Raw genomic sequence first — 56,784 nt, forward strand, 5'->3', positions numbered from 1 at the left:
AGGCCAATTTTACAAGCGATCCGTTACCAATTACGTTTAGATATTGGTTATATTTCGCTGTCTAGCCCTGAGTTTGAAGACCGCATAATTCAACCTCATAGCTTAGTTTATGATGGTACGCGTTATCATGTACGTGCGTTTTGTGAGAAAAACCAAGATTATCGCGATTTTGTGCTATCGCGCTTTTCAGGAGAGTATGCATTTGAAGGGGATGCGTCACATAACCACACTCAAGATACACTTTGGCAAACGGAAGTTGAATTAGTGGTGTGCCCTGATCATCGCTTAAACGACCTTCAAAAAAAGGTCATTGCGCATGACTACCAAATGAAAAATCAAAAATTAGTGCTTAAAACACGCGCTGCGTTATTAAAATATTTGCTTCAGCATTTACGGCTTGATATTTACCAAGCCGCAGCAGAGCAGCAACAAATTGTAATAGAGCCTGAGTGCCGTATGCAGCTTACACCCTACATTAATTAATTGGTTGGCTTTTTAAAATGCCATTAATGTTAAATATGGGATCATTAATATACCAACAAAGGTGAGCGCACCTAACGTGTTATTTTGTAATAACGCTAAAAGCTGCTGATTGCGTGCTGTTCTTGCTTCGGAACACTGTTTTACTAACTCTAAAATTTGATACTCTTTCACTGCATTTTTAATAAGTTGTTGCTCGACTTTTAGCAGTCTTTTATAGCCGTTTTGTGCTTTTAAAAAATTATCTAATGTATTCATAATAAAGCCTTTTTATTATTGCTAACCCGTGTTTTAAGGTTATTAAAGCCAACTTTATTTGAAAAAGAAATAGCATGATTTTTGACCTGTAAAAGATGTTTACAGATCACTTTTTTACTAGCCAATAAAACATAATTTTACCTACTCTAATGGCTTATAGGTGTTAAAAAGTTTTACATGTAGCGCCGCAAATAATTGATTTATGTGCGGGTAAAAGCGCAAAAAAGGTATACTCATTGTGTTGTCACCAATAGGAAAAGCCCATGGAAGCCTTACTAAACCAACCTGAACTAGTCATTACCGCATTTTTATCGCTCTTCATCGTGTTTTTAGTGACAGTTTTTATCATCGCTGGTCGCCATAAAAATAAAATCGCCTTGCTCGAGGCCCAGCATTTGCTGGAAAAAGCTGGGTTAGAAGAAAAATTAGCGGGTCTTACAGCAAGCTCAGATCAAAATTTTACTAACTGGCAACAAGAGCAAGAGCGCGCCAATCAATTGCGCATTAAATACAGTGCTCTGCAAACACGCCTTACAGAGCGCGAGCACAGCTATCAACAGCAATTAGCCAGCCTGCAAGAAACGAAAACAGAACTGAAAAAAGAATTCTCCTTGCTTGCTAATCAAATATTTGAAGAAAAAGGGCAAGCCTTTAAGTCGTTAAATCAAGAAAGTGTGACTAATTTGCTTAAGCCAATGCAAGAGGAGCTCAGAGGCTTTAAGCAAAAAGTAGAAACCATTCACACTGAAGAGTTAAAACAACGCTCAGAGTTAAAAGCTGAGTTAATGCATTTACAAAAGCTAAATCAAGCGATTACCTCTCAAGCTGAACAACTGACAACAGCCCTTCAAGGACAAAAGAAAACCCAAGGAAATTGGGGCGAATTGATGTTAGAGAATGTGTTAGAAAGCGCTGGATTGCGCGTAGGTGACGATTACCAACGGGAATTTCATGTAAAAACCCTTGAAGGTAATTACCGACCTGATGTGGTGGTATTTTTACCGCAAAATCGCCATTTGGTTATCGATGCTAAAACGTCTTTAAATGCTTATACCCAATACGTTAATGCTGATAATGAATTAATTGCAGAGCAGGCATTAAAGCAGCATGTAATGGCGGTAAATGCGCGTATTGAGGAACTTGCAAGTAAAGGTTACGATAAACTTCCTGGCTTGAATTCTCCTGAGGTGGTGATTTTATTTATGCCTATCGAATCGGCCTATGTTGAAGCATTAAAATACCAACCTGATCTATATCAGCGTGCCATCGAGAAAAACATTTTGGTAGCAACGCCTACGACGTTATTAACCAGCATGAATATTGTGCGTCAATTATGGCGCTTTGAAGAACAAAGTAAGCACAGCGCTGAACTCGCACAGCGTGCAGAACGTTTTTATACTAAGTTAAATGGCTTTTTAACCAGCATGCAGGGCGTTGGTAAAACCCTTGATAAAGCAAAAGAGGGCTACGACCGCGCATTTGCTCAGCTTTACTCAGGTAAAGGCAACTTAATTAAGCAAGCTGCTGAGTTTAAAGAACTTGGTGTTGCTGTACAAAAAGAATTACCAAAAGAACTGATTGAAAAAGCCGAGCTTGAACTTAACTTTGAGCAAAGTGAAGAAGTTTAAAAAAGGTTTTAGGGAGAATGTAAATCCCCTTTACAGTTTTATTATAAATTAAGTTTTTGCTAAGTTTTGAAACGTTGAAAAAGTAAGCTAGTGAACGTTATCGCTCGCACTAGCTTAATTAAGTCATCTAAAGTTATTTAATAGCTGCACATTATTGTGAGTTACTTACCACCACATATTCCGGTAATTCGGTTGCATCCGGCTGTTCATATATCATAAAACTTTGATAACTCAGGTTGTTAAAAAAGAGTGCCGTGGAGTCATTTTCAGGCTCTATAAACAACATATCAGTGCTATTATTGTGAAGTCGCATATTGTTGATCTCCCAGCGGCTGTTTACCGGTAGTGCAGTTCCCATACCGAAACCTGTTATTACAACGTTCTCAATACGCCCTGGACCATGGGTTGAATCATTTGAAATATCTAAGCCCACACCAGATTTCGCAGTCCCCTCATTGAAACTAAATTCGCTTGCTTCTTTCCCAACACCATAAATATTTGCATCAAAAAGGCTCAATCGTTCATTGTAATTAAGTAACACACCGTCACGACTGCCCCATACAGTAAGGTCATTCACACTAGGTGTTAATGTATCTATATACGCTTGCGGCGGGGAACGATGAAAGTCACTTTGTTCATCGCGACCAAGATAATTTTTTGCATGAATATAGCGAATTCTAAATCCGATTGTTGCACCATAAGACTCATTTCCTCGACTTTCAGCCATCGGTGCCCACCAAACAGGAACTGATTCTCTACCTGGAATTAAGTGGCCATTCGCTAGTTGAGATACTGGAATTGAAACGCGAGTTGCAATATCGGCAGCAGGATTAATAATGCCATCACTCCAATAAATGAAGCCATGAGCGGATGCACCCGCGGAGACATTATTAATTAGTCTGACTCGCGGACCGGTTAACCAAAAACCATCACCATCATGGCCATAGTCCATTCTGGAAGCTCGCAGATCAGGGTCAATTGCATTTTGATCGTCTAAGGTAAATGATGAATTAATACTGCGGATAGCAATATTTCCTTCCAAGCTACCAATTTCGTCGCCAGCTTCAGTATAAAAACCAGCGCCTTGTAAGCCATAAGCGACATTATCAATAAAGTTAACGTGTGAAGAGTGATTTACAAATCCCCAACCAGGTCCTTTAAATACTACGGACCCTTTAACTAGCGCTGCCATGCTCTCTGCGTGCGTGCCAATTTGATGAAAATGAATGGCATAGCGACCTCGCACATTTGCACCGCCTAGCGCTATGACTGTTGCTGATGCTGGCGCATCATCTCCGTTGCTTTCTGGATCATCGAATACAAATTCAACGTCATCGAGTGGTCGAGTTTTATCTGTACGGCCAAGTTCGGTAAATTGAGCAAAATTTATATCAACTTGTGAGCTCATAAACATAATATGGCCACGATGCGCTATTTCGGTATTTTCTGAACGAAATTCAACGTTTCTTGTAACATTGGCAACATACACGTTTAGTTCAGGTGTTGGTGCGGTATGATCGAAGGTTAATGGTTGGTCGAGATACACCTGATCACCATTAACCTCACTAATTACTCTTATTTCATCGCTCGTGGGATCAAACATACGAGTGCCTGTAACAACTAATTGATCGCCAACTGCCCAACCTGATGGGGCTGTGTGAAGGTTTAAGATTTGATCACCTTGTTCTGCTTGTGGTGATATGATTGCCCTGTGAGTTTTTTCTTCCCCATAAATTGTTGTTGTTCCAGCTAAAATAGCACCTCGACTAAGCAATGATGAATCATTAACGGGACCTTCATCGATAAAAATAACTTCTGCTTTCGTTGATGCTTCAATGGGAGTATCTGCTGTGCCAATTTGCAGTGTACCGCTACACGAGCTGTAAAGAGTATCTACTAGCAGGCGCGTATCTTGATTGGGTGAAAAAGTAAGTGTGCCATCTATACGAACCAGTGATAGTCGTGTATCTAATTGTTGTGTAAGTGAAACTGTCAGTCCTTCAGGGATAACAACAATGGCATCCTGTTCAGGTACGTTGCCACCCCAGGTTGCAGTATCAGACCAATCACCGGAATCTGTAGCTGTATGGGTTGCAAGAGAGTGACTTGCAAACTCAGGCGCAGCAGCGCAATGCCCTGTAGAATGATCTATATTAACCTGATTTTGCTCTGTAGCTGTGCTGGTAGTTTTTATTTCAACTGCATCTGGTGCGTCTGAGCCGCCACATGCAGTAATACTTAGCATTATAAATAAACTTAAAAATGGGCTTAACCTAGGGATCTTTGGACTATGCATAAATACGCTCCTTTCTTGAGTATTTGATTATTGTTATGGTGACAAAAACGACTGGTTAACTGATTTCAAAATAAGTATATGCGATGACAAAGAGAGGGAAGCTTACAGTTTATGCTGCTTAACCATACAAAACTGTATGGTATTGTTATACCTGAAATACTGTTTTAATGATGAGCTTATACACTGCTAGATAAGTGTGAAGATAAAGTAAAAGAATGCCGCGGATCTTTGATAATCAGCATCCCCTTTTCAACAGAGGGGCTTATTTTTTAAATGGGTTAGTATCAATAGAGGTTTGGATTTTATGGGAATTGCTAGGTCTAATTTAGATTAAACCTAGCAATCTTGTTAGGCGCTTTATTAATTAAAACTAATTGAAGCGAGATTAGTTAATCTTTACCTCACCTTTTACATTATCAATATTTACGTCACCTGAGCCATCATCTTCAACAATTAGTCCACCAGCGCCATTTACTTTAATATCACCGGAGCCGTCATCTAATCTCACTGTACCAGTCACATTTTTTACCACAACATCACCTGAACCATCGTCAATTGTGACTGCTCCTTGGGTATTTTCTACTGTGGTATCACCTGAGCTATCTTCAATTTCAACATCACCTTGAATATTAGTTACGTAGATTGAACCCGAACTGTCGTCAACATACACAGATTTACCACCATCAATCGTTAAGTCACCTGAACTATCATCTACCTTAATAATGTTATTCAGCCCTTTGATAGTAATGTCGCCTGAACTGTCATCTAGTTCTAATGCCAATTTGCTTGGCATGGTAATGACAAGATCAATACTGTGGCCTTGGTTGATGTGAATATGAAAACCGTCTTGAAGATCGTGCTCAGCAATTAATCTTGCAGTATCTCCATGTTGGGTTAATGATAGCTCATAATTTAAAGCTTCACTGGTATAAATATCAGCATTTACGGTGATTTTATCACTGCTATCTGAGCCTATAATTTTAAGCGAACCAGCGCCTGTTTCTGCTACTAGTTTTGATAATTGGCTTGCGTCTAACACAAGTTCTCGCTCTATATGGGTATCTGCTGCATTTGTGCTGCCGCCAATATGTACTACGCAACCAGAAAGTAATGTTGCCATAGCGATTGCTGAAAGTGTTTTATACATGTTATTCCCTTTTCTGCGTAAAGCGCATGATTCTTAATTGGACTAAATGAAATATATGCTTTATTCATCGTCATATTTGATTTTATGACTGTGGAAATGCAATCAGCAGGCCAATTTTTAAATTGCTGAAAAATATAGTTTTATTTTTATGTGATTAAAATTCAAAAATTATTAAGCGAATAGTTAGTAATTTTTACTAAGCTGCTTTTGTTAAATTGACTAACTTTGTTCAGCTATTCCCCATTCGTTGTATTGAATGTTTTTTAAAACTGTCATTTATCTTTCATATTTTTTGGCTAATTTTAATCGTCGATTAACAGCCCCTTTTTAAGAGAAAATTGTTATGACAAACACGATCCGCGCTGGACGCCGAAAGTTTTATGACGATGAGCATTTTGCAGGTGGCATAGAGCGATCTGGGTTTTTTACTATTTCCGAGGCTAATTTTTTAGTTGAGTATGGCGACACGTTAAATGGATTAAACGGTGGCAATTTATTCCCTGAAAGCCTTGCTGAGTCGGAATTTGTAGCGTGTATGCAGTCAAATATTGCATCTAATAGTTACGAAGTAAAACTGTGGCGTAAGTATTTAAAAGCCGTTTATAGTGTAACGCATCGCGCTAGTGCAAATAGTTCGCGATCAGAGCAAAAGTATTCATTTGAGGGTTATGATGAAGCGTAGTTTGCAAGAAGATAGTTATTTAGAAAAAAGCAAAACCAGTAAAAAAGCAAAGCGCGAAAAGCCTAAAAGTAAGTTTGAAGGTAAAAATAAGCGTAAGAAATTTGATGATTATGATTGGGATGAACGTGATTAACTAACGTGTTAATTGGTTCTTTTTGGGCAGCAAAAAATTACTTTGTGCTGCCCAAAAATGTCGATAATGTTCAACTGATTATTGGGTGCTTAAACTCTGGTTTTAGTAAACCAAAGCACTTTAGATCATGATAATTGTTTTTCCAAAAACCACTTGCTCGGCGAATCCCCTCTTCTCTAAAGCCAAGCTTGTTAAGTACTGTTTCTGATGCGACATTACCTAGCATGGTATCTGCTTGAATTCGATATAATTCACCAAATGGTGAGTGCGCTGAATAAGCAAATGCAATAATTGCGTTTAAAGCTTCAGTGGCATAGCCCTTTCTCCAATGAGCAAAAGCAAATTCATAACCAATGACAGTATTTCGCATTTTTGGATTAAACGAATTAAAACCACATGTGCCAATTAGCTCGCCAGTTTCTTTAAGTCGAATAGCCCAACGAATTCCCTCTAGCTTATCAAATCGTTGATTGAAAAAGTTTATTAAATCAAGAGATTGCTGCTTTGATGTAAAAGCTTCAATGTTATAAAACTTCACAACTTCTTAATCTGAAAAAATCAAAAATAAGGTATCGTTATCATCGTTTGTCAGCATGTTTAGTGTCAATCGTGATGTGTCTAAATTTGGAAATGGCAGTTTAGCTTCCATGACTAATCCTAGTTACTTTCGCACTGATTATGCTATTTGAATAAGTAAAGTAATCCACATTGACAGCACTGAAATCACAGCGCCCCAAAACATCAACATGCGGTGTAGTACATTATTATATGTGAGGTGAACAATTGCTTGGGCAATCCTAAAAGCAACAAATAGCCAAGCAAGTAGTAACGCTAACTCATTATTTGTTTTGAGTATCACAAAGAGCGTAGAAACAACATAAAATAACACAGGTACTTCAAACATATTGTTAAAGCAACGTGTTGATTTAGTTAATTGTTCAGGTACTTCTTGCCCGTCCATCGTGCGGTAGTATTTTATTTTTACACTGCCGTTTTTAACGCTTTTTACACGGGTAACTACTGCGACAATACCAACCATAAAGGTTAACACTACCATGGCAAACATTGCATAGATCATACTGAGCCTTTTATCTTTTTAATATTTTAATGCCGATCTGAAAGATCATTTATCTTACTTAACCTGTTGTAACACAGAATTTGTAGTTAAATACACGGTTTTTATATAAAAATTCGAAAATAGTGGATTATCTGGCTTTGAAAGTGTGGGAGTGTAATTTCAGACTAAATGACACCCCGTCGTTGTGCTCTCTTTTGATTTAAACCTTGAAGCAACTTTTTGATGAAGTGATGAAAGCGATTGATGAATTGCCTTACTATAATTTAAATGAAGCATTTAAAAAGCATTCTAATTGGCTTAAAAATTTACCTATTTTCATAACGCACATGCCAAGACACTATTTGCAAATAATGGAAAAGCAGCCGAACTAATTCAAAATGCCAAAGCTACCATTACCATAAACTCCACTCTCGGGCTTGAAACCTTACAACTTGGTGGAAAGCTTATCACCCTAGGCAATGCCTACTACGCTCTACCTGGCATAGTGTTAGCAGCAAATTCAGCTGACCAACTCGTTGAGCAGCTTAGTGCTGTGATGGAGTGGCAGCCGAATACGCATCTTATTGAGCGTTTTTTAGATTATGTAAACGGGGTTTACGCTCTTGTACAAGCATGGCGCCGAGCGGATACACATCATATACAAGCAATTGAAAATTGGTTGCTAGGTAGTGATGAGTTTTCATCACAAATCAACCATCTCGATGGTGATATTATGTACTTAAGGAACGCCTAAATTATTGACGAGTGTAAAGATTATTCGAGCTTTAATAAAATAAGATAAAAGGGCAATTCCATGCCCTTTTTTATTTCAATTAGAATACAAAATCGATACCCATACTAATTGTTCTTGAATCACCATGATAGGCCCAGCCTGATGGCTCATGCCCTTGATCTACAAAAGTGTCGTATTGCACTTTAAAGGCAACGTTAGAATAAAAATCATAACGTAAACCGTAGCTCAACATATAGTGTTCTTCTAAATCTTCCGTAGGCACTTTTGAGCGTTCATGATCTGCTTTTGAATAAGAAATGTAAGGTTGGAATTCACCAATGTTATAAACCACTGAGATAAGGTATGTTGGAAACTCAGTTCCCACTGCATCATCATATTCAACGTAGTTCATATCAAAAAGAATGGTAAAGTCACTTACATTAACTTGGCCACCAAAGCCAATAAACTGCTGTGAGAAAGGTATATAGGGGCTTATGCTACCGTCTTGTTGAATGGTTTCTCTGTCTCTGTCGTTTTGAAAGTACACAAAGCGCAAATCAAAGAAATCACCCGATAAGTTCCAATTAAAGCCTGCTATGTCTGTCCAATATTCATTCACTGTGCGCGCCGTACCGCCATACAGTTTATCGTAATACAGCATCTCAACATTATCGTCAGAATATTCATTACCATAAAATGCAGTAATAGTGTTTGAAAAATCACCTATTTCGAAATTATACATGGCATGTACCCCGTCAAATTGGGTTACTTGCCACCAATAAAGGTTTGCAGGTGGGCGCATCCAAGGGTAGGCGTAACCTACTTCTGCAAACTCTGAGAAGTAGTACATCGGAATATTTCTTCGTCCTGCCATGAAGGTCCAATCTTCATTTGCTTGGTAAGTTACATAATACCAATCAAACTCAGGTTGGAAGTCATCTACCCCTTTAGCAACCAATTGCGCAGTAACAGAAAGCTGATTGTTAAACTTATAAGTGCCCTGAACCGCGAGGATTGATTCAGCTTTAAACGTTAGTCCGTTGTCATACTGCCCTACATCATAAAAGTCAGCTGTCAGAATTTCATCGCGAGTTTGCCCGGGGTTAAGAGGATCATTCACTGTGCCGAGTGTTTTACCTGCGATTATTGACCCGTAACCACTTATTTTTAGCTCTGCATTAGCTGATTGAGAGAAGATTATAAGCAAGGCTGATGCGACTAGTGAAAGCTTTTTCATTTTATCTCTCCTCAAAATGTTGCTACGACTTTGACATCGGCTGTTACGGCGCTAGCGTCTAAATATCCAATGGCATCTGGGTTTGATGCAACTGCGGATATCACTGCGGCGTTAGAATCCATTTCTTGGGGAGGAGTCCCCTTACCGGTGAAGAGAATTTTTGACCAATAAGCTTTTACTTGACTGCTTGATTTACCAATTACCTTGGAATTAAATTCTTCGGTAGCGGGATCGCTATAACTGGCACTGATCAGGATAGCTGAGCGGCCATTAGAGTAGTTTTTTGATTTACCTAAAAATATTTTTTTTATCGTACCTTGGTCAAATGTTGAATCATTACTTGGGTGAACGACAATCGCCACATCAGCCAAAGCGTTAGACATATTTAATAATGTCATTGTGGATACTACACAAACAACTTTCCACGTTTTTTTTGGAGAAGGTAATAACATAGTTAATCCTTATTATTGCTGCGCTATATTATGCTGATTGCATAACGTTATTGAAAAAAGTAGTCTGCAATAACGCGCTTTTCAAGAAATTGAAGCCGGAAATTGAGGCAGAATTTACATATTTTACACATATATATAGTGGGTTAATGTGAGGTCGGGATGTTTTAAGTTGCTGTTTGCTTCAGAAGAGAGTTTGGAGTCTTCAAATAAATGATTTTCTGATTGTAGTGAATGCAAATGAAAAAACATTTTAAATCAGTTTGTTAGTTTTTTTTATCGAAAGGGTGCATATAGCAAAGTTGCTATTCTATATTTTTCATTCTTTTATCGGGGCAAGAAATATTTCTACAAGGAACTGTATTTTGTCAGCACTGATTTATTTTATTATGCAAACGCATCTAAAGTTGAACTGCTGCAAAACTAATTGAATTAAAAAAGCAAACTGTAGCTTAACAGACAGACCACTTAAAATGAGATTGCTAATCAATTGTGCGTTAAAGAGGTATCTATAATGTATATTTCGAGCAGCAAAAGGTATCCTTATGGGTGCCGCAAGCTCCAAAAAAGAGATTGATCTGTCTCGTTAGTAGCCAATAGAAAAACCAATCCTAGAAATAGTGACCAAACACTTATGTATGGCAGCGTTTAATCTCTTCGACAAGCGCTTTGGCAAGCGGTGAGATTGAACTCATTTTTTTAGTAATTAACATTACGGGGATTTGATAGTGGTATTTCTCGGGGTGAATTGCTTTAAACAGTCCTTTATCAACCCAGTAATTAGCGTAGTGCTCTGGTAAATAGCCTATAAAGGCGCCTGATAAAATCAAATGTGCGATACCTTCATCATGATAGGCGGTTGCACTATTTTGATAATTAAGGCCATCATTACGTACTTCTTTATCTCGCATATAGTTTGAGGTAATCACCTCGGCTTGCTTCAGTAACTTATTGCGCTCATTTGGTTTACAATCAAAAAGGGCATGCCCTTTGGCGCAGTATAAATAGTTGGTTTCGTTATGCAGTGGGAAGTAATCTAAACCACGCAAGTGATGACGACTTACGCCAAGCCCCACCAGCGAGCGACCATTTACCACAGAAGTTTCTACTTCCCTCGCCTCACACACATTGATATCAAATTGAATGTTATCGCTTTTTTGTTTTAGCTTGCGAATGACCTCACTGATGCCACAGCGCGGGTCGCTCACCATGGTATCAATTACCGAAATAGTCACTCGGCCTGATAGCTCATTTTTAGAGCCTGCAACTGTGGTGGCAAACGCTTCGCACTGCTGTAATAACTCAAGGCTTGCTTGATAGGTAATACGGCCTGGCTCGGTGAGCTCAAAACCGCTGCGTCCGCGTTTACATAATTTAATGCCAAGTCGCACTTCTAAATCAGATAAATGCGAACTGATTGTAGAGCGGCCAATATTCAGTCGAGATTCTGCAGCAGAGAGCCCGCCACATTCCACAATAGCAACAAATATGCGCAATAGGCGCAGATCGACGTCATGAATTTGCATTTTTTTAGCCTTGTTTATTAGTTTGATAATATCGGAATAAGCATCGATAATTATGCATTTATAAAACTTGGGTCGCAAGCTAACATTACTGCATTGATTAATCATCACAGTTAGATGACTAAAACGTTAGGAGACAACAATGACGTTTAAATACGGCGTAGATCGCCTGAATATTGATATTGTAAATGGCATTGCCGATGGCAGTGTTAAAGCAGTGCTTAGCCAAGAAGCGATTGATAAAATAAATACTAGCCGTCAACGCGTTGACAAAATGGCGGCATCAGACAAAGCGGTTTACGGTATTAACACCGGCTTTGGCCCACTGTGTGATACGCAAATCACCCCAGCAGAAACAAACCTATTACAAAAAAACCTGCTTATTACCCACGCAGTTGGTGTGGGTAATCCGATTGCCAAATCAATTTCAAAATTGATGCTTATCACAAAAGTACATGCCCTTAGCCAAGGCTTTTCAGGTATTCGCTTAGAAGTGGTTGAGCGTATGCTTAAGTTCATTGAACTTGATTTAATTCCTGTTGTACCAGAGCAAGGCTCGGTGGGGGCATCGGGCGATTTAGCGCCATTATCACACTTATTCTTACCACTTTTAGGTGAAGGTGAGTTTTGGGTTGGTGATGAAATTATACCCGCAGCTAAAGCCCTAGCTGACAATGGTTTAGAACCAATGGATCTTCATGCTAAAGAAGGTTTAGCGCTGATTAACGGTACCCAGTTTATTTTATCGCATGGCATTACAGGCCTAACTAAGATGCGTTACTTGCTTGACCTTGCCGATGTTGCAGGTGCAATGAGTATTGAAGGTATGCAAGGTAGCCAATCGCCATTTAGAGAAGAGCTACATGCTATTCGTGCCTTTGCTGGCAATGTTGAAGTAGCAACGCGCATGCGTCGTCTATTTAAAGATTCGCAAAATATGGCAGATCACACTGACTGTGACCGCGTTCAAGACCCTTATTCGCTGCGCTGTATTCCACAGGTGCACGGTGCATCGCGCAACGCTTACAATCATTTAAAAGAACTTGTTGAAATTGAAATGAACTCGGTCACTGATAACCCAATTGTTATTAGTGAAGAAGAAGCAATTTCGGGCGGTAGTTTCCACGGTCAACCGCTGGCAATGGCACTTGATTATGCATCAATTGCAGCTGCTGAACTGGGGAATATTTCAGACCGCCGCTGTTATTTATTACTTGAAGGTTTACACGGCTTACCGCGCCTACTAACTACATCAGGTGGCCTAAACTCAGGCATGATGATCCCACAATACACCACCGCGGCACTTGTAACAGAAAACAAGTCACTGTGTTTCCCACCGTCAGCGGACAGTGTACCAACGTCAATGGGCCAGGAAGATCACGTGTCTATGGGCAGTATCTCAGGCCGTAAACTTAACCAAATTCTTGGTAATCTTGAGAAAATCTTCGCAATTGAGCTAATGTATGCAGCGCAAGCCGTTGATTTTAGACGCCCTAATACATGTTCTGATATTATTGAACAAAATCATGCGCTGATCCGTACTAAGGTTGCGAAATTAGAAGAAGACAGACTATTAAAGCCTGATATTGATGCCATGGTTGAGTTTGTAAAATCTCAGGCATTTACTGTTACGCTTAATTAAGGATAACTGACATGAACGTACAAGAATTTCAGAATATCATCAAGCAAGGTATTCCTAGCGAATTACCAGCACCTAAAGCATATCCTGCTGGCGCTAACCGCGCGCCAAAGCGTAAAGATATTTTATCGGTCGAAGAAAAACAGCTTGCTGTGCGTAATGCGCTACGTTACTTTCCGAAAGAGTGGCATGCGGAACTAGCAGAAGAATTTGCGCAAGAACTAAAAGATTTTGGCCGCATTTATATGTACCGCTTTAAGCCAAACTATGAGCTAAAAGCACGTTCAATTTCTGACTACCCTGCGAAATGTGAGCAAGCCGCTGCGATCATGTTAATGATTGACAACAACCTTGATCCAGCAGTGGCACAGCATCCAGAGGAACTTATCACTTACGGTGGTAACGGTGCGGTATTCCAAAACTGGGCGCAGTACTTACTTGCGATGAAGTACTTAAGCGAAATGGAAGAAGACCAAACGCTACATATGTACTCAGGTCATCCTATGGGTTTATTCCCATCTTCTAAAGATGCACCGCGTGTAGTGGTAACCAACGGTATGATGATCCCGAATTACTCAAAGCCGGATGACTGGGAAAAATTCAATGCGCTAGGTGTAACGCAATATGGCCAAATGACAGCAGGCTCATTTATGTACATTGGCCCACAAGGTATCGTTCACGGTACAACCATTACGGTGATGAACGCATTCCGTAAAGTACTGAACAAAGGCGAATCACCAAAAGGTAAGATCTTCTTAACAGCCGGTCTTGGCGGTATGAGTGGTGCACAGCCAAAAGCGGGTAACATTGCTAACTGTATTACTGTGTGTGCTGAGGTTAACCCGAAAGCGGCGATTAAGCGTCACCAACAAGGTTGGGTTGATGAGCTGGTTGATAATATGCCAGATTTAGTTGCCCGTGTGCGTAAAGCACAAGAAAACGAAGAAGTCGTGTCGATTGCGTTTATTGGTAACATTGTGGATGTATGGGAAAGCTTCTTGGCAGAAGATATTTTCATTCACTTAGGTTCTGACCAAACGTCGCTTCATAACCCTTGGTCAGGCGGTTACTACCCAGTTGATATCAGCTATGAAGAATCAAATCGCTTAATTCGTGAAGAACCAGAAGTATTTAAAGAAAAAGTACAAGCGACACTTAAACGTCATGCAGATGCAGTTAACAAGCACACAGCAAAAGGCACCTACTTCTTTGACTACGGTAATGCATTCTTACTTGAAGCATCACGCGCAGGTGGCGATGTAATGGCTGAAAACGGCATTGATTTCAAATACCCATCATACGTGCAAGATATTCTTGGCCCAATGTGTTTTGACTACGGTTTTGGCCCGTTCCGCTGGGTGTGTACTTCTGGTAATCCTGAAGATCTTGATAAAACCGATGCAATTGCGGCAAAAGTGCTTGAAGAAATTATGGCAAACTCGCCTGAGGAAATTCAGCAGCAGATGCAAGACAACATCACTTGGATCAAAGACGCGAAAGAAAACAAGCTAGTGGTTGGTTCACAAGCGCGTATTCTTTATGCCGATTCTGAAGGTCGTATTAAAATCGCTAAAGCATTTAACGATGCCATTGCGCGCGGTGAAATTGGCCCTGTGGTTCTTGGTCGTGACCATCACGATGTATCTGGTACAGATTCACCATTTCGCGAAACATCTAACATCTATGACGGCAGTCGCTTCACGGCTGACATGGCTATTCACAATGTGATTGGTGATGGTTTCCGTGGTGCTACTTGGGTGTCTATCCATAATGGTGGTGGCGTTGGCTGGGGTGAAGTGATCAACGGTGGTTTTGGTATGCTACTAGACGGAAGTGACGATGCTGAGCGCCGATTAAAATCAATGCTTCTGTTTGATGTAAACAATGGAATTGCACGCCGCAGCTGGGCACGTAACGAAGAAGCCAATTTTGCAATCAAACGCGAAATGGAGCGAACTCCTAAACTTAAAGTAACGCTTTCACAGAATGTCGAAGACGATATTTTAAATAAACTAGCGTTTTAGCGAATATTGTATAAATAAAATGGAAATCAAAAGCGAGGCATATGCCTCGCTTTTTGTGTTTTATATTTAACTGAAATAACGTGGCAGTTTGCAATAAATCCCCTGAAAATCGGATAAAGTTGCTCCTGATGCATGTAAATTCATCAAGATGTTGATCTTATATTCTGGTGAACAGGTATGATTAATTAGAAATTAGACATAATTTTTACTTCACATTCTTAACCATAGAGTGATGGCCTCTTTTAAGTACACAATGATTAATCCAAATCTTCCTCTCGTTTATCACCCCAATTATTCATTTAGTTTTGATGAAAAACATCGTTTTGTGATGAGTAAATTTGCACGTCTTTATCAACATTTAGATAGCAAAGGGTATATAAATCAGCGCAATTTACATCAGCCTTCGGTGGGAGATTTTAAGCCGATGGAATTAGTGCATTGTGAAAGTTATGTACATGATCTATTTCACAATCAACTTGATAGCAAGGCAATGCGACGCATAGGTTTGCCATGGTCAGAACAATTAATGGCACGTACCTTTACCGCACCGTTAGGTACGCATTTGGCGGCTGAACTCGCGCTTGAACACGGTATCGCCTGTCATTTAGCTGGGGGCACGCATCATGCTCATTATGATTTTGGTTCAGGCTATTGCATGGTAAATGATTTGGCCTACACAGCAACACGGCTAATTAATGAAGGTAAAGCGCGAAACGTACTCATCTTTGATTGTGATGTGCACCAAGGCGATGGCACTGCGGCGATGCTTGTCCATAACCCTTATGTGTTTACCTGTTCAATTCATTGTGAAAAGAACTTTCCTTTTCGAAAGCAGCACAGCGATTTAGATATTGGCTTAGAGATAGGGTTAACTGATCCTGATTATTTAAATATCGTATCAACTACTTTAAATGACTTAATTGAACAACTTAATCCATCACTAGTTCTTTACGATGCTGGTGTCGATATTTGGCAACAAGATACGCTAGGCAAGTTAGACATTAGTTGGCAAGGTATCGCGGCCCGAGATTATGTTGTGCTTGATATTTGCCAGCGTAAAGGCGTGCCAGTAGCCACTGTGATTGGTGGGGGGTACGATAAAGATCATCAGCGATTAGCAGAGCGCCATGCTCTTGTTGTTGAGCAAGCAGCCCGATTTTAAATAACTGTGCAATTAGTCGGATACTATTAGCAAGGTTTTACGATTTTTATGCAACATACCCTTTCACCTAATAAGTTACTGAACAGCAAATGGACGGCAGTGTCACCACAAAATAAAGAAAAGCACTTTATGGTTACAAGTGTGGAGTTTGACGAAGAGGGCAGTGTGATTGAATGTATTATTGAAGCTGTTATGACCAAGCGCGAGCAAAGCATAAACTGGCGTAGCTTGAAAAACCCCGCGGTGTGGAAAATGGGGTGGCAATAGCATTTGTAAGGTACAAAAAAGCCTGTAACTGGATTACAGGCTTTTTGAAAAATAACGGCTAGTTATTTTGTTTTTTTAACTTGCTCAACTAACTTTACCACAACTACTGCGCGACGGTTTACTTTATGCGCTTCTTCAGTGTTGTCTTGACTTACTAGTTCAGACTCGCCTTTACCAGCAACCAGAATATTTGCAGCATTCACACCATGAGTATCAACTAAAATTGCCTTAACAGCTTCTGCACGTTTAACAGAAAGCTCTTGGTTATAAGTTTCATTTCCAAGGCTTGATGCGTGACCGCTGATTTTTGCTGTTACATCGTCATTTTTAAGGTACTCGGCAAATACCTCAATATCAGAAAAATAGTGTGGCGCGACATCAAATTGATCATGCTCGAAAAGCACCTCTAAACGTTCTACAACTTGACGCTCTTCAATTATCGTACAACCTTTGTTATCAACAACTTCATTGCTTGGTGTGTTTAAACAGTCATCTTGACCGTCAGCCACGCCATCTTGATCAGCATCTAATGGTGCAGGAGCCGCAGCTAATTGTTGTGTTGGCTTAGTTTCAGCAAAGGTATAAGAAACACCAAGTTTGAGTGCAGAGTCTGTGTAATCATTACTTTCAAGTGACTTAAGTAATAATGCTTCTGTGTTGACAGTCCAGTTGTCAGCCACTTCAAGGTAACCACCAAAACCAACATTCACTGCGCTAAATGAGTCATACACATCGATTTGCTTAACACCACCAACGAGGTAAAAACCTGATGTGCCTAAGTGATAAAGCGCGTCAACACCAACCCGGTGACCTGATTTATCGTTGTCTGTTGATTCAATTGCAAGGTTTAGCTTAGCTAGCTCAAGGCGTGCTGCAAAGCTTTCGTTAAAACGGTAACCAAAATCAACACCTAGACCGAGTGATTCACCCATTCGTTGCTGGGTGGTTTCTTCAGGATGCCAATGAGCAAAATAATAATCAGCAAAACCAGAAATATAAAAACTTAAATCTTTTTCTGATTGTTGTGCGTTTACAGTTGTTGCTGAAGTTGCTAAAGCAATTACGGGGATTAATTTTGCTATCTTCCCTTTGAAAATCATTCTTTATTCCTAATACAAAAGTGTGGAAAAAGCGCATTTTAACAGTGAATTATGACAATGCAAGATACTAATCAATATAAAATTATTTTGAATTAGATGTTTAAAATATAAAGCCTTTCAGCTGTAAACCCCATTTACAGTCAATCGGCTTGCTTTGCTCTTACTTGATTAATACGTAATAACACTTCGGCTGCAGCTTTAGCGTCATCGAGGGCGCGGTGATGATTTTTGAGTTCAATATCTAAGTCGACACACAGTTTACCTAGAGAATACGATTTATAACCGGGTAAATATTTGCGTGCTTGTTGTACGGTACAGATTTTCGCACGCGTATACTTTTTATTTAAACGGGCATATTCTTGGCGAATAAAGCCATAATCAAAATTAACATTATGGGCAACAAAAATTGCATTTTGACTAAATGTGTCTAATTTTTCGGCAATATGTTCAAAAAGAGGAGCATTTTTTACCATTTCATTACTAATACCGGTTAGTTCAGTAATCATTTTTGGAATATGTCGCTCAGGGTTTACCAGTGTTTGCCAGGTATCTGTAATAACGCCCTGCTCTACTTTTACTATACCGATTTCTGTGATGCGGTGCTGTTCTTTATTGCCACCCGTTGTTTCAATATCCACAACCACATAGCTTTGTTCGATATTAAAACGCCACTCAGTACGTTGTACTTTGACCTTAAAACCTGCATTGATAAGGTGCTTAATGCTGATTAGCTGATTGCGTCTTAGACTGTCTCCTGGTGCTTTAATTTCTTCAAAGTAGAGCACACCATTATGTATTACCATTAAATCGGGATAGCCATCACACAATTCTTTGAAATTTTTGCACATATTCAGTAAATGGCCATGTACCGCTTGAATCGGGGCATACTTTATAAACTCTATGAGTACCTCTAAAAGTTCTGGGTGCCAATAAAATAAGCCATTTGGCTCACCTGTGTAGGTGTTGATGGTGGCTGATAGATAATCAATAAATGCATCTTTATTGTTTAAATGTGCGAGCTTTTCATTAATTTCCAATTCTAATGTGCAAAAGAAAGAATCTTCTTTGAGTATTTTGGGGAAATTGGAAAACTCATTAGCACGTTTTGAACTTGGATGTTGGTAAAGTTCATGCCAAAAGGTGAGAGCAAATAAAGAGCGCCATAACTTGTTTTCGGTAAAGTAACATAGCTTTTGTTGTTTGATATAACGTTCTTTTACACCGCTTTCGACTTGTCCTAAATAGGCCTCATCAAGTGCGATTGGCTCGCCTGAATCGCGTAAAATGTCGGTTAAAACACTGGTGCGTTTTTGATTAAACTTTTGCGCATAAAAGTCTTCTGCAAAAAGTAATAAAGTTTCACTGTCAGGATCATCCAAAATTTCAACTAAGAGTTTTTCACAAAGTGCTTTTCGCTCTGATTTATAAAGCAAACGAATGTATTTTTCTTTTGCTGCTGGGTGATGCGATAGGCTTAATAACTGTTCAGCAAGCGCGCTGTTATCTGCAAGTAATGCTATTGCTAATTTATATAAACCATGATGGTATTTTTGCGCTGCAGTAAAACCTACTGGGGGCTCAGCGTTTAAAAGTGTTTTGGCTAGAGATGTTAAGGCCGTAATATCAGATTTATCTGTTTGCTTTATGTCATTAAATACGTTGGCATGTAAAAATGCGCTTTTAGCTTCATCCATGTCAGCAAAATTGGCATGTTGTTGCTGTACACCTTGTGTTTGCAGGACGCCTAAATCGCGCAGCGAAAATTGATTAAGTCTTCCTGATAAATGGCCAAAGTATAAAAACAGCAAATAGTTAAATGTGATTTGTTTTGCAAAGTAAATATGGTTGGTGACAATAGGGTGTTTTTTTACAACATCGTAGCTCAGAGCACCATTTTGGTTGTTTAAAACAAAGTTTAACCATTTGCTTTTATTGGCACTTTTTATGGGTTTATCGAACTCTAAACTAGCGCTTAATTCGATCAGGTCCTGTTTATTTAGCTGTGCAACAAAATCAGAAAAAGTATGTTTGCTTATGCGCGCTACAAACCCCGACTTTCGAAGTTGGTTTATTGCAGTTGCTGCATCGTTGATTTCGCTATAATACAGAGTGTCTTTGCGGATAAAGGCGGATTTACGATTAAGAATGCGCACTAAAATACACTTTGCCTCTTCATTTAATGTCTCAAAGGTATTTAGAAAGTCTAATTCCGAGGCTGCCAATAAATGCGCTGAAGTTGATTTAATAAACGCTACAAACTCAACAAAATGGGACAAATAGTACTTTTCTGGCAACTCTTTCATTGGATTGGGGTCTTAACAACACGATTGCAATATTTTGCTCTGCAAAAGTCGGCTAATCAATCATTTTGCACGTATTAACATTTTCTAACCAATAAGCTTTTACTGATCCTCTGAGGATTTGTTAGTTTATGTTTATTCACATTCAAGGAAGTAACATGAAAATAATAACAGCCTTAATCGTTACTCTTGGCTTTGTTAGCACAGCAAGTTTAGCAAATAATAAAAACACCCTATTTAACGAAGTACTTATTAATACGGAGTTGACCTTATCCCAGCCAGTTTATCCACTTGATTTACTGCCAAACCCAGGTAAAGAGCTGATGCTAATAGGTACCTTTAATGGAAAGCAGTACATCGATATTTATGGTGCATCCGAATCTGCTTTGTATAACCGCATTAAAAGAGTAGAAGTACCTAAAAGCATGTTGGGTTTTGACGTTACACAATGGCAAAACGCGCAGCAGCAAGTGTATTTATTTTCTGCAGAGGCTATTTATCAATTACAACTGGAAAACGAATTGATAATTGAGCCTATTGTCGATATTCAAACTTACCTTAAAAAAGACATTGCTCCGCATTTATCAAAAATGGACTTTGTACATAACGTTAATAACGACTTAAAAGCAGACTTTTTAACGACAGATTTAAACGCGAGTTTTCTCTATTTATCAGGTGATCACGGCTACTACAAAGTGAATATTGATTTACCTGCTCGGTTAGATATTGAAGGGCATAGTGCCGAAATAGAGCCGCCACGATTTGCTTTTTTTGATACCAATGAAGACAAAATAGCTGAGTTAATTGGTTTTAAAAATGCTGAGTTAACGCTCTTACCCAGCATTAACGCCAAAAATGCCCAAGTGATTAAGTTAAAAGAGGATATTATGGTGGATGATTGGTGGCACACAAAAGATGCCGATGGCGAATCACTTGACCAAAGTAATCTTGTTTACAGGAAGTTAGAGCGTATTGAGGATGTAAATCATGATGGTATTTTTGATTTAGTGGTGCGCTATACCAAAAGTTCCGGGGCGCTTGATAGGCAAAATGATTATGAAATTTATGCCGGTGCTATTGATGCGGGCAAAATTGTTTTTCAACAAAAAACCAGTTCGCTTATTCAAGACGAAGGCACACTCACCGACCTTACTTTTGTTGATATTAATGGCGATAAGCAATTAGAAGCGTTAGTTTCTGGTTTTGATATTGGCGTGTCGCAAATTATTGGTGCGCTTTTATCTGGGTCAATCTCGCAGGACGTGCATTTGTTTTATCAAAACGGGCAGGGCAATTTCACGCCAAAAAATAAAATAACTCGCGAAGTAGAGCTAAGTTTTAGTATTTCAAAAGGGCGCAGCGGCTCCCCAGTGGTGCTGTTTGCCGATGTAAACGGTGATGGCAAAAAAGACTGGGTGTTGTCAGATGAGCAAAAAGCGGTCAACGTTTATTTAGCTAAAAGTAAGCATGACTTTGAGCGTAGGGCGACAAAATACAAAACCACTTTACCGATGCAGGGCAGGCGAGTGGTCAGTACCGACTTAAACCAAGATGGACGAGATGATCTGGTGATGAGCTATGGCAGACTTGATGATGAAAACATGCGCAGCACCATAAAAATATTGTTCGCGCAAAGCTAAATAGTCATATTAAGTAGTAAGGTGCTGAACTACACTTATACATTATTCGCTCAAGGATCTGTTTGTGCTTAAACGTATTTTTGCTGCCAGTTTGCTGGCAACATCCTTTTTTTCCTATGCCGGTGCGATTAAATTTGGCTTTAATCAACATCATTATTCCCCTCATGTTATTCATGATGATAACTTTACGGCACAATCGGGTATTGTGTTGGATGTAAGCAAAATTGTTGCTGAAGAAGCTGGTTTTATTGCCAAATTATTGCCTTTACCGCGCAAACGTATTGAAGGGTTTTTAGTTGAAGGGAAAATTGATGCGCTATGTCATACAAATCCGGCATGGTACCCAAATCCAAGTTTATTGTGGAGCAAACCACTGTATAGGGATGGTGATGTAGTGGTGAGCAATCGCAAATTACTCTCACTTGATGCCTTTTATGAGAACAAAGATTTTAAACTTGGCACTGTACTTGGCTATAAATACCCAGAAATAGCTCCATACTTTGCCACCGGCATCGTAAAACGTTTTAATAGCACCTCGTCTAAAGGAAGCGCTGCGCGATTTATAAAGGGCGAGTTAGACGGCTTTATTTCGTCTCTAAGTGAGGCGAATTATTTGGTGCAACTTAAGCGCTTTAATGTGCTTGCAATAAACGACAATCAAATCCATTGTACGTTTTCGCCAAAGCTAAGTGAAGAGAAACGAAATCGGTTATTGAAGGCAACTGAGCAGTTAAAAGAGAAAGGAGAGTTCGAGCATATTCTTGCAAAATACATCAAGCCAGATTAATACGGTTTTACTATAGCTTAGACAAATAAAAAGGGCCCATAAAGGGCCCTTTGGTTTTCTCTAGTATCGTTCAAATTTTTTGCCAGTCTTAACCCCTTAAGACAATTAGGCAACCCTTCGCAGGGCTCCAGTACCGGAGTGTTAATCAAGTACTTGGATTTGGTAAGTGAAAATGCCGCAGCACTTTCACTAAATAAAGCGGCTATACAAGTAACTATACCCTTGGGTATTAACTCAACCTACATCCCACATGCAAGTAGCTGTTGATTTAGCACATTTATCAACGAATTCGTTTGTATCGTGCCTGCAATAAAAACGAATAACTACTTTGTTCAGTTTGCGTTACTTCTAGCCGAGTAACCGTTATGCAATCGACAGGAAAAAGCCTGCAATTGCTGCGCTCATTAAATTAGCCATAGATCCAGCTAATACCGCGCGTAAACCAAGTTGCGCTATGTCTTTACGGCGACTTGGTGCCATACCGCCGATGCCACCAAGCAAAATAGCGATAGAGCTTAAATTAGCAAATCCACACAACGCAAAGGTAACCACAGCTTTAGTGTGCTCGCTCAGTTGCGCTTGGTAATTCATAAAATCTAAGTAAGCAACAAACTCGTTTACTACTAATTTTTGCCCGATGAAGCTACCAGCAAGTTGCGCTTCACTCCACGGAATACCTAATAGCCATGCAATCGGTGCAAAGGCATAACCTAAGATTTGTTGAATGGTTAAATCAGGGTTATCAAACCAGCCGCCTAACCAACCTACAAAACCATTAGTTAATGCAATAAGAGCTACAAACGCAAGTAACATAGCACCTACATTCATCGCTAATTGCATGCCGTTTAATGCACCACCAGCGGCTGCATCAATTACGTTTACAGGTTTTTCATCCGTGTGATCTAATTCATCTAAATCTTGTTTTGGTGATTCTGTTTCTGGCACCATCATTTTTGCCATTAAGAACCCACCTGGTGCAGCCATAAAGCTTGCTGCAATAAGGTATTTTAATTCAACACCTAAACTTACATAACCCGCTAAGATAGAGCCAGCTACAGTTGCTAAACCACCTACCATCACGGCAAATAGTTCAGAGCGAGTCATGGTTGCAATAAACGGTTTTACTACCAGTGGTGCTTCTGTTTGACCAACGAAAATATTGGCGGTAGCTGAAAGCGACTCAGGCTTAGATGTGCCTAATAATTTTTGTAAGCCACCACCTAAAATCTTAATTATCCAGTCCATAATGCGTAGGTGGTATAAAACCGCGACCAACGCAGAGAAAAAAACAATTACAGGCAGTACTTTAATTGCAAAAACAAAGCCAATGCCTTCTATTTCGTTACCAGCTAAGCCGCCAAACAAAAAGCGAATGCCATCGTTCGCATAGCTAATTACATTGGCAACACCAACTGAAATACCGTTAAGTACTTCACGTCCAGCAGGTACGTATAAAACAAACGCACCGATCAGCACTTGCAGTGCAAACGCACCACTTACAGTGCGTAAATTAATTTTTTTACGATTAGTTGAGCATATAAATGCAATGGCGAGTAAGCTCGCAATACCAACTAAACTCATTAAAGAGGTCATAAGTCTTTCCCAAGTTACCTTTTATTGAAGTAATTGTTTTATCTTGCTTTTTAATATATCAATGGCAACTCGATTGCGCCCCCCTCGGGTCACAACAACATCCGCATTGTGTTTTGATGGGTCAATAAATTGGTAAAACATTGGTCTTACCGTTGCTTGGTATTGCTCAATCACAGATTGCAAGCTTCTGCCACGCTCTTCTAAATCACGCTGCATACGACGCATCAAACAAATATCTAATGGGGTATCAATAAATACCTTAATATTAAACTCATCACACAGCTTAGGATCTGAAAGGAGTAAAATACCTTCTACAATCAATATTTTAGCCGGCTGGATTCGACGTGTTTGATCGCTGCGCGTGTGTTTCGCATAGTCGTAAACAGGAATATCTACCGATTCGCCCGCTTTCAGATGATTTAAATGTGATAATAATAGCTCATGCTCAAATGCATCTGGGTGATCGTAGTTCGTTTGCGTTCTGTGTTCGAACGGCAAATGAGACTGATCACGGTAATACGCGTCTTCTTCAATAATGGCGATAGCACCGGGTGCTAATTCATTTACAAGTTCATTGTAAATCGTTTGACTAAACAACGACTTTCCAGAAGCAGATGCACCTGCAATCGCGATAATTGTGCGTGTCACAAAAACGTTACCTTAAAAATCATTACAAAAGTGACTTACCTTATCAAAAAAGCGCACAATTATCTTTAGTTAGTGTCGCCTACCGGTTCTTTCCTGAATACCGCGACAAATTTAGCTCCTTTAACTGGTTAAAAACAGGACAAAAGTCCTGTGTTATGCATGATGCAAAGCCTAGAGTATTTATATCGCTAACGTAATTTGGCAAGGCGAAATATTTGCCAGTAGCTAAACTAAAAGCAAACACCTTTTTGGTCAATTAAACTGAGGTAACTATGGCAAGAGCGCTAATTCTAATGGCAGACAGTTTAGGTATCGGTGCAGCGCCCGATGCTGAGCGTTTTGGTGACAAAGGCGCAAATACCTTAGCCCATTTATTAGCAGCCTATCATGGCGAAACAGGTCACAAGCTAGCGTTACCTAATTTATCGAAACTGGGTCTTATCGATGCCTGTGAAGAGGCGAGTAATACTAATTGCCAAGTTGCTGAGCGTAACCAGCCAATTGCAGCTTATGGTTACGCTAAAGAAATTTCATCAGGTAAAGACACGCCATCAGGTCATTGGGAAATGGCTGGGGTGCCTGTGCTTTTTGATTGGGGCTATTTTCACGATAAACAAAATAGTTTTCCAAAAGCGTTTATTGAAGAATTTATTAAACGCGCAAATTTGCCTGGTATTTTAGGCAACTGTCACTCATCAGGAACAGTGATTCTAGAAGCGCTTGGTGAAGAGCATATCAAGACAGGCAAGCCAATTTGTTACACCTCAACCGATAGTGTATTCCAAATTGCCTGTCATGAAGACATTTTTGGTCTTGAACGTTTATATGAGATTTGCCAAATTGCGCGAGAGTTATTAGACGAATACAACATTGGCCGTGTGATTGCACGTCCATTTTTAGGTGATGCAGCAGATAACTTTGCTAGAACGGGCAACCGCCGTGATTATTCTGTATTACCTCCTGCACCAACTTTATTAGATAAACTTGCTGAGAATAATGGTGCGGTGATTAGCATTGGTAAAATCTCAGACATTTATGCCCACCAAGGTATCACTGAAAAACACAAAGCGCCTGGTCTTGAAAACTTAATGGCAAAGACAGTTGAAGTATTTGGCAGTGCAAAAGATCACAGTTTAACGTTTGTTAACTTAGTGGACTTTGATGAAAAGTTTGGTCATCGCCGTGATGCTATTGGCTACGCAAAAGCACTAAAACAATTGGACGACTATTTACCTGAGTTTTTAGCGTTACTTGGTAAAGATGATGTATTGATGATCACAGCTGATCACGGCTGTGACCCAACTTGGCAGGGCACAGATCACACGCGTGAATACGTACCTGTTATCGCGTATACCCCAGGTATGAATGCTGTAAATTTAGGTGAACGCGACACCTTTGCCGATATTGGCCAAACCTTAGCCCAATGGTTCTCACTTGCACCATTGGAATATGGAAACAGTTTTAAATCTCAGCTTGGCAGCTAACTTAATAGGAAAGATTATGAGCACTCCACACATTAATGCACAATTAAATGATTTTGCCGAAACGGTATTAATGCCAGGCGATCCGCTTCGTGCGAAACATATTGCTGAAACGTTTTTAGATGATGCACGTGAAGTAACATCAGTTAGAAATATTTTAGGTTACACAGGAACATACAATGGAAAACCTGTGAGCATCATGGCATCTGGCATGGGTATTCCTTCAATGAGCATTTATGCTCGAGAGTTAATTGTTAGTTATGGCGTTAAAAACTTAATTCGTATTGGTACCTGTGGCGGTATTGGTAGCGACATTAAAATTCGCGATATTATTTTTGCACAAGGTGCATCTACTGACTCAAATGTAAACCGTGCTCGTGTTCAAGGTTATGACTTTGCTGCAATTGCAAATTTCGACCTGCTTGTAAATGGTGTTGAAGCGGCAAAACGCTTAGGTATTTCTGCAAAAGTAGGCAATGTTTTCACTACAGACACCTTCTATCAAGCTTCAACAGAGCTATATCAAAAGCTTGATAAGTTAGGTGTGTTGGCTGTAGATATGGAAACTGCAGGCCTTTACGGTGTTGCGGCTGAGTATGGCGCAAATGCAATGGCATTATTTACTGTAAGTGACCATGTGATCACAGGCGAAGCAACGCCAAGTGAAGAAAGACAAACTAGTTTTAATGAAATGGTTAAAATTGCACTAGAGTCAATTTAACGGTTTTATTAAATTCCTCCTAAACAGTTGTGAAGTCAAAGCCAGTATTTTTACTGGCTTTTTTTTATTCTGAAGGTAACTTTAAATAACTGATAAGTGAACAGTTACACACTTTATTACAGATAGATCGTGAGATTAACACTGTGCTTACCTCTGCAACAGACGAAATTACTGATGTTTGCTACTTTTAATAGGCGTTCAAAGAGAATGAGGAATGGACTATGAAAGCATTAGCATTACCATTAGTGAGTGCATCACTATTAGCGTTACCAACAGCGGGTATCGCATTTAATAAATCTACCATTGAATCAGTGCTAGTTCAGGCGTGTAAGGATGTAAAAAGTAATAACGTTTATAAGTTACGCTCCAATTTAAAAACCAATCATCTTAGCACCCATGTTATTAGCGAAAAGCTAATGTGTAATGGCGAAAGTGTTTACGATTTCGCGATGACACATAATGCGGATAAAACGGCAAAAGTATTAAGAATTGGATCAGTATCAATTCATGATGTTGCACTTAATAATGCAGATAAAATTTGGGTTTGGCTAGATGAATAGCCCTTTAAATTTAGATAGTTACTAAACAGTCTGCATATATTCGCAGGCTGTTTTGTCAACCCCCTTTACAGAAAATATTGTCATCACATTTCCAAGCTACTGTAATATAAATGCCATCTAAAGTTCATAACATACCCGAAAAAAAATGAGGTATGGCAATGGAACACGAAAAATTACAACTTATCGATCAAATCGTCTCAACTGCCAAACGAGAGTTTGATATTGATTTAGCAAAAGAAAAACTACTTTCTGAAGAAGAATATCGCACCTTAGTGTTTACTGAACTAGCAAGTTTAGAAAATGCTGAGCTTAATCGCTTAATTAGCTTATTTGACCAAGCGAGCAATAATCCACAACAAGCATCAGTGCACAATGAGCAATCAACATCTCATCGAAATAAAGGTGTGCTTATTGCTTCATCAATTGCATTTATCGCACTTTGTGCCATTGGCGCATGGTTTGGCTTTTCTGGAACAAAGACGCAGCAAAATGAAATTGTTGCTTTACCAGCCAAAGTTGTTTCACAAAAATCACCTGAAATGGCAAAACCTAAACCAGCAGAGCAAATACCTGAAGTCGCTTATCAATCATTGTTTGCAATTCACGGTTCTAACACCATTGGTGAAAAGTTAGCACCTGCGTTACTAAAAGCTTATTTTGAAGAGCAGGGTGCTAAAGAGATAGATTGGCAGCAAGGAAAAATAGCAACAGAACGCACCATGAAATTTGACATGGATGGCGAGAAATTAGCAATTGCTTTAGCTGCGCATGGATCGTCCACGGCATTTAAAGCGCTGAATGCGAATATGGCACAGATCGGCATGTCATCTCGTAAAATAAAAACCAGTGAAATTGAAGCGTTAAAAGGGCAATCGGGTGACCTTTCCAAACTAGGCAATGAACATATTATTGCGTTAGATGGTTTAGCGATTATCGTTAATCAAAATAACCCGTTAAAAACGATCACGACAGAAACACTATCACGTATTTTTTCTGGTGAGATTAGTAACTGGGCTGAAATCGGCGGAGAACAAGCTCCTATTAATGTGCTTGCTCGCGATGATAATTCAGGTACTTTTGATACCTTTAAATCATTGGTGTTAAAGAAATACGGCCGTAAGTTAACGAAAATAGCAAAGCGTTTCGAGTCGAGCTCTGAACTATCTGAGCATGTTTCACGTGATGATTTTGCCATTGGCTTTATTGGCTTAAATTACATTCGCTACAGCAAGGCACTTGCAATTGCCGACAGCAGTGATACAAAAGCCATTTACCCAACTCGCTTTACGATTGCAACTGAAGACTACCCACTTGCTCGCAGACTTTACCTTTACACACCAACTAACAGCGCAACCCAAATTAAAGATTTTGCCAATTTTGCAATTTCAGACCGTGGTCAAGAAATTGTGCAAGAGTTGGGGCTAATATCGCAATCTATTCGTGTTGAAGATGTGGCATCAAGTGAATTAGCACCAGATAAATACAACCAATATGCCAAATTAGCGAAGCGCTTGTCGTTAAACTTCCGTTTTAACTATGCTACACGCGACTTGGATAACAAAGGTAAGCGAGATTTGCAACGTTTAGTATCTTTTGTTGAAGAAAACCCAAGTAAGAAACTGGTACTTATGGGCTTTTCTGACAGTATTGGTGCACGCGACAAAAACACCATGTTATCGTTAAGCCGTGCTAAAAGTGTTGAACAAGAGCTAAATGCTCGTGGCATTAACGTATATGCAGTTGAAGGTTTTGGTGAAGATATGCCACTGGCCAATAATGATAATGAAGTAGGGCGCGAACGTAATCGTCGTGTTGAGGTATGGGTACTTTAGATAACCTGTTTATTATCGCTTACTAATTTATTAGCGTGATACTTTACCTTTATAGGCTGAAGTATCACGTTTTAGCAGACTCAGCTTGTAATTGCTAAAGTCGTTTCACATCCTTTATTCTTAAATTCCGCTTGTTTAGTCATAACTCTGTCATTTTTCTCGCTTAAACTCTGTGCTTCAATATTTAGGAGGGTTATAAAGTGCACAATTTATTAATGGATAAAGCGAGTTTATCGCAAGTGTTTCTAGCTTTTGCACCAATGGAAGCTTTGAAAGTAAAGCATAATATTGAATTTGCAATTAATGCGTTGTCACTTCCTTCACCTGAACTGCTTGCTGAAATGCAAACCTTGGGTATTGATTTACCAAGCTCGCCAAGTGCATCTAAAAAAGTTGATTTAGCAACAATTAATAGCACAGTGCTTACCACTCATTTAACAGAGCTCTTCTTAGATAAGCATAAATTGCTAAAAACCTTTTCTGAGTTTTCACTCAGCGAACAAGTAGCATTAAGAGCGTTTTTAAATAACCTGATGCCAATGCTACATCTTCCTCCAGCATCCTTAGTCGAAAAGATGCAGCGTGAAGGTGTGCTGGATGCATTAATGGGCGAAGAAAATAAAGCACAAGCGGTTAAAAATAAAATAGCCTCAATAAATGCTGCTAAAGAGAATCATAAACTCGATGCTGTGAAAGCGCGTCTTGCAAAACTTTCTGAAAGCCAAAAACAATGTCCTGATGAGCTAAAAATAGCGCGTGTAAAGGCAAATTTGAACAAAGCGGTGACTGAGACACAGCCTGAAGTGTTGATAGATATAAAAAATAAGATTGTTCAGCTAGGTTAATCCTTAATAACAGAGCACCATTTTATTAACTCAATGAGCAACGCTTACTAAAATCACTTTTAACCACCTTCTGTGGCCTGTACCAGATGCTTACAAAGCAAATTTTTACTAACTTACAGGCCTCACCCCTCATTTATAAACCCTGCACAGTAAAAAACCTCATAAAAAATGACGAAAATTTACAGCAGAGATCATCATTTTACTAAGTGTGCTTAAAAAACGGATTAAAAAGATAGGCCAAGTTAGTAAAAATTTGATCTGTGAACGGTGTTTAGGCAGAAAAATACCAACTCGTTAGTAAAATTATGATCTGTGATGCTAGAAACTTGGTTTAAATGGGACTTAACTTAGTAAAAATGTGATCCAGCTATGATTTCGATGCTGATTTTTTAATTCACCTAGTAAAATTATGATCTCAGAATCGGAAATGTTAGTAAAAATGTGATCTCAAATGAAGCTTGTTAGTAAAATTCTGATCTTAAATAAACTAATTTTGCCACTTTTAGCTGCAAAGCTGACATAAAAAGCACAGTAATGCATCAAAATTGAACAACTGTTAACGTTAGTTTTACAAATTATGGGTTTTTGATTTAGCTAGTAAAATAGCGATCTGATTTTTAAGTTGGTAATTCAGCACTTAGTAAAAATATGATCTAAGTAATCGGTCTGTGTCACAAATGAAAAAAAGGCCATATGGCCTTTGGATCACAGTTAGGGATACATAAAATTTTTTTAAAAAAGCTAGGCGCTTTGCCTAGCTTAATCTTTATGGCGAATAATCTTTGCCCTATGGGTATTAAGAGAACTGGTTCATAGTGTTGTCTTCACCAGCTGCTTTAAGCGCAGCGTCACCAGAGAAGTACTCTTTGTGGTCATCACCCATGTCAGAACCCGCCATATTTTGGTGTTTAACACAGGCAATACCTTGACGAATTTCTTGACGCTGAACGTTCTTAACATAACCAAGCATACCTTGCTCACCGAAGTACTCTTTTGCAAGGTTATCGGTTGATAACGCTGCAGTGTGGTAAGTAGGCAGTGTAATTAAGTGGTGGAATATACCTGCTTCACGTGCTGCATCAGCTTGGAAAGTACGGATCTTCTCATCAGCTAATGCTGCAAGTTCAGTGCTGTCGTACTCAACACTCATTAGCTGGTCGCGGTTGTACTGCGAAACATCCTTACCTTCTTCGACCATTGCATCAAATACTTGCTGACGGAAGTTTAGAGTCCAGTTGAACGATGGTGAGTTGTTATAAACTAGTTTTGCATTAGGAATAACTTTACGAATTTCATTTACCATAGCACCAATTTGGCCTACGTGTGGCTTCTCAGTTTCAATCCACAGTAAATCTGCACCATTTTGTAATGATGTAATACAATCAAGTACACAGCGCTCTTCACCAGTACCTGGGCGGAATTGGAATAGGTTACTTGGTAAACGCTTAGGACGAACAAGTTTGCCGTTACGGTTAAGAATAACGTCACCGTTTTTAATATCTGTAGATTCAATTTCTTCTACATCTAGGAAAGCGTTATATTGGTCGCCTAAATCACCTGGTTCATTGCTTACTGCGATTTGTTTGGTAAGGCCTGCACCTAATGAATCGGTACGCGCTACAATGATGCCGTTATCAACACCTAATTCAAGGAATGCATAACGAACAGCATTAATTTTCGCTAGGAAATCTTCATGTGGAACCGTTACTTTGCCGTCTTGGTGACCACATTGTTTTTCATCTGATACTTGGTTTTCAATTTGAATACAACATGCACCTGCTTCAATCATTTTCTTCGCAAGTAGGTAAGTTGCTTCTTCGTTACCAAAACCTGCATCAATATCGGCAATAATTGGTACAACGTGGGTTTTATGGTTTTCAATTTTATCCAGCACAGCTTGTTCAGTTGCGCTATCACCAGCTTTACGGGCTGCGTCTAATTCACGGAAATAACCACCTAATTCACGCGCATCTGCTTGACGAAGGAAAGTGTATAGCTCTGCAATTAGTGCTGCTACAGACGTTTTTTCATGCATTGATTGGTCTGGTAGCGGACCAAATTCAGAGCGAAGTGCTGCTACCATCCAGCCAGAAAGGTATAAGTAACGACGGTCAGTGTTATTTTGGAAATGCTTTTTAATTGAAATCATTTTTTGTTGGCCAATAAAACCGTGCCAACAACCTAGAGACTGAGTGTACTTTGATGGATCTTGGTCGTACGCTTCCATATCTTTACGCATGATATCGGCAGTGTAGCGTGCAATCTCTAAACCATTTTGAAAGCGATTTTGTAGACGCATTCGCGCTGCTGACTCAGGGTTAATGTTCTGCCATTTTTTGTCACCAACTTCTTTTAAAGTTGTAATGCGGTCAATCTCTTGTTGGTAAGTAAGTTGTGTAGCCATCGTTATCATTCCTTCATCTTGTTTAATTGGATGGCGCTGGTGTTATTAACTCACTGAGCAACAACATTGAACGGGTAGCGCCTTTACATCTAAGTTAGGCTGAATCGTAATGATTTATGAAATTTATAGTTTTTATCACCAATATTTATCTAATGAATGCCAAAAACAAGCTTTCTTGTGTAAGTTAGATAGAATCAAGTAACCAAAATATTTAAACGCATACAATTGTGTGCCACTTCAAGGTGAGAAAACTTATGACAACACGAATTCACCACGCAGGGTTAGCAGTAGACCCGAGTTTATATGCCTTTATTAACCATCAGGTTATTCCAGGAACTGGCGTTGATGTAGAGCACTTTTGGCAAGGCTTTTCAAAAATAGTGTCAGAAATGACGCCTATCAATCGTGCGTTGTTGGTCAAACGTGATGACCTTCAAGTGCAAATCGACCAGTATCATCAAGCACATTCCAATTTTGACTTTGACCATTACAAACAGTTTTTACAGCAAATTGGCTACCTTAAAGCTGCGCCAAGCGATGTTACTATTAGCACTGAAAGTGTTGAGCCAGAAATCGCAACCATGGCCGGCCCTCAACTTGTAGTGCCAGTGAGCAATGCACGTTTTGCGCTGAATGCGGCAAATGCACGCTGGGGTTCACTTTATGATGCGCTTTATGGCACAGATGCAATTTCGTATGAAAACGGTCGAGAGGCAGGTAAAGAGTACAACCCTGTTCGTGGTAATGCCGTGATTGATTTTGGCCGTGAATTTTTAGATCAAGCATTGCCATTAAGCTATGGCTCGCATAAAGATGCCACTGATTATGCAATTGTTGATGGCAAACTGATTGTAACCCTGAATAATGTTAGCCAAAGTGGCTTACAAACCCCTGAACAGCTTGTGGGCTATAACGGAACAAAACAACAACTGAAAGAATTAATCCTGCAAAATAATGGGTTACACATCATTATTCAGTTTGATGAAAACCATCAAATTGGTAAGCAGGATAATGCCCATATTAAAGATATCGTGCTTGAATCTGCACTTACAACCATCATGGACTGTGAAGATTCTGTGGCGGCTGTGGATGCTGAGGACAAAGTAGGGGTTTACAGCAATTGGCTTGGGCTGAATAAAGGTGATTTGTCGGTTGAGTTTGAAAAAGGCGGTAAAACACTTACACGTGCGCTTAACCCCGACCTTACCTTTACTGATTTAGTGGGGGAGCAACAGCAGCTCAAAGGTCGTAGTTTAATGTTGGTGCGTAATGTGGGTCATTTAATGACAAACCCTGCGATTTTAGATAAAAACGGCGATGAAATTTTCGAAGGGATTATGGATGCAGTGATCACCTCACTGATTGCGCTTCATGACCTAAAAGGGAACGGTAAACTTAAAAATAGCCGAGCTAACAGCATTAATATCGTGAAACCTAAAATGCACGGCCCTGAAGAAGTTGCTTACGCTAATACCTTATTTTGCAAAGTAGAAAATCTCTTAAATATTCCTGAAAACACCTTAAAAATGGGTATTATGGATGAAGAGCGACGCACATCGGTAAATCTTGCTGCGTGTATTTCTGAAGCGAAAGAGCGCGTTATTTTCATCAATACTGGATTCTTAGATAGAACGGGTGATGAAATTCATACCAGCATGTTAGCAGGCCCAATGTTGCCAAAAGAGCAAATCAAAGCGCAAAAGTGGATTGGGGCATATGAGAACAATAACGTTGATGTAGGCCTTGCGTGTGGCTTAAGTGGCAAAGCGCAAATTGGTAAAGGCATGTGGCCAATGCCAGATGAAATGGGCAAAATGTTAGCGCAAAAAACAGCGCATGTGCAAAGTGGGGCGAACACGGCGTGGGTACCATCACCTACGGCAGCAACATTGCACGCGCTTCATTATCATCAGCAAGATGTATTTAGCTTGCAGCAAGACATTAAACAACGATTAGCGGCAAATGTGGATGATATTTTATGTCCGCCACTGCACCCTGAGCCAAAAGCGATGACCCAAGAAGAAATACAAAATGAGCTCAATAATAATGCACAAGGTATTCTTGGCTATATGGTGCGCTGGGTAGAGCAGGGAGTTGGCTGTTCGAAAGTTCCTGATATTAATAACGTTGGCTTAATGGAAGACCGAGCAACACTGCGTATTTCTTCACAGCATATGACTAACTGGTTATGTCATGGTATTTGCTCTGAAAAACAAGTGATTGATACCTTAGAAGCGATGGCTAAAGTGGTTGATAAACAAAATGAAGGGGATGTTAACTATCGAAATATGGCGGATAACTATGGCGAAAGTGTTGCTTTCCAAGCTGCTCTTGAGCTAGTACTTAGCGGTACAAAACAGCCAAATGGTTATACTGAGCCAGTATTACATCGTCGCCGTTTAGAGTTTAAAGCAGCGAACTAATAACCTGAGGTGTAAACCCCATTTACAAAAAAGGCCTGACAATTCAGGCCTTTTTAAGTTAACTATTAATTAGTCTTTTACGATAGCGTTATGGTAGATGTTTTGTACATCATCACTGTCGTTAAGCATATCCATAAACTTTTGGAAAAGTGGGATATCATCGCCTTCAATGTCTACGTTTGTTTGTGGAACGAAGGTAATTTCTTCCACATCTAATTTCACATCAGGAAATGCTTCACTTAACGCTGTTTTAACGTTAAAGAACTCTGTATGTGGTGCAAAAACCGATACGATGCCGTCTTCTAGTTCAACGTCAGTCACATCTACATCTGCCATCATTAGTGCTTCTAGCACTTCTTCGTCGTTTTCACCTTCAAAAGCAAATACAGCTTGATGATCAAAACTATGCGCAGCTGTACCTGGGCTACCAATTTTAGAATTAGTTTTAGTAAATGCTAAGCGAACATCTTTGATTGTACGGTTAGGGTTATCGGTTAAGCAGTCGATAATTACCATACAGTTGCCAGGGCCGAAACCTTCGTAACGTGCTGGTTGATAATCTTCACCAGAGCCACCTTTTGCTTTTTCAATCGCTTTGTCGATAACGTGAGCAGGTACTTGGTCTTTCTTTGCTTTGTCGATAAGGCGTTTTAACGATAAGTTAGTATCAGGATCAGCACCGCCATTTTTAGCGATTACGTAGATCTCTTTACCGTATTTAGAGTTTACTTTTGTTTTTACAGCGGCGGTTTTAGCCATCGCGTTCTTGCGAACTTCAAACGCTCTTCCCATCTTAATTCACTCTCTATTTTCGCAGGAAATTTAGTTGCCTGATTCTAACAAGTCATTGCAAAAACGGCTAGTGTTAACATACTGGGTTTTTAATAACTATTATTTACGAAACTTAAATCGCAGGCTATTTAACATAACACTTAAAAATAAAAGTGATATATGAATTATATTTTAAACATTCACCATATGAATGGTAATAAACGAGAGTTGTGATTTAAATCAATGAAACTTTTTAAAGTGACGGTTTTGTTATGGGATATATTTTAATGTGGAAGAGGAGTTTAGAAACGATATCCAATGCGCCAGCTGAAACTTGAATAATCATCCTTAGGTAAAAAAGCAAGGCTAGTATCAAGCTCGATCATCCATTCATGTGTAATATCATAGGTGATGAATAAACTTAGCTCGGCATAATCATCATCGCTATTGTAAGAGTGCGATTGTCTGCCGGCAAAGCTTATAACACCCTCTGGTCTTTTTGGACCATCACCCTGAAAGAGTTCATTCCAGCGAATTACGCCACCAGCGAGCAAATATTGATCAGGCGTTATTTGAATTACCCTTGACGCTGAAAGCAATGCACTTAACACAATGGTTTCATCTTCTAGTGAATCGGTAAAAGCAAAGCCCAAATTATTTTCTTTAACCAATTTATTGCGATAGCGCCACTCATTGTATTGAAGAGATATAGAAGGCTCTACAACCCACTCATCTAGAAAAATCCCGTAACCAATGGCAAGGCCATAACTTGGTGCATACGTCGTTTGTTCATTGATAGGCAGATTTAAAAAAGACTCATTGTAATCACTTTGCCAATAGGTGTAATTGGCAGACACGGCAAAACTATCAACAAAATAAGTGAGTGTTGCAGCATAGGAAGTTGAATCGATAGTCAGTTCGTTTAATTTGCCTGAAATTTTCGTTTTATCCCAATCAATGTAATCAAGACTGATGCGAAAACTCTCATTAATGTCGTGTGCTAATGAAATATAAGAGCCACTAGGTGCAACACTGGTCAGCGTGCCTGACTGGTCAAGTGGTAAATCTGAGTGGCTTTGGCCAATTTTTACTTCTAATGCATGCGCACTGGCACAAATACCAAACAACATGCTTGGTAAAAAACAACAATGTGCTAAGAAGTTTAAATGGCGCATAGCGAACTCTTTTTGATACTGCGATGCTGATAATAACAACAAATTGCGCACTGACTTAGCAGAAAATGCTAATAAAATGTGAAACTTTGTAATTCAATTAAGCTGGCATTAAGTTGAAATTAGTTAAGGTATGGAAAACAGTGAAAGAATGAGGTGTTTTATGGAGTATTTTATTCTTGCTAAAAACAGAGAATTAGCAGCTATTCCAGCGGATAGAAAACTGTTCGAAACTTACCAAAATTTAGGTTACCGCTTTTTAGAAAAAACCAGTTGTTGTAATGAAAAGGCAGCATTAGGTGAGGCTAAGCGAAAATATGGTCAAAGTCGCAAATATAAAATTGTGGCTGCAATGCTATTTGTTTTTGTGGCCTATTGGCTTTATTTTTATACCTTATTAACTTAATACAAATGCACATCGCAGATCACTTTTGTAATAGGTAGGGCACTTGTTATGGCCCTACCTATCTCGTTATTTAGTCTATCTTTTTTAACGTTTTCCTTATTGCGAAATTTAAAGTTACCTATCTAAATCACGATTTAACTTATCGATTTTTATTCACTATTGCTAATTGTGTATTGCACTTTGTCGTTACTTAGTATTTAATAGCCGCCACTTTTTTGCCTAGTGCAAAAATACCGAAGTTGGTATTGGTTAGAGAAATAAAAATAACGGTGCGTTATGGATTTTTATATCCTAAAAAAAGGTGATGAGCTAAAAGCGATCCCTGCAGACAAAGCAATTTGCAAAAGCTATGAAAAATCAGGTTATAGCTATATTGATAAAGTGGCTGCATGTACAGAGCAAGCTGCAATAAACAAGCTAAAGGGCAATACCCTTGAAACACTTAAAGGACCTCTTATCCGATTAAGTGTGGTGATTTTTGCATTAGTACTACTGTGGTGGGTTAGTTAACTACCACAGTTTTTTCATCTAGCTTGGTGAGACTTTTCGTTTCTTTTTATTAAGCGCTACACGATAGCGGTTATGTAAAATCCCCACCCTTTCAACATACGCTTTTGTTTCTGCAAAAGGTGGTATGCCTTTATACTTTTTTACCGTATTCGGCCCTGCATTATAAGCTGCAGTTGCTAAGCGAATATTACCATCAAACTTTTCAAGCAAATAAGACAAGTACTTTACACCACCAAAAATATTCTGCTCTGGTTGGGCTGGACGCTTCACACCCATATATTTTGCCGTCGCTGGCATTAATTGCATTAGCCCCACTGCGCCTTTTTTTGAACGTGCATTTGCTTTAAAAGCAGATTCCGCATGGATCATCGCTCTTACTAATGCGGGATCAACATTATGTTGCTTACTGGCTTTTGCAATTTCGAGGTGATATTTATCTGGATAGATGGGGATTTTATGCCAATTTAAAGACGAGCGTAACTGACAGGCATAGCAGCCTGTGCGATAAATGCTGTAGCTGTGTTTTACTGGTTTTCGGTCGGTAAAAGCAATGGAACCATCACTTTTTACATACTGATAAATAGGTTTAGCAGCCGCTGAAAACGCAAAAAACAGCAATATATATAACAGTTTAAAATTCATGTTTGATGTTGTGTAACTCATTATTCTAATTATGGCTAGAAAAGATATATTTTCAACTCTTTCTATGATGGCTACCTACTTTTGCTCTCGCTTTATAGTCTAGAGGGTAGAAATATGGCTGCTTCAGATTGTTGAAAGTAAAAAGGCGCATAATGCGCCTTTAGGAGATGACAGAGTGTCCTTTTTACAAAGGAGAATGAATTTGCTTACACCATATCATCGAAAGGGTTTGCTGCAGTTAACTTCACAGTGTGTGCGAATCCTGGCAGCGAAATTGTGTCTTGTGTAAGTTCAATGTCATTTTCATCGATCAAACCATCACCAAAACGGTAAATTAGTTCATATTCACCATTGTTAGCTGAAATTTGATATGCAGCTTGTTTTTGTTTTGTTGATACAAGCTTATCGCGATAAAGTGCTATAGCACTTTCACCATGGCGTTTTGTTAGCATCTCAAGCGTGACATTTGCTGAAAACATTGGAGCAGTGGCATTGTTGCCGCCAAAACCTTTTGAGTTAATAAACGCAATATCTTGGCTTTCACAGGCATAATGCTCTGTGCGAATATCTAGTCGCTCGGCGTACACATCATCTGCAACTTTATCAATCGTGGTAATACCAGGCATGATGTTGTGGCTGAAAATACCCAGCGCCATCGCCATTTGGTCTCCACTTGCAGGGCCAATCGTATGACCAACAAATGCTTTCGGAGCTGCTAATTTCCAATTATCAATATTGAATGCTTTTGCTACACGATCATAAATCAGTGATTCAGTGACACGGTTTTGCGGTGTACTTGAACCATGAGCAAGAATATAACTGCGTTTTTGTACCGCTTCTTCACCTAAAATACTAATTGAAAGCGCTACTGATTTTGCCATGGTAATATAGTTACCAGGACCTGGAGCTGTAATTGATTTTTTAATGCCATCCGCATTGACGAATACATCTGGTACCGAGCCCATTACATCTGCACCTAGCTCAAGTGCAAGCGCGTCGTCCATTAACACAGCAAATTGTGCACCTTCGCCAATTGTAAAACCGCAATTTTCACCAAATGGGCGACTCGTACGGCGTAAGTCAAGAGTCTCGCTGTTATCGAGTTTTTTCAAACCATCTACATTGGCAAGCGCACTCATATTGCCAAATCCTTCAACGATTTCAGGAGTAATGGCACAGTCTACACTGCCCACAATCGCAACTCGAGTACGACCTGCTTTGATATCGTGCACTGCTGCGCGTAAGTTGTATAAGAAAGTGGCACAGGCACCTGATGTTGTAAAGGTTGTACCCACATTACCAGTTACATAAGCGTTGATAAAATCGGTCGACATGGTATTTAAACCGAGTGCTAGATTTTTTGTACTAACACGGTCACCCTTAAGGCGGTTTTTCATCATGCCGCCAAATGCTTCATCTTGCATTTGCCCTGCAACTGATGCTGAATAGGTGCCAATTTGGTCTGGGTCAACCACAGCTAAAACAGCATCCCAATCAAGACCTGTTGATTTAATCGCATCTGTCGCTGCAAAAATGGTCGCTTGTAAGCCACGAGGTTGATAGCGGCTATTGTAAAGTGTGCTTGGATCAAATCCTGTTGGAAATTGACCTGCCGCTTTAATTGGATTATCGCGGAAAGTATCGTGTTTTAACGATAACTCGCCTGAAATTGATACTTTAACTTTTCCACTTTCAAGGGTCTCTACTTGCCAATCTCTAGGTACTGGCGAAGGTAAATGACGGGCACTTGTTTCGAAAACGATGTGTTTACCATCACTTGGTACAACCGTCATTTTTTGATGACCATATGTTGCATCAACGTCAAAGTGATTTTCTTCAATCTTACGAATCAGTGTTCCAGCCAAAATTTGTTCACCATATTTGCTTTCAATAGCGGAAGCGAGGATTGGCTGGTTCTCATGATCAACTAATGTTCCGTTTTCTTGGCGAACTAAATTCATTAAGGAAGCAAGGCCAAGAAATGTTTCTTGTCGTGCTTCTTGAGTAAGCTTGTCTAAAACGATACGACGAAATCCTTGGTGACCAGATGTGCGTCCAGAGGCATTAATACCACCCATTCCAACAACAATAGGTAATGCAGTCATAAAAACCCTAAATTCATAAAATTTCTGTTATTTGGGTACAGTTTATTTTGATTTTAGTTATTTGTTTGTGTTTAATTGGTCATAATTTTGGTTTATATGGCCATTCTAAACTGGTTTGAGCAGTTGATATGACAAAAGAAACAAAAGTAAGGCTGTTACTTTACCCTCAAGTGCTGGCAACCAGTGTCACTTTACCCGTTGAAATGCTAAAAGCGGGTGAAGCGTCTTGTCACGATAGGCGCTTCAAAAGCCTAGATATTAAATTTGTTGCAACTCAGCAAGCAATCATCAATTGTCGTGCTGGATGCGCATTTGTTCCCGACCTTACGGTTAACAATGATGATGTGGCCGACTTTATTATCGTGCCTGGTATTTGGCGAAATCCAAGGCCGGTTATAAAACAAAATCAAGCTGCCATTTCTTACTTAGCAAAGCAATGGCAGCAAGGGGCAACCATTGTCGGTGTAGGTACTGGTAATTGTTTATTAGCGGAAGCAAAGTTATTGGATAATCGTGCTGCAACTACTCATTGGCATTATGCGAAACAATTTCGTAAAGATTATCCACGCGTCAATTTAAAACCAGAGTTCTTTATTACCCAATCTGAGCGAATCTTTTGTGCTGCAAGTTTAAATTCGCTAGCTGATATTATGGTTTACTTAATTGCGCAACTATTTGGTCGAGATGCCGCGCAAAATGTAGAGCGTAATTTTTCACATGAAATTCGCAGACCATACGAAGAGCAGCGCTATTTAGAAGGGGCAGTAGATAGGCATCCAGATGAGCTAATTGCACAAATTCAATTTTGGTTGAAGAACAACTTAGCCAATGATGTATCGTTATTAAATGTGGCGGAACAATTTGGCATTAGCCAAAGGACATTATCAAGACGTTTTAAAGCTGCGACAGGTACCACTGCAAATCATTATTTACAAAAAATGCGACTAGAAATGGCTCAGGAGTTACTCGCATCAACTAATCTAACTGTGCAAGATGTTGCTGTCGCGGTTGGCTATGTTGATCAGGGGTATTTAACCAAAGTTTTTAAACGCGAACTGAAGCAAACGCCATCTGACTATCGCTTATTGGTACGGAAGAAATTGTTTAAAACAGACTCTTAGATTTTAAAAAAGTCAGGTAAATTAGTGCTTAAATGTGTATTTCTAAAGAATATCAATTAACGGATTTGATGTTATATAACGCATGTTTGCTATATATTTTTTGTATTAAAAATATACTTTAACGCTTCTGATATAGCGTAACGCTCTAAGTTATTTCTTTTTTGTTAAATTAAGGTAAATAAATGTAAATACTTATTTTTCAATAGATTACGAATATATCCTAAACCGAAAAAGACAGCGCTGTCATATCTTTGGCTATAAAAATCAATCATTTATGTTTTTTTCTGTTTTGCGATTTGAGGCAAATGTCAGCTGTTTATTTTTATTGAGTGCCAGTTTTTAATAAGCGTCCCATTAAAGGGGAAGCTTATTGTAGGGAACAAAATGAAAATAAAAACATCCATGTTGGGCGCAAGTATTATGCTTGCATGCGCGCCAGTAATAGCAAAAATAACAGATTCTATTTTTCCATTGGTGACAGGAGATCCACTTGTTTCACAACAGTGGCATTTACAAAATACAGGCCAGACAGGTTTTTCACAATCTGCAGGTGTTGCAGGTAACGATTTAGATTTAGACTTTACTCACCTAATGGGTATTAAAGGGCGCGGCATTACCGTTTCAGTAATTGACTCAGGTGTGCAGATTGATCATCCTGATTTATCAGCTAATGTGGTTGAAGGTTCGATCAATCTTGGCGATGGATCAAACTACCCACAAGATGATAATGGCCATGGTACATCTGTTGCTGGTTTAATTGCAGCGACAGAAGCAAATGGCTTAGGTGGCCGTGGTGTTGCTCCACATGCGAACATTATTGGTTTTAATTACTTGCCAAATCAGACGTTAGGGAATTGGTTGGTAGCACATGGTTTGTCTGAAGATTTTCGACAATTAGATCGTTTTACAGACCCACGTGTGTTTAACCAAAGTTATGGTAGTACGCCAGCAAGTCCACATATTCATGATTATTCGCTTGATCCGTGGCAAGAACTTCAAGATGCAGTATATCAAGACATTACTGAAAAGAGTCATTGGGGTCGAGGTTCAGTTTATGTAAAGTCAGCAGGTAACTCATTTGAGGTTTATAATGCCTTTTATAAAGGTTATCGCATTTTAGTGTTGCCTTATGAAAACAATCAGTTTTTCAATAACCAAGGGTTACCATTCCACAATGCAAACATCGCATCAGATAACACTAATCATTGGAATCTGGTGGTTTCTGCGCTTGATGCAAATGGTCAATTAACGTCTTATTCATCTGTCGGTTCAAACGTATTTGTAGCTGCACCTGGCGGCGAATTTGGTGAAGCGGCGCCTGCAATGGTAACTCTAGATTTACAGGGGTGTGATGCGGGCAGTAATGTTGCCGGTGAGCATGTTAATGCATTGCACGGCGGAACTAACCTTGATCCAAACTGTGACTATACCGGCACGATGAATGGTACATCATCTGCTGCACCAAATACTTCAGGTGCGATTGCAAACCTTATGTCTGCAAACCATGCATTAAATGCGCGTCAAATTCGACATATTTTAGCGCAAACGGCACGTAAAACTGATGCAGAACATCCTGGTGTTGATCTGACTTTCGAGAATACCGAAGGTGAATTAGTTACTTATAATGCGATCCCTGCGTGGCAGCAAAATGCAGCGGGTTATAACTTTCATCAGTACTATGGCTTTGGTGCTGTAGATGTGGATGACGCTGTATATAAAGCACTTTTCACACCAACAACAGCACTACCAGAGCAAGTAATTACGCCTTGGCAATTACAAACAGCGAATACTGAAATCCCTGATGCAAGCCTAACAGGTGCAACAAGTAAGCTTGCGTTTGAGCAAGATGTTACCGTTGAAGCTGTTCAAGTTAAATTAAATATTGCTCATACGCGTTTACGTGATTTAGCGATTGAGCTTATCTCACCATCGGGTACACGTTCAATTTTAATGAGTGCGCGCACAGGCTGGTTATCTAGTACACAAGGAGGTTACACAGATACCTTATTACTGAGCAATCACTTCTATGGTGAATCTGCAAAAGGTAAGTGGCTGTTAAAAGTGATTGATACTGATAAAGGTAATAGCTTTACTGTAGGTTACAACGCAGCAATAGGGTTAATTGGCTTTAATCGAGATAACAATACTGAAAATGGTATTTTGAAAGATTGGTCGCTTCGTATAATTGGCCACTAGGAGTAAAAAATGAAAAAAATAATTTTGATGGCAGCTTTCGCTGCGACCACACAAATTGTAACGGCAACTACCCTGGAACAATTTAAGGACTTAGCCATTACACCTGCGGAACTATTAGAGGTAGATGATTCGGAAGTTATTGTTAATAATATAAAATTTAGAACCAATGGTGCTAATAAAGTGGTTCCTGGTTTAGATGTTTTTGACGAAAATGGCTTTAATGCTTATACCGTGACAGGCGAGATTATTGTTAAGTTGTCTGATGACGTCGATTTTGAGCAATTCAACAAAGACAATGACTTGGTTATTAAGCAAGCATACAAGACATACTATATTTTGAAATCTCAAAGCAACCGAGATTTACTGCCATTAGTTGATGAACTAAAAAAACTAAGTGGTGTTAGCTCTGTGACGCTTGAGCTTGTAGATAAAGGAGTTGTTGAAAAGTAATTAATTTTTATTTAAGACGCCTGCAAATTGACTCATTAGCAGGCGTTCTTTTCGCAACGAATTTGAGTTAGTCTTTGCATGACTGAAAATGGGTCATTACTTAATAGCTCTCTTTCAAAATCACAGTTTTTAATAGGTTTTGATATGAAATAGCCCTGAGCGTAGTCGCAATCAGCGGCTTCTAATATTGCAAGTTGATCAGCAGTTTCAACGCCTTCTGCAATTACTTTTAAGCCAAGCTTATGCGCCATTACAATAATTGCTTCACACAAAGCCTGATTTTGTTTAGATTGCTCTAAGTTCATGACAAATGCACGGTCTATTTTTAAATAGTCGAGATCAAACTTGGTTAAATACGAGAGTGCAGCATAGCCTGTACCAAAGTCATCTAGAGATATGGCAACGCCTGCAGATTGAAATTTTGTTAATGTTTCTTTTATGATTTCATCATCGTCAAGTAATAAACCTTCAGTTATTTCAATGCAAATACCATTTTGTAGGCCAAGTTGTAATAACGTATTAAGCCATGTTACATCATGTTGTGTGGTATTTATTTGAAATTGCGCAGGTGAGCGGTTCACACTAATTTGAAAATCTGGGCGATACGTTTGTTGCCATTTTTTTACTTGCTCGGCGGCTTGCTGAAATACCCAATTACCAATATCGATAATCAATCCAGAAGTTTCGGCTAACGGAATAAATTCTGCGGGGCTTATCATACCTAGTTCAGGGTGATGCCAGCGAATAAGTGCTTCTGCTTTGTGTATTGTCATATCAGAAATGGACAAAATGGGCTGATAGAGCACTTCAAACTGCTGGTTAATAATAGCAATGCGTAATTCTTGTGTGAGAAGGTGTGCCTTTTCTGTTTTTTCTTGTAATTTCTTGTTGAAGTGACGGTACTGTTTTCGACCTTCTTCTTTCGATAAATACATTGCTTGGTCAGCGAATCGCAGTAGCTCTTCCATTTTCTCACTATGATCAGGAAAAATCGTAATGCCGATGCTAGCAGATATGAAAATTGCTTCATTATTGAGATAGAATGGCATTTCGATTGCGTGGATAATTTTCTCAGCAATATTCTCGACATCTGCCATGCTATGAATATTACAAAGTAACGTGGTGAACTCATCACCACCAATTCGAGCTACGGTATCAGTTTCACGTAAAATAACTCTCAAACGTTCAGAAACCTCAACTAGTAGTAGATCACCTGCATTATGACCTAGCGTGTCATTTACTTCTTTAAAATGGTCTAAATCAATGAATAAAAGAGCAAATTTATCTCCAGAGCGTTTACTCTTGATGATTTCTTGATTTAGCCTGTCGGTAAACATGTTTCGATTAGGTAATTGTGTAAGCGCGTCAAAATTTGCTTGATGCCAAATTACTTGTTGAGATTGTTTTTTCTCAGTGATGTCTGACATTGATCCTACCATGCGATAAGGATCTCCTTTCTCATCACGCAACGCTTCACCAACTACGTGGAACCACATTTCATGCTGTTTTGCACTATAAATACGAACTTCAATATCAAATATTTCAAATGGGTCGGATAAGTGAATATCAAGAGAGTTATTAAAGTGTGCGATATCATCAGGATGAATTTGCTCGGTGAAAGAGGCAAACTCGTTACCAAATGCGAGGTTATCGAACCCCAGTAATTCTGTGAACTTTGAAGAATAGAAGACTTCGTTTGAAACAATGTCCCAATCCCATACACCTGCGCTAGCACCCTTGGCGGCAAGCTCATAACGTTGCTGACTTAAGTAAAGCTTTCGCTCAGTTTCGTTAATTGCGGTGACATCTTCAATTACCCCAAGATAGGCGACTAATTGATGTTCTTGGTAAAAAGGTTCTGCATGAATTGCTAGTAATTTATTTTTTGATGCAGACCGAAAAGTATAATGAAAGTGTTTACCTTTAGCAGTACAAGCATACCAATGTTTAATTGCACGCTGTCTATCGTCAGGATGTATCGCTGAAATATAACTTTTGTCGACTATGTTGGAATTTTTAAAATTCAACACATTATGAAGTGCGTGATTGGCAAAAATACATTCCCCACTTGGTTTGGCCACAAACAAACCGATAGGTACATGTTCAAGTACTGTATTTGGCGCTAGCATGTTGTTGTGTACCAAGTTCCTTACCAAAATAACAATTCCATTGATTAAGTTGACAATAAGCTTTTAATAATTGTAGTCAAAATTCTATTTCGTGCTTAGATTCAGTTATTTTTTATGTAATGTTTAACTTACTTAATTGGTAAATAAAACTTGTCAAGTTGAACAGAGTTTAGATGTTTAAGCTGCTGACACATTTGCGTTAGAAAATCGATTTTAATATCTGATAATTGGCGATAATCTAGAAACGGGGAAACCAAGAGATTATGTTCGTTGTTAAATGCAAATTCTTGGTTTAACCAAGTGAGTTCGGTTTCTAGTAAACCATCAGAAAGTAATTTCTTGGCGTAACTGCGTCCAGCAATAATATGAATGATAGGTGTTTTGGTTATATTTGGTGGGCTAAAAAGTAACGCCGTTTGAGAGCCGCTTTGTAATAAATAATTGTCGCGATACTGTTGCCATGAAGCTGCTTGGTTGCGCACATCAAATACACTTGGATGCAAAGCATAAATAAATTTAGCAAAAACATTGAATTGCTTTCGCCAACCATTTCCGCATGATGTACCTATTTCTTTGATTGCTCCTGTTGGTAACTCAATCAAAGTCTTTGGCAAAGCAAAACGCGAAAATAAAGGCATTTTTTCAACATAAAAAGCAATGCGATAGTGATTGCATCCGAAACCAACTTCTGACATGTTTCCATAGCTATTTAATTGTTTTACTCACTTTAACAAAAATCGAAAGGATTAGGTATGGAGCGCTTATTTAGTTATGGCACTTTGCGACAAGAAAACGTGCAAAAAGCTCACTTTGGTCGAAAATTAGATGGCGAAAATGCAATTCTTACAGGGTATTGTTTGTCTGAAATTAAAATCAATGACGAACAAGTGGTCAAACAAAGTGGTAAAACCTATCACCCTATCTTGGTTTTTACAGGGAATAGTCTAGATGAAGTTGAAGGTAGCTGTTTTCTACTGACCAGCAATGAGCTTAAACACGCCGATAGTTACGAAGTAGCTGAATATACTCGTATACTTGCCACTACAAAAGATGGAAAAGCATGTTGGATTTATGCCGCTACAAAAGAGGTAGCAGCTGATTTTTAATTTGGCTGATAAATGTTGTAACCACTCACAAAAATTGTCATCGGTAACAATCATCATTTGCGCTTTTTTTGTGTTCTACATCCCATTGACGCAGGTTTAGATGACAGATTTGGTAAATAAACAAGTAAGTTTCTTTAAGTGTTTTCATAATGGCATCTCCTTTTTCAAGAATTGTTTATAGGAAAATCATGCCAATATAAAAAACAAATAAAATCAATCATCTAATGCGCTAATTATGGTCGTAATGACTATTTTGGTGCAACTTTGCACCAAGAGATTACTAGGGAGCAAAAGTAATTTGTCCCAGTACAGCCGATTTTTTTGCGCCAGTTACTGTTGGAGCGTTGGAGGGTAAATTATTTAGAGTGCGATATGCCATCCAAGCAAATGCCATTGCTTCCATAAAATCAGCACTTATACCAAATTCATTACTGTTTGTTATGCGCCAGTTTGGTAAATGCGATTGGATACGCTCAACTAATAACGAATTTTTAGCGCCACCACCACATAAAACAAGTAAGCCGCTTTTAGATAACAAAGATTGCGTTAAAGTTATTGCTGTAAGCTCTGTAAGAGTTGCTAAAGTATCGTAAGGTGATAGATTTTTGAATTCAGCAAATAATTCCAGCCAAGATAAATTAAAGTACTCTCGTCCCGTACTTTTAGGTATTTCAGCTGAAAAATAGGGGTCGTTTAGCATAGCTTTTAGCAAGGTTTTATTGATTTTCCCTTTTCTCGCCAAAGCGCCATTGAAGTCATACTCTTTATCAAAAACTTTTTTTGTGAAACTATCAATTAATGTATTACCTGGCCCAGAATCGAACCCAAGCAATTCATTTTCATCACAAAGTGATAAATTTGCAATGCCTCCAATGTTAGCAAAAACGAGTGCCTGGGCTGTCAAATCAACAGGCAATCGAGTACGTAAGCTTTGATGAAATAATGGTACTAAAGGGGCACCTTGCCCGCCTAATGCTATGTCCATTTCACGGAAATTATGCACGCAATCAATCCCAGTTTTAGTGGCTAGCACACTTGCATTTACCAATTGTAAAGAATGTGCATACTGCCCAAAAGGGTGATGAAATACAGTTTGTCCATGAACGCCAATTGCTTTTATTTGTGATGGTGCCAATTTTTCTTGTGTGAGTAAGCGATTAACAGCGTCAGCATACTCAAGCGCTAATTGATGGGAGGTAGCGCCAATTTCTGAAAGGTCGCATTTCTTTAATGTGATGAGCGAGGATATTTGTTGTTTTAAATTAGGCGTAAAGGGGGTTTCCAGACTTGCAATTAAGCGTGTCTGATTATTAATTATTTCAACCAGAGCGATATCGATACCATCAAGGCTTGTTCCCGACATAATACCAATATAATAAGAGTAAATATTTTCCATAATGCTCTCTTTCAAAAGAGTTATGACTTATTGTAAAGATAAATTTCATGAGATAAAGCAATAGACCAAAAAAATGTAAATAAATATTTAAAATGAAAATAGTTGTAAATAACGTGTTGCTGTTTGTTTCGTGTGTTGTTAACTTTAGATGTCCAATAAAAAGTTTAGCTGAAATTAATTTTTCCAAGAGGGAAGTCATAATGACAAAATTCGGAACAAAAAGAACCGTAGTTGCTCTTTCAGTAGCAACTGCTATCGCTTCAAGTGCAGTAAACGCGGCAACTTTTGAACAATATAACTACAGCGGTGCTAAAGCAGTAAAAGCACAAGCAACTAAAAAAAATGATGGCCAAGAAGCAAGAGAAGCAACAGCTTGGTTAGTGAAACTTAACACTCCTGCAATAGCGCAAGCTAAATCAACCGACATTGCTAAACAAACAGCATCTATTATGGCATCACAAGCTGTCGTTGAATCTGCCATTCAATCTCAAGATTTAAATATTACAATCGTTGCCAGAACATCAAAATTAGTAAATGGCTTATTAGTAAAAGGTGACAAGAGCGAGATAGACCAGCTTGTTCCTCACAATGAAGTTGAAGGCATTTTCCCAATTTACGATTCAAAATTACATATCGCTGATAGTGCCGATTATATCAAGGCAACTGAAGTTGTGGCATCAGGTGTAGCGAAAGGTAATGGCATTAAAGTAGCGGTACTTGATACCGGTATTGACTATACTCACGCAGCGTTTGGCGGTGAAGGTACAGAAGCTGCTTATATTGCAGCGGCTGAAGATCCAACAGACGCAGTAGCTTGGCCACAAGGTCAAGTTATGGGTGGTTATGATTTCTATAATATGGATCCAGACCCAATTGATGCAGGCACAAGTCACGGTACTCATGTTTCGCACTCAGTATCTGGTATTGCTCCAAATGTAGAGCTTTATGCTTATTCAGTTTGTGCGGGTGGTTGTCCTGGTTTAGCTCAGTTTATGGCGCTAGAAGCAGCAATGGACCCTAATGGCGATGGCGACATCTCAGACCGTGTTGATGTAATTAACATGTCTTTAGGTGGTGACTTTGGTGATATTGCAACAGATGGTGTTGGTCTTGCTATCAATCAAGCTGTAAAGCTTGGTACTACAGTGGTTATTTCTGCAGGTAACGATGGTGCATATCCGTTTATTGTTGGTGGTCCAAGTACTTCTGAAAATGCTCTTTCTGTAGGTGCAATGACACACCCAACAGATGAATCACTTATTTCAAGCGGTACTATTAATGGTGAAGAAGCGATTATCCGTACAGCTTCTTTCGGTCCTCAGGAAGCGTATAGCCTATCAAATGAAGACCTAGAGGTTGTTTACCCGTCTGAAAATCAACTGGCATGTGACGCATTTGCTGATGGCACAGATTTTACTGGTAAAGCAGTAATTATAGATCGTGGCGCTTGTGCTTTTGTTACAAAGGTACTGAATGCGCAAGCGAAAGGCGCTGCATTTGTATTTATTGCAAATAACAATGATGATGGCACACCTGCACCTATGGGTGGTAGTAGCAGTGAAGTTACTATTCCTTCAGTAGGTTTGACCTACCAAGCAGGTATTGCATTAAAAGAATCTGGCGTTTTCTCAATTACAGTTGAAGCAATTGTAACTTCAGGTGCGATTGCGTCGTTTACGTCACGCGGCCCTTCTATGGATGGTTTACTAAAACCAGAAATTACAGCACCTGGTGTAAACATTATGACAGCGCATCCTGGCACTGGTAATGGTTTATCAGGCGCTACGGGTACTTCATTCTCAGGCCCTATGACAGCAGGTGCGATGAGCTTACTTAAAGAAGTACACCCTAATCGTAATGCATTTGAACTAAAAGCAACGATTATGAACACTGCAAACCTAGATGTAACTATGGAGCCGCGTTCTATTAATCCTGAAACCGAGCTTGCACCTATTAGTTATATTGGTGCGGGTCTTGTTGATGTTCACAAAGCTGCGAATTTACCAGTAGCTGCTTGGGCTAAAGATACTAAGCAAGGTGCATTATCACTTGGTCTTGTTAATCCTTCTCAAGCAACCGATTACGTTAAAACAGTTCAAGTTAAAAACTTTACAAGCGAAGCGAAAACGTACTCTTTAAGCTTAGAACAGCGTTTTGCAAATGATATTGAACGAGGTGCATTAACTGTTTCACACCCAAGTTCAATCACTGTACCTGGTGGTCAAACTGTATCATTTGACGTTGTTTTCAATATTGATCCAGCAAAATTACCAGCTTGGACGTTAAACCAATCAAACATTGGTACTCGTGATGCTTCGTCTGATTTAACAAACTTAGAGTTAGATGGTGCGCTTATCTTCTCTGAAGGTAGTGAAAAAGCGTTCCACCTTGTATACCACACATTACCAAAAGCAGCTGCAGAATTAACTTTTGCACCAGTTAAAATGGAAGGTGGTACAGCACATAAAGTAACTAACGTAGGTGCAGCAGATTTTGCGCCATTCTTCGCGCCAACAACTGTTGTTGATGATGTAGATGGTAATCGCCTTGATTTAGTTGGTGGCTCAATTGAAATGGTTCCAGTACCGGGTGAATACTGTGAAACAGGCTATGCTGTGTTCTCAACGCTTGTAATGAACGAAGGTGTTAACCACAGCTACATTGGTGGCTTTATGGTTGACTTCGACTTAGACCGTGATGGCGAATACGATTTTACTGCACAAAATGGTAAATTAGAGTGGTTCTACGATGTTGAACCAACGCAAATTTCATTTACTCACCCATATGGTGTACCTAGTGGTTGGTTAGGCAATATGTTCCACACTACAGGCAATAACCATATGAGCATAATGTCATGTTTAGGTGCATTTAGCTTAACAGCAGATGATATGGGCCTAATGGCAGATGTACGTTTCCGTATCGAAGAGTACACTTGGTCACCTATCGCATATGACTCACTGGATTCAGCAACAGGTACATACACATTTACTCCTTCACAGCCAATTGCTGCGTTAATGACGGCTGAGGGCAATGTAGTTGAATCACTGGCAACAGGCGAATCAGCTTACCTTGCGCATGCTGGTAGTGACTTTATGATTCTTTCAGAATCTGGTTCAAAAGCAATTAACGCGACGCCAAGTGCTGACCGTGCTGTTGCACCTATGCTTGCTAATGCAGAGTTCTCAATCGCTGAAAATTCTGAAAATGGCACAGTAATTGGTACGTTAGAAGTATCTTACGGTGCAGAGCTTGCAAATATGGCTTCAGAATTCATCGTAGTTAATCAAACATCAACAGCAGTTAAACTTGAGCAGTCGGGTGAAATTGTTGTTGCTGACAAATCAGTACTTGATTATGAAGCAGGCTTAACTGAAATCGAAATGGAAGTTGTAGTAACAGATACTGCAGGTAATATTTCTGAGCCAGCAATGGTTAAAATTATGGTAACGGATGTGAATGAAAACCCACTACCAGAGCCAATTACACCGCCTACAACGAAGAAATCGTCAGGTTCGTTTGGTTGGTTAGCACTGTTAGCTGCACCACTGGCGTTTATCCGTCGTAGAAAAATGAAATAATTATTTCGTTTTGCTTAAATAGCCCGCATTTGCGGGCTTTTTTAATTCTTTTTTCTGACGTATCAATTGATTAGATCTGTGTATACTACTTTCATTCACATTGTGTTCTGAATATAACTACAGTGTTTGTTCTCTGTACTACAATTTATTTAACTAAATAATTTTTATAATTTTTATTGGCGTCATGTTATGAATAAGAATCAATCTATCACAGGAAGTGAAGTAAAACTAAAGTCGTCACAGCGAATAGTTTCAACTACCGATTTGAAAGGGCGTATTACCTATGCCAACCAAGACTTTGTTGATATAAGTGGGTATAGCAATGAAGAGTTGGTCAACCATGGACACAATATAGTCCGCCACCCAGGTATGCCTGCGCTGGCATTTAAAGATCTTTGGGATACCATCAAACAAGGTAAGCCTTGGATGGGCATTGTCGATAACCGTTGTAAGAATGGTGATAATTACTGGGTAGATGCATATGTTACCGCGGTAATGGAAGGCCATAAAATGGTAGGTTATCAGTCCGTTCGATTAAAACCGGAAGAAGAGTATATCAAGCGTGCTCGTGGTTTGTATAAGGCGGTAAATCATGGTGAAAGCTTACAGCAAAAACTTAAAAGTTTGCTTTCATTTAACTTATTTGGAAGACTCGTCATTTCAAGTGGCATTGCACTTCTCATCCCTGCGCTCGTCGCTATGATGTTTGATCTTTCCTTACCACAGCTTTGGCCGCTTATTTTCTCATTTGTTTTGTTTGCGCTATTTGCAGGACTAATTGCAAAACCATACCAAGCAGCTGCAGTTAAAGCACAAGAGGTGTTCGATAACGATATTGCAAAGCAAGTATACACTGGCAGAACAGATGAATTAGGACAATTGCAACTCACGATTAAAATGCTGCAAACCCAACAAGAAACTATAGTGTGGCGAATTAACGATGCAACTTCAGGGTTAGATACCGTTGCCCACAGCACGATGGATACCGCCGAGAAAACGAATCAACTAATGCAATTGCAGAATCGCGAAGTTGAGCAGGTTGCAACGGCGATTAATCAAATGTCTGCCACTGTAAAAGAAGTGGCACAAAACGCTTCACTTACTGCGGATGCGACGCAAGTTGCTGATAATGAAGTGGTGGAAGGCCAACAAGTAGTTGATAGAACAACCGCAGATATTAACGAATTAGTTCGTGAAGTAGAATCTGCTGTAGCGGTAATTAACAAACTCGCCTCAGACAGCCAGCAAATTGGTACAGTGGTTGACGTTATTCGAGGCATTGCTGAGCAAACCAACTTACTTGCACTTAATGCCGCTATTGAAGCAGCGAGGGCAGGTGAGCAAGGTCGAGGTTTTGCGGTTGTGGCCGATGAAGTTCGCACACTTGCTGCGCGCACCCAGTCTTCAACCGAAGAAATTCAGCAAATGGTGGCTACATTGCAGCAATCTGCTGGCGAGGCTGTTTCTGCAATGCAGCAAGGGCAAAGTCGGGCAGAGCAAAGTGCCGAGCAAGCACAACTTGCTAAAGCATCGCTAAGTCGCATTTTGGACGCGGTAAATACCATTACCGATATGAGCGCACAAATTGCCACAGCTGCAGAGGAGCAATCTGCGGTATCTGATGAAATTACAAAAAATGTAATTAATATTGATAACGCCAGCAAAGAAACGCTAGAAGCCTCTGAGCATGCTTATGAGTCAACCGAAAAGTTGTTGAATGAAGCTGAGCGTTTAACGACCATGGCAAGGCAGTTTAGTCAACATCGTTAAAGTTTGTTTAAATCACCTATTAACGCAATTTCTAGTTGAGACGTTGAATTTGAAATAAAAAATGCCGCGATATACGCGGCATTTTTGTATTGAGTTACTAAGTTATTTTACCGGGAAACCACGGTCACGCATCAGCGCTTCAACTTCGGCATCACGTCCTCTAAATAAGCGATAAGCCTCTGCTGGGTCCATTGCATTCCGGATAGAGAATAGGTGCTTAACAAGCTTATCAGCTAATGCTTTATCGTAAAAACCACCCGGAGCTTCAGCAAATGCTTCTGATGCGTCAGAAGTGAGTACTTCAGCCCATAAGTAGCCGTAATAACCTGCTGAATACCCTTCACCAGAGAAAATATGACCAAAATGCGTACTGCGGTGACGCATCACAAGTTCACTTGGCATACCAATCGCATCCAACTGCTCTTTTTCAAATTTAGCAGGGTTAATTTTTGCCGGATCGGTTGTGTGATAAAGCATATCCATAATTGCCGATGCTAAATATTCTGTCGTTTTAAAGCCTTGGTTAAAGGTTGCTGACTTCTTAATTTTAGCTACCAACTCTTTAGGCATTGCTTCACCCGTTTTGTAGTGAACCAAGTAGTTGTTAATCACTTCATCCGTGGTTAACCAGCGCTCAAGTAATTGCGATTGGAACTCAGTGTAGTCACGTACACCTGAATGAGATTTAGGGTAAGCAACTGTCGCTGATAAGAAGTGCAGCGCATGACCAAACTCATGGAAGTAGGTTTCAGCATCTGACCAAGAGATCAGAGTTGGCTGACCTTCAGGGCCTTTAACAAAGTTAGAGTTATTTGATGATAAAACGGTTTTCTTACCATCAAATGTCGTGTGGCTACGATAGGTTGTTGCCCACGCACCAGAGCGTTTACCTTTACGGCCAAACGGGTCAAGATACCAAAGGCCAATATGCTCGCCTGTGGTTTTGTCTGTGACATTCCATACACGCACATCTTCATGGAATACAGGTACAGAGCCTGCATCCACTTCTTTAAAGTCAAAGTTAAATAAGCGACCTGCAACATAGAACATTGCTTCACGTAGTTTATCTAGCTGTAAATATTGCTTAACTTCGTTTGAATCGAGGTCGTATTTGGCTTTACGTACTTTTTCTGCGTAATAGCGGTAATCCCAGGGTGCAATCTTAATATTTGCGCCTTCACTGTCAGCAATAGCTTGCATATCAGCAACTTCTTCCTCAACACGGGCAATTGCTGCTGGCCATACTTTATCCATCAATGCTTTGGCATTTTCAGGTGTTTTTGCCATACGGTCTTCTAAACGCCACTGTGCATAGTTGTCGTAACCTAATAGCTGCATACGCTCGTGACGAAGCGTTAATATGTCTTTAATGGTTTGATTGTTGTCGTACTCATCACCATTACCACCGCGGTTGTAGTAGTTTTTCCATACTTGTTCACGCAGTGCGCGTTCATCTGAGTAGGTTAAAAACGGATCCATTGACGAGCGAGAGTTGGTGATAGCAAACAGCTCTGGTTTGCCACGCTCTTTCGCAGCTGCCTTTGCGGCAGAAACCAGTGATTCAGGTAATCCAGAAAGCTGCTCTTGGCTTAAAAATACTACATAGTTTTCTTCATCTGCTAATACGTTGTTAGCAAACTTAGTGTGCAGGCCAGCAAGTTCTTGGTTGATTTCAGCAAAGCGCGCTTTTGATGGCTTGTCTAGGGTAGCGCCATTACGTGCAAAGCTGTTGTAAGTTAACCAAGTAACGCGTTGTTGCTCTGCTGAAAGTGACTTAAGAGCTTCGCTTTCATACACGTTTTTAATACGTGCAAAGAGTTTTTCGTTTTGTGTAATTTTTGAATTGAAAGCCGAAAGCTTTGGCGCCATTTCTTTTTGAATAGCGCGGAATTCTGCGCTTGATACGTTTGAGCGCCAAATGCCATAGTAAGTGTAAACGCGGCTTAATAAACTACCAGAGCGCTCTAATGCGGCAATGGTATTTTCGAAAGTTGCCGGCTCTGGGTTATTTGCAATTGCATCTACTTCAGCCAACTTCTGCGCCATTGCCGCATCAAATGCAGGCTTTAGTTCGCTCAATTTAACTTTATCAAATGCTGGCACCCCATTATAAGGGCCGCTGAATTCAGCAAGAATCGCATTATCGTTTTTATTTTCAGCAGCAATTGTCTGCTCTACTACAGGAGCGGTATTTGTTGCACTAGGTGCTGACTTTTCGCCGCAGCCCGATAAAGCGAATACTGTCGCTATCGCAACAAGCGAAAGGTTACGTTTTTTCATTGTATGTTCCTAATATTCTATTTTTGAGCGCACTAACGCATGCTAAAAAGCTTTGCGCTTAAGTACAATGTTTTTGCGTTAAATGAGCGTTTGCTTAAGCTCA

At 39.5% G+C, this 56,784-nt stretch carries 45 protein-coding genes and 1 pseudogene; 25 read left to right on the forward strand and 21 right to left on the reverse strand.

What is annotated here, in order from left to right:
* Positions 1-483 (forward strand): WYL domain-containing protein (locus ABYD77_RS02435; RefSeq protein ID WP_372766658.1); only part of this gene is annotated, 483 nt, incomplete at its 5' end.
* Positions 484-495: 12 nt separating this feature from the next.
* On the opposite strand, the gene ABYD77_RS02440 is transcribed toward ABYD77_RS02435, so the two are convergent.
* A complete protein-coding gene (locus ABYD77_RS02440) occupies positions 496-738 on the reverse strand; it encodes a hypothetical protein (protein ID WP_372766660.1) in 243 nt (80 codons plus the stop codon).
* A gap of 263 nt (positions 739-1,001) precedes the next feature.
* On the opposite strand from ABYD77_RS02440, the gene rmuC reads away from it, so the two are divergent.
* Positions 1,002-2,366 (forward strand): DNA recombination protein RmuC, encoded by a 1,365-nt coding sequence (gene rmuC / locus ABYD77_RS02445; protein WP_372766662.1) that lies wholly within the window; start codon positions 1,002-1,004, stop codon positions 2,364-2,366.
* Between the two features lie 151 nt (positions 2,367-2,517).
* On the opposite strand, the gene ABYD77_RS02450 is transcribed toward rmuC, so the two are convergent.
* Complete coding sequence (locus ABYD77_RS02450) at positions 2,518-4,662, reverse strand: G8 domain-containing protein (protein WP_372766664.1); 2,145 nt, start codon at positions 4,660-4,662, stop codon at positions 2,518-2,520.
* 385 nt (positions 4,663-5,047) lie between these two features.
* Entirely contained in the window at positions 5,048-5,809 is a 762-nt protein-coding gene (locus tag ABYD77_RS02455) for a hypothetical protein (protein WP_372766666.1), read from the reverse strand.
* Between the two features lie 343 nt (positions 5,810-6,152).
* On the opposite strand from ABYD77_RS02455, the gene maoP reads away from it, so the two are divergent.
* Together maoP and ABYD77_RS02465 are read left to right on the forward strand one after the other, a co-directional pair.
* On the forward strand, positions 6,153-6,491 hold the full coding sequence (gene maoP / locus ABYD77_RS02460; protein ID WP_372766668.1) for a DUF413 domain-containing protein: 339 nt from the start codon (positions 6,153-6,155) through the stop codon (positions 6,489-6,491).
* A complete protein-coding gene (locus ABYD77_RS02465; RefSeq protein WP_274760350.1) occupies positions 6,478-6,624 on the forward strand; it encodes a hypothetical protein in 147 nt (48 codons plus the stop codon). Before maoP ends, ABYD77_RS02465 begins: the two co-directional genes overlap by 14 nt.
* Before the next feature lie 70 nt (positions 6,625-6,694).
* On the opposite strand, the gene ABYD77_RS02470 is transcribed toward ABYD77_RS02465, so the two are convergent.
* The gene (locus tag ABYD77_RS02470) at positions 6,695-7,162 is read right to left on the reverse strand and encodes a GNAT family N-acetyltransferase (protein ID WP_372766670.1); all 468 of its coding nucleotides are present in this window, start codon (positions 7,160-7,162) and stop codon (positions 6,695-6,697) included.
* Positions 7,163-7,300: 138 nt separating this feature from the next.
* Complete coding sequence (locus ABYD77_RS02475; RefSeq protein WP_372766672.1) at positions 7,301-7,702, reverse strand: MAPEG family protein; 402 nt, start codon at positions 7,700-7,702, stop codon at positions 7,301-7,303.
* A 331-nt stretch (positions 7,703-8,033) separates the two neighbouring features.
* Between ABYD77_RS02475 and ABYD77_RS02480 the strand changes: the two are divergent.
* Positions 8,034-8,435, forward strand: a pseudogene (locus tag ABYD77_RS02480) (capsular biosynthesis protein); the annotation flags it as partial.
* A 79-nt stretch (positions 8,436-8,514) separates the two neighbouring features.
* Here ABYD77_RS02480 and ABYD77_RS02485 read toward each other — a convergent pair.
* The 3 genes from ABYD77_RS02485 to ABYD77_RS02495 all read right to left on the reverse strand — a co-directional run bounded on the left by ABYD77_RS02485 (position 8,515) and on the right by ABYD77_RS02495 (position 11,626).
* Positions 8,515-9,651: a porin gene (locus tag ABYD77_RS02485; RefSeq protein WP_372766674.1), complete on the reverse strand. Its 1,137-nt coding sequence runs from the start codon at positions 9,649-9,651 to the stop codon at positions 8,515-8,517.
* Positions 9,652-9,662: 11 nt separating this feature from the next.
* Positions 9,663-10,103: a phosphate ABC transporter substrate-binding protein gene (locus tag ABYD77_RS02490; protein WP_372766676.1), complete on the reverse strand. Its 441-nt coding sequence runs from the start codon at positions 10,101-10,103 to the stop codon at positions 9,663-9,665.
* A gap of 629 nt (positions 10,104-10,732) precedes the next feature.
* Positions 10,733-11,626: a LysR family transcriptional regulator gene (locus ABYD77_RS02495; protein ID WP_372766678.1), complete on the reverse strand. Its 894-nt coding sequence runs from the start codon at positions 11,624-11,626 to the stop codon at positions 10,733-10,735.
* 139 nt (positions 11,627-11,765) lie between these two features.
* Between ABYD77_RS02495 and hutH the strand changes: the two genes are divergently transcribed.
* The 4 genes from hutH to ABYD77_RS02515 all read left to right on the forward strand — a co-directional run bounded on the left by hutH (position 11,766) and on the right by ABYD77_RS02515 (position 16,715).
* Complete coding sequence (hutH, locus tag ABYD77_RS02500) at positions 11,766-13,265, forward strand: histidine ammonia-lyase (RefSeq protein WP_372766680.1); 1,500 nt, start codon at positions 11,766-11,768, stop codon at positions 13,263-13,265.
* Positions 13,266-13,276: 11 nt separating this feature from the next.
* Entirely contained in the window at positions 13,277-15,286 is a 2,010-nt protein-coding gene (locus ABYD77_RS02505) for a urocanate hydratase (RefSeq protein WP_372766682.1), read from the forward strand.
* Between the two features lie 253 nt (positions 15,287-15,539).
* A complete protein-coding gene (locus ABYD77_RS02510; protein WP_372766684.1) occupies positions 15,540-16,448 on the forward strand; it encodes a histone deacetylase in 909 nt (302 codons plus the stop codon).
* Between the two features lie 48 nt (positions 16,449-16,496).
* The gene (locus ABYD77_RS02515; RefSeq protein WP_372766686.1) at positions 16,497-16,715 is read left to right on the forward strand and encodes a TIGR02450 family Trp-rich protein; all 219 of its coding nucleotides are present in this window, start codon (positions 16,497-16,499) and stop codon (positions 16,713-16,715) included.
* Between the two features lie 62 nt (positions 16,716-16,777).
* Here ABYD77_RS02515 and ABYD77_RS02520 read toward each other — a convergent pair whose 3' ends face one another.
* On the reverse strand, positions 16,778-17,815 hold the full coding sequence (locus ABYD77_RS02520) for an OmpA family protein (protein WP_372766688.1): 1,038 nt from the start codon (positions 17,813-17,815) through the stop codon (positions 16,778-16,780).
* A 140-nt stretch (positions 17,816-17,955) separates the two neighbouring features.
* Entirely contained in the window at positions 17,956-20,118 is a 2,163-nt protein-coding gene (locus ABYD77_RS02525; RefSeq protein WP_372766690.1) for an exonuclease domain-containing protein, read from the reverse strand.
* 155 nt (positions 20,119-20,273) lie between these two features.
* Between ABYD77_RS02525 and ABYD77_RS02530 the strand changes: the two genes are divergently transcribed.
* Together ABYD77_RS02530 and ABYD77_RS02535 are read left to right on the forward strand one after the other, a co-directional pair.
* On the forward strand, positions 20,274-21,755 hold the full coding sequence (locus tag ABYD77_RS02530) for an FG-GAP repeat domain-containing protein (protein WP_372766692.1): 1,482 nt from the start codon (positions 20,274-20,276) through the stop codon (positions 21,753-21,755).
* A 64-nt stretch (positions 21,756-21,819) separates the two neighbouring features.
* Complete coding sequence (locus tag ABYD77_RS02535; protein ID WP_372766694.1) at positions 21,820-22,542, forward strand: substrate-binding periplasmic protein; 723 nt, start codon at positions 21,820-21,822, stop codon at positions 22,540-22,542.
* Between the two features lie 363 nt (positions 22,543-22,905).
* Here ABYD77_RS02535 and ABYD77_RS02540 read toward each other — a convergent pair whose 3' ends face one another.
* Both ABYD77_RS02540 and udk read right to left on the reverse strand, forming a co-directional pair.
* Positions 22,906-24,135 (reverse strand): NupC/NupG family nucleoside CNT transporter, encoded by a 1,230-nt coding sequence (locus ABYD77_RS02540; RefSeq protein ID WP_372766696.1) that lies wholly within the window; start codon positions 24,133-24,135, stop codon positions 22,906-22,908.
* A 21-nt stretch (positions 24,136-24,156) separates the two neighbouring features.
* Positions 24,157-24,783, reverse strand: coding sequence for a uridine kinase (udk, locus tag ABYD77_RS02545; protein ID WP_372766700.1), 627 nt, complete (start codon positions 24,781-24,783; stop codon positions 24,157-24,159).
* A 272-nt stretch (positions 24,784-25,055) separates the two neighbouring features.
* Here udk and ABYD77_RS02550 point away from each other — a divergent pair, with 272 nt between their 5' ends.
* From ABYD77_RS02550 to ABYD77_RS02570, 5 genes are all read left to right on the forward strand, one after another.
* On the forward strand, positions 25,056-26,267 hold the full coding sequence (locus ABYD77_RS02550) for a phosphopentomutase (protein WP_372766703.1): 1,212 nt from the start codon (positions 25,056-25,058) through the stop codon (positions 26,265-26,267).
* A 16-nt stretch (positions 26,268-26,283) separates the two neighbouring features.
* Complete coding sequence (deoD, locus tag ABYD77_RS02555; protein WP_372766706.1) at positions 26,284-26,985, forward strand: purine-nucleoside phosphorylase; 702 nt, start codon at positions 26,284-26,286, stop codon at positions 26,983-26,985.
* Positions 26,986-27,206: 221 nt separating this feature from the next.
* On the forward strand, positions 27,207-27,545 hold the full coding sequence (locus tag ABYD77_RS02560; protein WP_372766708.1) for a DUF3718 domain-containing protein: 339 nt from the start codon (positions 27,207-27,209) through the stop codon (positions 27,543-27,545).
* Positions 27,546-27,703: 158 nt separating this feature from the next.
* Complete coding sequence (locus tag ABYD77_RS02565; protein WP_372766710.1) at positions 27,704-29,377, forward strand: substrate-binding domain-containing protein; 1,674 nt, start codon at positions 27,704-27,706, stop codon at positions 29,375-29,377.
* A gap of 200 nt (positions 29,378-29,577) precedes the next feature.
* Positions 29,578-30,222: a hypothetical protein gene (locus ABYD77_RS02570; RefSeq protein WP_372766712.1), complete on the forward strand. Its 645-nt coding sequence runs from the start codon at positions 29,578-29,580 to the stop codon at positions 30,220-30,222.
* Positions 30,223-31,018: 796 nt separating this feature from the next.
* On the opposite strand, the gene ABYD77_RS02575 is transcribed toward ABYD77_RS02570, so the two are convergent.
* Positions 31,019-32,626, reverse strand: coding sequence for an isocitrate lyase (locus tag ABYD77_RS02575; RefSeq protein WP_372766714.1), 1,608 nt, complete (start codon positions 32,624-32,626; stop codon positions 31,019-31,021).
* Positions 32,627-32,880: 254 nt separating this feature from the next.
* Here ABYD77_RS02575 and ABYD77_RS02580 point away from each other — a divergent pair, with 254 nt between their 5' ends.
* On the forward strand, positions 32,881-35,049 hold the full coding sequence (locus ABYD77_RS02580; RefSeq protein WP_372766716.1) for a malate synthase G: 2,169 nt from the start codon (positions 32,881-32,883) through the stop codon (positions 35,047-35,049).
* A 69-nt stretch (positions 35,050-35,118) separates the two neighbouring features.
* Here the strand turns inward: ABYD77_RS02580 and ABYD77_RS02585 are convergent, their stop codons facing one another.
* Positions 35,119-35,841: a YebC/PmpR family DNA-binding transcriptional regulator gene (locus tag ABYD77_RS02585; RefSeq protein WP_372766718.1), complete on the reverse strand. Its 723-nt coding sequence runs from the start codon at positions 35,839-35,841 to the stop codon at positions 35,119-35,121.
* Between the two features lie 281 nt (positions 35,842-36,122).
* A complete protein-coding gene (locus ABYD77_RS02590; protein ID WP_372766720.1) occupies positions 36,123-36,995 on the reverse strand; it encodes an autotransporter domain-containing protein in 873 nt (290 codons plus the stop codon).
* Between the two features lie 160 nt (positions 36,996-37,155).
* On the opposite strand from ABYD77_RS02590, the gene ABYD77_RS02595 reads away from it, so the two are divergent.
* Positions 37,156-37,398: a hypothetical protein gene (locus ABYD77_RS02595; protein ID WP_372766722.1), complete on the forward strand. Its 243-nt coding sequence runs from the start codon at positions 37,156-37,158 to the stop codon at positions 37,396-37,398.
* Positions 37,399-37,674: 276 nt separating this feature from the next.
* Positions 37,675-37,908, forward strand: a complete 234-nt coding sequence (locus ABYD77_RS02600; protein ID WP_274761346.1) for a hypothetical protein — start codon at positions 37,675-37,677, stop codon at positions 37,906-37,908.
* Positions 37,909-37,926: 18 nt separating this feature from the next.
* Here the strand turns inward: ABYD77_RS02600 and ABYD77_RS02605 are convergent, their stop codons facing one another.
* Entirely contained in the window at positions 37,927-38,550 is a 624-nt protein-coding gene (locus ABYD77_RS02605) for a lytic transglycosylase domain-containing protein (RefSeq protein ID WP_372766723.1), read from the reverse strand.
* Between the two features lie 206 nt (positions 38,551-38,756).
* Complete coding sequence (locus tag ABYD77_RS02610) at positions 38,757-40,655, reverse strand: beta-ketoacyl synthase (RefSeq protein WP_372766725.1); 1,899 nt, start codon at positions 40,653-40,655, stop codon at positions 38,757-38,759.
* A 128-nt stretch (positions 40,656-40,783) separates the two neighbouring features.
* Here ABYD77_RS02610 and ABYD77_RS02615 point away from each other — a divergent pair, with 128 nt between their 5' ends.
* From ABYD77_RS02615 to ABYD77_RS02625, 3 genes are all read left to right on the forward strand, one after another.
* Entirely contained in the window at positions 40,784-41,776 is a 993-nt protein-coding gene (locus tag ABYD77_RS02615) for a GlxA family transcriptional regulator (protein WP_372766727.1), read from the forward strand.
* A 384-nt stretch (positions 41,777-42,160) separates the two neighbouring features.
* Positions 42,161-43,972 carry a S8 family serine peptidase gene (locus ABYD77_RS02620; protein WP_372766729.1) on the forward strand — a complete coding sequence of 604 codons (1,812 nt, stop codon included), beginning with the start codon at positions 42,161-42,163 and terminating at the stop codon, positions 43,970-43,972.
* Between the two features lie 9 nt (positions 43,973-43,981).
* Positions 43,982-44,422, forward strand: coding sequence for a hypothetical protein (locus ABYD77_RS02625; RefSeq protein ID WP_372766731.1), 441 nt, complete (start codon positions 43,982-43,984; stop codon positions 44,420-44,422).
* Positions 44,423-44,457: 35 nt separating this feature from the next.
* Here ABYD77_RS02625 and ABYD77_RS02630 read toward each other — a convergent pair whose 3' ends face one another.
* Both ABYD77_RS02630 and ABYD77_RS02635 read right to left on the reverse strand, forming a co-directional pair.
* Positions 44,458-46,551, reverse strand: a complete 2,094-nt coding sequence (locus ABYD77_RS02630) for an EAL domain-containing protein (protein ID WP_372766733.1) — start codon at positions 46,549-46,551, stop codon at positions 44,458-44,460.
* A gap of 128 nt (positions 46,552-46,679) precedes the next feature.
* Complete coding sequence (locus ABYD77_RS02635; protein ID WP_372766735.1) at positions 46,680-47,246, reverse strand: hypothetical protein; 567 nt, start codon at positions 47,244-47,246, stop codon at positions 46,680-46,682.
* A gap of 57 nt (positions 47,247-47,303) precedes the next feature.
* On the opposite strand from ABYD77_RS02635, the gene ABYD77_RS02640 reads away from it, so the two are divergent.
* Positions 47,304-47,657 carry a gamma-glutamylcyclotransferase family protein gene (locus tag ABYD77_RS02640; protein ID WP_372766737.1) on the forward strand — a complete coding sequence of 118 codons (354 nt, stop codon included), beginning with the start codon at positions 47,304-47,306 and terminating at the stop codon, positions 47,655-47,657.
* Positions 47,658-47,937: 280 nt separating this feature from the next.
* Here ABYD77_RS02640 and ABYD77_RS02645 read toward each other — a convergent pair whose 3' ends face one another.
* Positions 47,938-49,053, reverse strand: coding sequence for an anhydro-N-acetylmuramic acid kinase (locus ABYD77_RS02645; protein ID WP_372766739.1), 1,116 nt, complete (start codon positions 49,051-49,053; stop codon positions 47,938-47,940).
* Between the two features lie 200 nt (positions 49,054-49,253).
* On the opposite strand from ABYD77_RS02645, the gene ABYD77_RS02650 reads away from it, so the two are divergent.
* Positions 49,254-52,631, forward strand: a complete 3,378-nt coding sequence (locus tag ABYD77_RS02650; RefSeq protein WP_372766741.1) for a S8 family serine peptidase — start codon at positions 49,254-49,256, stop codon at positions 52,629-52,631.
* 189 nt (positions 52,632-52,820) lie between these two features.
* The gene (locus ABYD77_RS02655; RefSeq protein WP_372766743.1) at positions 52,821-54,401 is read left to right on the forward strand and encodes a methyl-accepting chemotaxis protein; all 1,581 of its coding nucleotides are present in this window, start codon (positions 52,821-52,823) and stop codon (positions 54,399-54,401) included.
* Positions 54,402-54,503: 102 nt separating this feature from the next.
* Here ABYD77_RS02655 and ABYD77_RS02660 read toward each other — a convergent pair whose 3' ends face one another.
* Complete coding sequence (locus tag ABYD77_RS02660) at positions 54,504-56,681, reverse strand: M3 family metallopeptidase (RefSeq protein ID WP_372766745.1); 2,178 nt, start codon at positions 56,679-56,681, stop codon at positions 54,504-54,506.
* Positions 56,682-56,784: the final 103 nt, after the last annotated feature.

Origin of the sequence: Pseudoalteromonas sp. (assembly GCF_041629635.1) — a bacterium.
Classification (GTDB): Bacteria; Pseudomonadota; Gammaproteobacteria; order Enterobacterales; family Alteromonadaceae; genus Pseudoalteromonas.

What these genes read in the sequence shown, in the direction of transcription:
- ABYD77_RS02440 (WP_372766660.1), bottom strand. Translation starts at nt 738, where the DNA reads ATGAATACATTAGATAATTTTTTAAAAGCACAAAACGGCTATAAAAGA.
- rmuC (WP_372766662.1), top strand. Translation starts at nt 1,002, where the DNA reads ATGGAAGCCTTACTAAACCAACCTGAACTAGTCATTACCGCATTTTTA.
- ABYD77_RS02450 (WP_372766664.1), bottom strand. Translation starts at nt 4,662, where the DNA reads ATGCATAGTCCAAAGATCCCTAGGTTAAGCCCATTTTTAAGTTTATTT.
- ABYD77_RS02455 (WP_372766666.1), bottom strand. Translation starts at nt 5,809, where the DNA reads ATGTATAAAACACTTTCAGCAATCGCTATGGCAACATTACTTTCTGGT.
- maoP (WP_372766668.1), top strand. Translation starts at nt 6,153, where the DNA reads ATGACAAACACGATCCGCGCTGGACGCCGAAAGTTTTATGACGATGAG.
- ABYD77_RS02465 (WP_274760350.1), top strand. Translation starts at nt 6,478, where the DNA reads ATGATGAAGCGTAGTTTGCAAGAAGATAGTTATTTAGAAAAAAGCAAA.
- ABYD77_RS02475 (WP_372766672.1), bottom strand. Translation starts at nt 7,702, where the DNA reads ATGATCTATGCAATGTTTGCCATGGTAGTGTTAACCTTTATGGTTGGT.
- ABYD77_RS02485 (WP_372766674.1), bottom strand. Translation starts at nt 9,651, where the DNA reads ATGAAAAAGCTTTCACTAGTCGCATCAGCCTTGCTTATAATCTTCTCT.
- ABYD77_RS02490 (WP_372766676.1), bottom strand. Translation starts at nt 10,103, where the DNA reads ATGTTATTACCTTCTCCAAAAAAAACGTGGAAAGTTGTTTGTGTAGTA.
- ABYD77_RS02495 (WP_372766678.1), bottom strand. Translation starts at nt 11,626, where the DNA reads ATGCAAATTCATGACGTCGATCTGCGCCTATTGCGCATATTTGTTGCT.
- hutH (WP_372766680.1), top strand. Translation starts at nt 11,766, where the DNA reads ATGACGTTTAAATACGGCGTAGATCGCCTGAATATTGATATTGTAAAT.
- ABYD77_RS02505 (WP_372766682.1), top strand. Translation starts at nt 13,277, where the DNA reads ATGAACGTACAAGAATTTCAGAATATCATCAAGCAAGGTATTCCTAGC.
- ABYD77_RS02510 (WP_372766684.1), top strand. Translation starts at nt 15,540, where the DNA reads ATGATTAATCCAAATCTTCCTCTCGTTTATCACCCCAATTATTCATTT.
- ABYD77_RS02515 (WP_372766686.1), top strand. Translation starts at nt 16,497, where the DNA reads ATGCAACATACCCTTTCACCTAATAAGTTACTGAACAGCAAATGGACG.
- ABYD77_RS02520 (WP_372766688.1), bottom strand. Translation starts at nt 17,815, where the DNA reads ATGATTTTCAAAGGGAAGATAGCAAAATTAATCCCCGTAATTGCTTTA.
- ABYD77_RS02525 (WP_372766690.1), bottom strand. Translation starts at nt 20,118, where the DNA reads ATGAAAGAGTTGCCAGAAAAGTACTATTTGTCCCATTTTGTTGAGTTT.
- ABYD77_RS02530 (WP_372766692.1), top strand. Translation starts at nt 20,274, where the DNA reads ATGAAAATAATAACAGCCTTAATCGTTACTCTTGGCTTTGTTAGCACA.
- ABYD77_RS02540 (WP_372766696.1), bottom strand. Translation starts at nt 24,135, where the DNA reads ATGACCTCTTTAATGAGTTTAGTTGGTATTGCGAGCTTACTCGCCATT.
- ABYD77_RS02550 (WP_372766703.1), top strand. Translation starts at nt 25,056, where the DNA reads ATGGCAAGAGCGCTAATTCTAATGGCAGACAGTTTAGGTATCGGTGCA.
- deoD (WP_372766706.1), top strand. Translation starts at nt 26,284, where the DNA reads ATGAGCACTCCACACATTAATGCACAATTAAATGATTTTGCCGAAACG.
- ABYD77_RS02560 (WP_372766708.1), top strand. Translation starts at nt 27,207, where the DNA reads ATGAAAGCATTAGCATTACCATTAGTGAGTGCATCACTATTAGCGTTA.
- ABYD77_RS02565 (WP_372766710.1), top strand. Translation starts at nt 27,704, where the DNA reads ATGGAACACGAAAAATTACAACTTATCGATCAAATCGTCTCAACTGCC.
- ABYD77_RS02575 (WP_372766714.1), bottom strand. Translation starts at nt 32,626, where the DNA reads ATGGCTACACAACTTACTTACCAACAAGAGATTGACCGCATTACAACT.
- ABYD77_RS02580 (WP_372766716.1), top strand. Translation starts at nt 32,881, where the DNA reads ATGACAACACGAATTCACCACGCAGGGTTAGCAGTAGACCCGAGTTTA.
- ABYD77_RS02585 (WP_372766718.1), bottom strand. Translation starts at nt 35,841, where the DNA reads ATGGGAAGAGCGTTTGAAGTTCGCAAGAACGCGATGGCTAAAACCGCC.
- ABYD77_RS02590 (WP_372766720.1), bottom strand. Translation starts at nt 36,995, where the DNA reads ATGCGCCATTTAAACTTCTTAGCACATTGTTGTTTTTTACCAAGCATG.
- ABYD77_RS02595 (WP_372766722.1), top strand. Translation starts at nt 37,156, where the DNA reads ATGGAGTATTTTATTCTTGCTAAAAACAGAGAATTAGCAGCTATTCCA.
- ABYD77_RS02600 (WP_274761346.1), top strand. Translation starts at nt 37,675, where the DNA reads ATGGATTTTTATATCCTAAAAAAAGGTGATGAGCTAAAAGCGATCCCT.
- ABYD77_RS02605 (WP_372766723.1), bottom strand. Translation starts at nt 38,550, where the DNA reads ATGAATTTTAAACTGTTATATATATTGCTGTTTTTTGCGTTTTCAGCG.
- ABYD77_RS02610 (WP_372766725.1), bottom strand. Translation starts at nt 40,655, where the DNA reads ATGACTGCATTACCTATTGTTGTTGGAATGGGTGGTATTAATGCCTCT.
- ABYD77_RS02615 (WP_372766727.1), top strand. Translation starts at nt 40,784, where the DNA reads ATGACAAAAGAAACAAAAGTAAGGCTGTTACTTTACCCTCAAGTGCTG.
- ABYD77_RS02620 (WP_372766729.1), top strand. Translation starts at nt 42,161, where the DNA reads ATGAAAATAAAAACATCCATGTTGGGCGCAAGTATTATGCTTGCATGC.
- ABYD77_RS02625 (WP_372766731.1), top strand. Translation starts at nt 43,982, where the DNA reads ATGAAAAAAATAATTTTGATGGCAGCTTTCGCTGCGACCACACAAATT.
- ABYD77_RS02630 (WP_372766733.1), bottom strand. Translation starts at nt 46,551, where the DNA reads ATGCTAGCGCCAAATACAGTACTTGAACATGTACCTATCGGTTTGTTT.
- ABYD77_RS02635 (WP_372766735.1), bottom strand. Translation starts at nt 47,246, where the DNA reads ATGTCAGAAGTTGGTTTCGGATGCAATCACTATCGCATTGCTTTTTAT.
- ABYD77_RS02640 (WP_372766737.1), top strand. Translation starts at nt 47,304, where the DNA reads ATGGAGCGCTTATTTAGTTATGGCACTTTGCGACAAGAAAACGTGCAA.
- ABYD77_RS02645 (WP_372766739.1), bottom strand. Translation starts at nt 49,053, where the DNA reads ATGGAAAATATTTACTCTTATTATATTGGTATTATGTCGGGAACAAGC.
- ABYD77_RS02650 (WP_372766741.1), top strand. Translation starts at nt 49,254, where the DNA reads ATGACAAAATTCGGAACAAAAAGAACCGTAGTTGCTCTTTCAGTAGCA.
- ABYD77_RS02655 (WP_372766743.1), top strand. Translation starts at nt 52,821, where the DNA reads ATGAATAAGAATCAATCTATCACAGGAAGTGAAGTAAAACTAAAGTCG.
- ABYD77_RS02660 (WP_372766745.1), bottom strand. Translation starts at nt 56,681, where the DNA reads ATGAAAAAACGTAACCTTTCGCTTGTTGCGATAGCGACAGTATTCGCT.